Source organism: Helicobacter sp. MIT 01-3238, assembly GCF_003364135.1.
Classification (GTDB): domain Bacteria; phylum Campylobacterota; class Campylobacteria; order Campylobacterales; family Helicobacteraceae; genus Helicobacter_B.
The window spans coordinates 173015-223610 of the sequence record NZ_NXLN01000001.1; the positions used below are offsets into that span (position 1 = coordinate 173015).

General features: G+C 41.2%; 40 protein-coding genes, 1 tRNA gene, 1 other RNA gene and 2 pseudogenes (1 of these 44 only partly in view). 33 read left to right on the top strand and 11 right to left on the bottom strand.

What is annotated here, in order from left to right:
• Positions 1-1339 carry the 5' portion of a hypothetical protein gene (locus tag CQA40_RS00715; RefSeq protein ID WP_115519083.1) on the bottom strand. Its footprint begins 719 nt before the window's first position, so only the first 1339 of its 2058 coding nucleotides appear in the window; it begins with the start codon at positions 1337-1339; its stop codon lies beyond the left edge, outside the window.
• Between the two features lie 424 nt (positions 1340-1763).
• On the opposite strand from CQA40_RS00715, the pseudogene CQA40_RS00720 reads away from it, so the two are divergent.
• The 24 genes and pseudogenes from CQA40_RS00720 to hemC all read left to right on the top strand — a co-directional run.
• Positions 1764-2159, top strand: a pseudogene (locus tag CQA40_RS00720) (NAD(P)H-quinone oxidoreductase subunit 3); the annotation flags it as partial.
• 197 nt (positions 2160-2356) lie between these two features.
• On the top strand, positions 2357-2857 hold the full coding sequence (locus tag CQA40_RS00725) for an NADH-quinone oxidoreductase subunit B family protein (protein ID WP_034561064.1): 501 nt from the start codon (positions 2357-2359) through the stop codon (positions 2855-2857).
• A 50-nt stretch (positions 2858-2907) separates the two neighbouring features.
• Positions 2908-3771, top strand: a complete 864-nt coding sequence (locus CQA40_RS00730) for an NADH-quinone oxidoreductase subunit C (RefSeq protein WP_115519085.1) — start codon at positions 2908-2910, stop codon at positions 3769-3771.
• Between the two features lie 60 nt (positions 3772-3831).
• Positions 3832-5088 (top strand): NADH dehydrogenase (quinone) subunit D, encoded by a 1257-nt coding sequence (nuoD, locus tag CQA40_RS00735; RefSeq protein ID WP_115519086.1) that lies wholly within the window; start codon positions 3832-3834, stop codon positions 5086-5088.
• 17 nt (positions 5089-5105) lie between these two features.
• Positions 5106-5381 (top strand): NADH-ubiquinone oxidoreductase subunit E family protein, encoded by a 276-nt coding sequence (locus CQA40_RS00740; protein WP_115519087.1) that lies wholly within the window; start codon positions 5106-5108, stop codon positions 5379-5381.
• Positions 5382-5409: 28 nt separating this feature from the next.
• Positions 5410-6276, top strand: coding sequence for a hypothetical protein (locus CQA40_RS00745; protein WP_115519088.1), 867 nt, complete (start codon positions 5410-5412; stop codon positions 6274-6276).
• Between the two features lie 52 nt (positions 6277-6328).
• Positions 6329-9127, top strand: a complete 2799-nt coding sequence (locus tag CQA40_RS00750; RefSeq protein WP_115519089.1) for an NADH-quinone oxidoreductase subunit G — start codon at positions 6329-6331, stop codon at positions 9125-9127.
• 137 nt (positions 9128-9264) lie between these two features.
• Positions 9265-10254: an NADH-quinone oxidoreductase subunit NuoH gene (gene nuoH / locus CQA40_RS00755; RefSeq protein ID WP_115519090.1), complete on the top strand. Its 990-nt coding sequence runs from the start codon at positions 9265-9267 to the stop codon at positions 10252-10254.
• Between the two features lie 22 nt (positions 10255-10276).
• Positions 10277-11002 (top strand): NADH-quinone oxidoreductase subunit NuoI, encoded by a 726-nt coding sequence (gene nuoI, locus CQA40_RS00760; RefSeq protein ID WP_115519091.1) that lies wholly within the window; start codon positions 10277-10279, stop codon positions 11000-11002.
• Positions 11002-11553 (top strand): annotated as a pseudogene (locus tag CQA40_RS00765) (NADH-quinone oxidoreductase subunit J); the annotation flags it as partial. The gene nuoI and the pseudogene CQA40_RS00765, both read left to right, overlap by 1 nt.
• Before the next feature lie 104 nt (positions 11554-11657).
• A complete protein-coding gene (nuoK, locus tag CQA40_RS00770; RefSeq protein ID WP_023927622.1) occupies positions 11658-12002 on the top strand; it encodes an NADH-quinone oxidoreductase subunit NuoK in 345 nt (114 codons plus the stop codon).
• 1 nt (position 12003) lies between these two features.
• Positions 12004-13998 carry an NADH-quinone oxidoreductase subunit L gene (gene nuoL, locus CQA40_RS00775; protein WP_115519093.1) on the top strand — a complete coding sequence of 665 codons (1995 nt, stop codon included), beginning with the start codon at positions 12004-12006 and terminating at the stop codon, positions 13996-13998.
• Positions 13998-15830, top strand: coding sequence for an NADH-quinone oxidoreductase subunit M (locus tag CQA40_RS00780; RefSeq protein WP_115519094.1), 1833 nt, complete (start codon positions 13998-14000; stop codon positions 15828-15830). The genes nuoL and CQA40_RS00780 overlap by 1 nt, the downstream gene beginning before the upstream one ends.
• Positions 15827-17509: an NADH-quinone oxidoreductase subunit N gene (locus CQA40_RS00785; protein WP_115519095.1), complete on the top strand. Its 1683-nt coding sequence runs from the start codon at positions 15827-15829 to the stop codon at positions 17507-17509. Before CQA40_RS00780 ends, CQA40_RS00785 begins: the two co-directional genes overlap by 4 nt.
• Positions 17510-17537: 28 nt before the next feature.
• Entirely contained in the window at positions 17538-19919 is a 2382-nt protein-coding gene (locus CQA40_RS00790; protein WP_181882776.1) for a tol-pal system YbgF family protein, read from the top strand.
• Positions 19920-20075: 156 nt separating this feature from the next.
• Entirely contained in the window at positions 20076-21263 is a 1188-nt protein-coding gene (locus CQA40_RS00795) for a hypothetical protein (protein WP_115519097.1), read from the top strand.
• A gap of 303 nt (positions 21264-21566) precedes the next feature.
• The gene (locus tag CQA40_RS00800; RefSeq protein WP_115519098.1) at positions 21567-22463 is read left to right on the top strand and encodes a thiamine phosphate synthase; all 897 of its coding nucleotides are present in this window, start codon (positions 21567-21569) and stop codon (positions 22461-22463) included.
• Between the two features lie 159 nt (positions 22464-22622).
• Positions 22623-22889: a DUF2018 family protein gene (locus CQA40_RS00805; RefSeq protein ID WP_115519099.1), complete on the top strand. Its 267-nt coding sequence runs from the start codon at positions 22623-22625 to the stop codon at positions 22887-22889.
• Positions 22890-22920: 31 nt separating this feature from the next.
• The gene (locus tag CQA40_RS00810; RefSeq protein WP_023927631.1) at positions 22921-23322 is read left to right on the top strand and encodes a hypothetical protein; all 402 of its coding nucleotides are present in this window, start codon (positions 22921-22923) and stop codon (positions 23320-23322) included.
• 25 nt (positions 23323-23347) lie between these two features.
• On the top strand, positions 23348-24385 hold the full coding sequence (locus CQA40_RS00815; protein ID WP_181882777.1) for a polyprenyl synthetase family protein: 1038 nt from the start codon (positions 23348-23350) through the stop codon (positions 24383-24385).
• Complete coding sequence (hemA, locus tag CQA40_RS00820) at positions 24385-25947, top strand: glutamyl-tRNA reductase (protein WP_115519101.1); 1563 nt, start codon at positions 24385-24387, stop codon at positions 25945-25947. Before CQA40_RS00815 ends, hemA begins: the two co-directional genes overlap by 1 nt.
• Positions 25948-26025: 78 nt before the next feature.
• The gene (locus CQA40_RS00825; protein ID WP_115519102.1) at positions 26026-27930 is read left to right on the top strand and encodes a proline--tRNA ligase; all 1905 of its coding nucleotides are present in this window, start codon (positions 26026-26028) and stop codon (positions 27928-27930) included.
• A 101-nt stretch (positions 27931-28031) separates the two neighbouring features.
• On the top strand, positions 28032-28508 hold the full coding sequence (locus CQA40_RS00830; protein ID WP_115519103.1) for an FxsA family protein: 477 nt from the start codon (positions 28032-28034) through the stop codon (positions 28506-28508).
• Entirely contained in the window at positions 28501-29502 is a 1002-nt protein-coding gene (gene hemC, locus CQA40_RS00835) for a hydroxymethylbilane synthase (RefSeq protein WP_115519104.1), read from the top strand. The genes CQA40_RS00830 and hemC overlap by 8 nt, the downstream gene beginning before the upstream one ends.
• Positions 29503-29838: 336 nt before the next feature.
• Here the strand turns inward: hemC and CQA40_RS00840 are convergent, their stop codons facing one another.
• Positions 29839-30246 (bottom strand): hypothetical protein, encoded by a 408-nt coding sequence (locus CQA40_RS00840; protein WP_115519105.1) that lies wholly within the window; start codon positions 30244-30246, stop codon positions 29839-29841.
• A 149-nt stretch (positions 30247-30395) separates the two neighbouring features.
• On the opposite strand from CQA40_RS00840, the gene CQA40_RS00845 reads away from it, so the two are divergent.
• From CQA40_RS00845 to thiH, 6 genes are all read left to right on the top strand, one after another.
• Entirely contained in the window at positions 30396-31361 is a 966-nt protein-coding gene (locus CQA40_RS00845; RefSeq protein WP_115519106.1) for a polyphenol oxidase family protein, read from the top strand.
• A 167-nt stretch (positions 31362-31528) separates the two neighbouring features.
• Positions 31529-31616 (top strand) — tRNA-Ser (locus CQA40_RS00850).
• A 147-nt stretch (positions 31617-31763) separates the two neighbouring features.
• Positions 31764-31955 carry a sulfur carrier protein ThiS gene (gene thiS, locus CQA40_RS00855; RefSeq protein ID WP_115519107.1) on the top strand — a complete coding sequence of 64 codons (192 nt, stop codon included), beginning with the start codon at positions 31764-31766 and terminating at the stop codon, positions 31953-31955.
• Positions 31956-32000: 45 nt separating this feature from the next.
• Entirely contained in the window at positions 32001-32810 is an 810-nt protein-coding gene (thiF, locus tag CQA40_RS00860) for a thiamine biosynthesis protein ThiF (RefSeq protein ID WP_115519108.1), read from the top strand.
• 186 nt (positions 32811-32996) lie between these two features.
• Positions 32997-33818: a thiazole synthase gene (locus CQA40_RS00865; protein ID WP_258864408.1), complete on the top strand. Its 822-nt coding sequence runs from the start codon at positions 32997-32999 to the stop codon at positions 33816-33818.
• Positions 33819-33932: 114 nt separating this feature from the next.
• Positions 33933-35117 (top strand): 2-iminoacetate synthase ThiH, encoded by a 1185-nt coding sequence (thiH, locus tag CQA40_RS00870; RefSeq protein WP_258864404.1) that lies wholly within the window; start codon positions 33933-33935, stop codon positions 35115-35117.
• 83 nt (positions 35118-35200) lie between these two features.
• Here the strand turns inward: thiH and CQA40_RS00875 are convergent, their stop codons facing one another.
• On the bottom strand, positions 35201-36304 hold the full coding sequence (locus tag CQA40_RS00875) for a tetratricopeptide repeat protein (protein WP_115519132.1): 1104 nt from the start codon (positions 36302-36304) through the stop codon (positions 35201-35203).
• A 400-nt stretch (positions 36305-36704) separates the two neighbouring features.
• On the opposite strand from CQA40_RS00875, the gene purL reads away from it, so the two are divergent.
• The gene (gene purL, locus CQA40_RS00880; RefSeq protein WP_115519109.1) at positions 36705-39167 is read left to right on the top strand and encodes a phosphoribosylformylglycinamidine synthase subunit PurL; all 2463 of its coding nucleotides are present in this window, start codon (positions 36705-36707) and stop codon (positions 39165-39167) included.
• A 180-nt stretch (positions 39168-39347) separates the two neighbouring features.
• On the opposite strand, the gene rnpB is transcribed toward purL, so the two are convergent.
• From rnpB to CQA40_RS00915, 7 genes are all read right to left on the bottom strand, one after another.
• Positions 39348-39738: RNase P RNA component class A (rnpB, locus tag CQA40_RS00885), an RNA gene on the bottom strand.
• Between the two features lie 132 nt (positions 39739-39870).
• Complete coding sequence (locus CQA40_RS00890; RefSeq protein WP_115519110.1) at positions 39871-40908, bottom strand: aspartate-semialdehyde dehydrogenase; 1038 nt, start codon at positions 40906-40908, stop codon at positions 39871-39873.
• Between the two features lie 89 nt (positions 40909-40997).
• Positions 40998-42413: a carboxynorspermidine decarboxylase gene (nspC, locus tag CQA40_RS00895; RefSeq protein WP_115519111.1), complete on the bottom strand. Its 1416-nt coding sequence runs from the start codon at positions 42411-42413 to the stop codon at positions 40998-41000.
• Between the two features lie 76 nt (positions 42414-42489).
• Positions 42490-43446 carry a chemotaxis protein gene (locus CQA40_RS00900; RefSeq protein ID WP_023927658.1) on the bottom strand — a complete coding sequence of 319 codons (957 nt, stop codon included), beginning with the start codon at positions 43444-43446 and terminating at the stop codon, positions 42490-42492.
• Between the two features lie 105 nt (positions 43447-43551).
• Complete coding sequence (locus CQA40_RS00905) at positions 43552-44757, bottom strand: LL-diaminopimelate aminotransferase (RefSeq protein WP_115519133.1); 1206 nt, start codon at positions 44755-44757, stop codon at positions 43552-43554.
• 58 nt (positions 44758-44815) lie between these two features.
• Positions 44816-45295 (bottom strand): MerR family transcriptional regulator, encoded by a 480-nt coding sequence (locus tag CQA40_RS00910; RefSeq protein WP_115519112.1) that lies wholly within the window; start codon positions 45293-45295, stop codon positions 44816-44818.
• Between the two features lie 385 nt (positions 45296-45680).
• Positions 45681-46259 carry a superoxide dismutase family protein gene (locus tag CQA40_RS00915; RefSeq protein ID WP_115519113.1) on the bottom strand — a complete coding sequence of 193 codons (579 nt, stop codon included), beginning with the start codon at positions 46257-46259 and terminating at the stop codon, positions 45681-45683.
• Between the two features lie 366 nt (positions 46260-46625).
• Between CQA40_RS00915 and CQA40_RS00920 the strand changes: the two genes are divergently transcribed.
• Both CQA40_RS00920 and CQA40_RS00925 read left to right on the top strand, forming a co-directional pair.
• The gene (locus CQA40_RS00920) at positions 46626-48101 is read left to right on the top strand and encodes a nicotinate phosphoribosyltransferase (RefSeq protein WP_408941399.1); all 1476 of its coding nucleotides are present in this window, start codon (positions 46626-46628) and stop codon (positions 48099-48101) included.
• Between the two features lie 246 nt (positions 48102-48347).
• Complete coding sequence (locus CQA40_RS00925; protein WP_115519115.1) at positions 48348-49787, top strand: nicotinamide phosphoribosyltransferase domain-containing protein; 1440 nt, start codon at positions 48348-48350, stop codon at positions 49785-49787.
• Positions 49788-49836: 49 nt separating this feature from the next.
• Here CQA40_RS00925 and cutA read toward each other — a convergent pair whose 3' ends face one another.
• Positions 49837-50163: a divalent-cation tolerance protein CutA gene (cutA, locus tag CQA40_RS00930; RefSeq protein WP_115519116.1), complete on the bottom strand. Its 327-nt coding sequence runs from the start codon at positions 50161-50163 to the stop codon at positions 49837-49839.
• Positions 50164-50596: the final 433 nt, after the last annotated feature.

A 50596-nucleotide genomic window follows, 5' to 3' on the forward strand; every position in this document is an offset into this window, starting at 1 on the left:
GATAGCCACCTAAGATTCCTTTTTGTCCTAGATTTTTTTGCACTCCTCCTATGCCACCTCCTACAAATTCGTGCGCCCTAGATACGCTTGCATCGCTAAAGTAGCTATGCCCACCATAAGGTGCAAAAAATCCTATATGATTTTTGTTTTTTTCATAAGATAAAAATTTTTTCTCTAGTCTTGCTTTGCCTCTTGTTTGTCTTGAGGTTGTTGCAAGTTTGCGCATCTGTGGAGCATATCTTGGTGGTGCGCCCGGTGGGGTTTTAGCAGAGGGTTGCTCATAGATTTTGGGCTGATTTGCCTTGCTAGGTGTGGAGCGGAAGTTTTTTTTCATAAGAGAATCTAGCACATTTGACACCATTGTATTTTTGCGCATATAGCTTAGGGTTATGGTTTTTAGGATAGTAATCCCATAAGAGCTAGCCACATCAGCTTCTAGGCTAAACCCCGCCGTGCTTGCAGGGATTAGCCTGATTCCGGGAGTTGGGGTTAGGCTATCAAAGTTTGGCGTTACGCCCTTGCCACCTGCAATGATTTTGCTATACTCATATATATCGCCTACTTTTGCCCCACTTCCACTCTCACCTATACCCACTCCTACGATGATTCCACCTTTTGTGATACTAGAGACATTTATCCCATCGCCATTTAGATAGATATGCTCTACGGGAGTTTTTGGGATTCCTGTGTAGCCTCTGCCTTGAAAGGTATGTTGTGTTTTTGTTCCCCAAGTTGCCCCATCGCTAGAGATAGCAATCGTCCATTTGTTTATGTTTAGGTTATTGATATTGCCATTTAGATGATAGCCGAAGTTTAGCCCGATTTGTCCGTCATTTACATTCATAGTATTTATGGTTTGTTTTGTCGCTCCACCGCCAGAGGTGTTTTCAAAGTAAGGGATTATCCCGCCATTTAGATTTAGTGTGTTTATCACTCCACCTGCGTGGTTTAGCGATAGTTGTCCGCCGCTATTTATAGTGATAGTAGATACAGTGCCGCCATTTACGGTGTAGTTTGTGATATTTCCACCGCTATTTACTTCTACTAGGCGCACAGTGCCACTATTTGTGGTAAGTGTGCCGATATTGCCACCCCTATCTACATATAGAGAATCCGCATTCCATTGTTTGGATGGGACATAGCTAGTGATATGCTCATCCGCTGCGTGTGCTATGAGTCCTAGCCCAAGCATTGCTACAAAAAAGATTGCCACAGAAATGTAAGCAAATCCCCCCCCCCATTTATGTATCATCATATTTGCAATTTTTGTAGCTACTGATACGCTAGAAGACATAGATTTATAAGGTTTTTCAAAATTACAAACTAATAGATATTTCATCATATTCTCCTTAAAAATTACTTAAAAACTAGCATTATATAATAAAATTTATCAAAAACTACCAAAACACGCCAAAATCGTGGATTTTGCGCTTTGTCTTTGAAGCAAATACATTAGCCACAAAACAAAATCATCTAACAAGCAAAAATAAATGTGTAAAATTGACACTTTAATGAGAATTTCTACACGCAAATTCCATAAGGTTAAGTTTTTTTTTATCACTTTTGGTTATAATCTAGCTCGTTTAGCAGTGGCTTAGATTGGCTTAGACATTGCTAGGAGCAACGCTACAACAACAGCTAAAAAGCACCAAACAAAAGGAATATAAATGCCACTAGATGAAAATTTGCAAAATCTAGATTCTACCCTAGATAATTTTACCAATAACTTGACTTATATAGGACTTAAGCCAGAATTTAGTGATTTGCTAACAAACGATATAGCTTCATCACACGCGTATTTTGGTGTGTTTGTGCTGTTTGTGTTTAGCTTTATTGCATTTAACTACACGCTAAAAATCCAGCGATTTATTTCACGCAAGCTCGCTACAAAATCCCGCGACAAACTAAAACTAGCTCCTTATGAGTGCGGACCCACTCCGCTAAAGCAGCCCACCAAAATCCCTCATCAGTTTTTTATCATTGCATTGCTTTTTGTACTTTTTGACATCGAAGTGGTGTTTATGATTCCGTGGGCAGTGGTGTATAAAGAGGCTTTGGGAAATGGCTTTGGTGTGCTACTTTTTATAGAGATGATAAGTTTTATACTTTTGCTTGTCATCGGGCTAGTGTATGCGTGGAAAAAGGGTGCTTTGCAGTGGCACACTTCAAGTCAATCAAGCCAACCATTTAAGTGGAATCCACAAAATCAACAAGCTAGCATTAAGCCTAGTATCAAAGAAGTTACTCAAGGGGGGAATCTATGAATCCTGCTATTTCTACGCATTCTGCCTCCACACATTTCACACATTCCACACATTTTGCGCAAGCCCCCAAAGCCCCAGCGCATTTCAACCCTATGACGCCACTGCGTGATGCTAGCTTGCCAATCGCACTAACCACGATTGATAAGCTACTAAATTGGGGGAGGAGCAATTCTCTTTGGCCGCTCACTTATGGGCTTGCTTGCTGTGCGATAGAGATGATGGCGACAGGGGGAAGTCGCTTTGATTTTGATAGATTTGGCACGATATTTCGGGCTAGTCCTAGACAAAGCGATGTGATGATTATCGCAGGCACACTTACCAAAAAGCACGCCGAATATACTCGCAGACTATATGACCAAATGCCAGAGCCAAAGTGGGTTATTTCTATGGGCAGTTGCGCAAACACGGGCGGAATGTTTAACACCTATGCCACCGTGCAAGGTGTAGATAGAATCATACCTGTGGATATTTACTTGCCCGGGTGTGCCCCGCGTCCAGAGACTTTGCAATACGCCCTCTTGGTGCTTCAGCGCAAAATCCGCTCAAACAAAGCAGCCCCACAAAGCCTAAAAAACCCTAGACGCGTGATTTAGCAAAGCCTTTATAGAGATTTTATTTTAGATTTTTTATTCTAGGAAAGACAATGCCACAAAATACTTATCAGTCCACCGACACCACTTGCCAAAGCACTCACACAGCCACTTGCCACAAACCTCACAAAGATGTCCAAAGACACTCATATCACACCCCTAGATTTTATCAGCCAGCTCTCACGCCAAAAGATTCCATAGAGGGTAGTGCTTGGGAAGTGATATACAATCATATCAGCTATTTTCACAAAGTGGATTTAGCTTATGTTGAGCTAGGCTGTGCGGTGCTGTGGATAGAATCAAGCGATATTTTGCCCGTTTTGACTAGGCTAAAATCTCTAGGCTATGAGACTTTGAGCGAAATGAGTGCGATAGATAAGCTAGCTTTGGATAAAGATGAGAGTGGTGCAGATAAAAGTAGCGGGCAATTTGAGCTATTTTATCAGCTTCACGCGTTAAATTCTAGCTTCAAGGACAAGCGCAGAATCCGCATAAAATGTGCTATCAATGAGGTGGAACAAGTAGATTCTATCCACTCGCTTTTTTCTCTAGCACTTTGGAGTGAGCGCGAAGTGTATGATATGTTTGGGATAAGGTTTAGAAACCACCCCAATCTATCGCGACTACTTATGCCGCGTGATTGGGTGGGACACCCGCTTTTGCGCTCATATCCTTTGCAGGGAGATGAATACGCTAGCTGGTATGAGGTGGATAAAATCTTTGGCAAAGAGTATAGAGAAGTCATCGGTGCAGAGCAGCGCGATAGTGCTAGAATCGATGAAAATGAGGTAAGAAACTTCGCTAGAATCGATGAGCTAGGAGAGCAGAGCGACCCACTATATATAGAAGCATCCAAGTCGCTGTTTGTGCGAAATATCTCCAAAGAGAAAAAAGAGATTTTAAGCAAAAGAAAATAAAATCTAGCAAAAACAATCCTAAGAGAGAATAGTGAAAGAAAAATATTTTAAGGAAACAAAATGGCACAAATCTATACACGACTAAAACCACAATTTGAAAACATAGCGTTTGAAAAGCGCGATGATAATTCTATGGTGCTAAATTTTGGACCACAGCACCCCAGCACGCACGGACAGCTACGACTTGTCCTAGAGCTAGATGGCGAGCAAGTCAAAAAAGCCCACCCAGAAATCGGCTATCTCCACAGAGGTATAGAAAAACTCGCTGAAAATATGATATACAATGAATTTATGCCAACAACTGATAGGCTTGATTATATCGCTGCAAGTAGCAACAATTATGCGTTCGCACTCGGTGTGGAGCGACTTATCGGGCTAGAAGTCCCGCGCAAAGCCCAAGTGATACGAACCACGATTTTGGAGCTAAATCGTATCATTTCGCATATCTTTTTTATCGCCGTGCACGCTATGGATGTGGGTGCACTCTCACTATTTCTCTATGCGTTTAAAACGCGTGAATACGGACTTGACTTAATGGAGGATTATTGCGGTGCTAGGCTTACACACAATGCTATCCGTATAGGTGGAGTGCCACTAGATTTTCCACAAGGCTGGCTAGAAAATCTAGCAGCATTCCTAAAAGAAGTGCAAAAAAGCGTAGAACTTTTTGAGGGACTGCTAGATAACAATCGCATTTGGCGAGCTAGGCTTGAGGGCGTGGGCGTGATAGATGCAGATAGAGCAAAATCTTGGGGGGCAAGCGGAATAATGCTTCGCGCCACAGGAATAAAATATGACATTCGCAAGGAAGAGCCTTATGAGCTATATGATGAGCTGGATTTTTGCGTGCCTGTGGGGCATAATGGCGATAGCTATGATAGATATAGGCTATATATGCTTGAGATTAGAGAATCTTGCAAGATTTTAGAGCAGCTCATCACGCTATATCCCTCTGCTTCTAAGCAGTGTGAGGGCTTGCGTGGTGGTGGGCTTTTGGCAGATGCACCTAGCTTTATTTCTGCCCCAAAAGAAGAGATAATGACACAAAATTATTCGCTAATGCAGCATTTTGTGCTTGTTACGCAGGGTATGCGACCACCAAAAGGCGAAGTGTATGTCCCCATAGAATCTCCTCGTGGCGAGCTAGGATTTTTTATCCACTCTTTGGGCAACCCATACCCACAGCGCGTAAAGATAAAAACCCCTAGCTTTGCCCACACCGCACTGCTGCAAGAAATGCTCGTGGGAGAATATATCGCAGATATTGTTACCATAGTTGGCTCGTGCAATGCGATATTTGGCGAAGTAGACAGATAAAAACAAAAGGAAGTAAAATGAAGCGGTTTGATTTGCGACATTTAGGAGCGGATTTTTATACCAAGATGGGTGAAATCCTAGAATCTCGCTTGCAAAATGGCGAAGTTGGGATTTTGCTTTTTGAGCTAGGCGAGTTTAGCAATGTCGCAAAAAGCGCGGAGTTTGCCAAAAAAAATGGCTGTGAGATTCTAAACTCGGTGCGATTCAATCACTGCGATTGGACGCTTGTAGTGAGAAAAGACTCAAATCTTGCAAGCCAAGCAGATAGCGCGGACTTAGCAAGTCAAGCGTAAATAACGAACAATATGAGGTAGCAAGATAGTGAAAACCCACAGCGAAGTTGCCATTATTTTGGGTGCTATGCCACACGAAGCGCAGACTAGCTTCAAATGCCTTAGTGCCAAATCTAGCGCGTTATCTAGCACGCTATCTAGCTTGGCACAAAAAATCATTTTGCACCCCATAGCCGATACGCGCTATGATGATTCCACTTTGCAAATCCAATATGAAATCGGCACGGAGCTAGGAGTAGCCACACTGCTGGCAAAAGCGATTTTGTCAAAGGCTATTTTGGGTTTCTCGGGGGAAAAGCTAGATTTTGCTACAAATGTTTTAAAAAGATTTTCTAGCTTTGATTTTGGATATATCTCTAGTGAGTCCTCATTAAGCGAGGAGGAGCTAGAAAGCATTGTGCAATCTTGTGAGGAAGCGCAAAAATGCTGCATTTTTCTAGGAAATGCGTTTGCTTACCACAAAGACAAAGAGCTGATTTATGAGGTTTTGGGCTTGCTTAGTAATGTAGCAAGCATACCAATCATCACAAATGATAAAGCACTTGAAAATCTCGGCACAAAGGAGGATTTCACAGATTTAGCCTTTTTGGATAGGCTAGAATCTAGTTTAGAGGATTTGCCAGAGAGTAATGGTGCGTTTGTGTATTTCACGCCAAATGCCCTAGATATTGTGGATTATAGGATTTATGCCACAAAGCAGTTTTTAGCCCTAGCCAAAAGCAAAAATGGCGATAAAATCACGCTAAAAAATCAAGATACGCCTTATGAAAATATATCTTATGAAGTGGTAGAAGTGCCATATTTGCGCGGTGTAGTGGGTGTGGCACAAGGTGCTAGTAAAGAAGCTAGTGTGGATTTCTATCCATTTCACACATTACAAAGTGTGAGAATCTAAATAGCTACAAAAACTACAAAACAACAGCTAAAACGCAACAAAAGGAGAAAATATGAGCCAAGCAAATCTAGGGCAAAGCACAAAAGAAACTTCCCAAAATCTAATTACCATAAAAATCAACAATCAAGCCTTGCAATGTGAGGAGGGCGATAGTATCATTGAAGTAGCTCGCGCAAATGGCATATTTATCCCTACGATTTGCTATCTATCTGGCTGTTCTCCAACCCTTGCTTGCAAAATGTGTATGGGCGAAAATGCAGAGGGCAAACGCGTATATACTTGCAACACCAAAGCAAAAGACGGCTTAGAGATTTTTACCGATACGCCATCAATTCGGCGTGAGCGACAAATGATAATGCAAACCTATGATGTCAATCACCCGCTAGAATGTGGTGTGTGCGACAAAAGCGGGGAGTGCGAATTGCAAAATCTAACCCTCTACACAAAAGTATCTCATCAAGATTTTGCCCTGCCTGATGATGAAAAGCACTCCAAATTTTGGGCACAAGCCGAGTATGACCCAAATCTTTGTATCGTGTGTGAGAGATGTGTAACCACTTGCAAAGACAACATAGGCGAAGCAAAGCTAAAGGCAAACAAAGCCGAGCTACACTCCCCCGATGAGTATAAAGACAAAATGGAAAAAGACCCATATAGCGTGTGGAGCAAAAAGCAAAAATCTCTAATCGAATTTGTAGGCGAGACACCTTGCATAGATTGTGGTGAGTGCATAGCAGTGTGTCCTGTGGGTGCGCTTACTTACAAAGATTTTAGCTACACAGCAAATGCGTGGGAACTAAAGTCTATCCCAAGCACTTGCACGCATTGTTCAGCGGGCTGTCAAGTCATCTATGAAAAACGGCATTGCGACATAGAGGGCAAAAGCAAAATCTATCGTGTAAAAAATGATTTTCACTTCGCACCGATTTGTGGGGCGGCTAGGTTTGGATTTGGCTTGCACTCACATTTTGACGAGAGCAAAGAAGCGATTGGCACTCACTCAAGCGAAGTGCTAGAAAATGCCCTAGAAGCATTGCAAAAAGCCAAATCCATACATATAGGCTCACAAGCCACCAACGAAGAAGCCCTAATCACTCAAAACCTAGCCACACATTTTGGGCTAAAAATCTACAATGCTGAGGCTTACGCATACCAAAGACTTCTAGGCAAACTTCCGCTAAATCATAGCTTGCAAGAGCTAAAAAGATCTAGCGTGATTATCGCACTTGGTGCGAGCGTAAGATTGCATATCCCACAGCTCCAATACGCCATAAACAACACTATTCGTATTCAAAAGGGAGTGAAGTTTTTTTATGTAAATCCTATTTTTGATACTTTGCTTGCCAGCTTTTCTCGCTCGGTAGAGAGCATAAGCTATGGCGCGGATTGTGAGGGGGAAGCACTGCTAGGCTTACTCTTTGCCCTGCAAGAAGCCTGCAAAGTAGATAAAGATGACAAAGAGAGCGCGTATAAGGATTTTGGTGTGAGGGTTGCAAATGAGATTGCAAATGAAAATGATAGTGTCGCAGGCGAGGTGGCAAATGCACTAAAGCACATAAAAAGCACACAGCAAGAAATCCAAATAAAAGAAGAGGCAAATAAAGAGCAAAATCAGCAAGAGTCTAGCACAGATTCTATCCAAGCACAGCAAGGCATAGATTCTGGCACTCCACCTAGCGCACAAGCTACACCACCAAAAATCATCTATCAAGCATTGCAAGAAGCGGGCATAGAGCTAGATGATTTTGCCAAAATCGCCACTGCCCTGCTAGGCACACTATCAAGTGAAAAATCTAGCTTTTGTGGTGCTAGCTTGGTGGTGGGCTCTGAAGTGCTAAATGCGATATTGAGGGAATCTAGAGAGCAATCTAGCCTAATAGTAGAAATCTTAAGTTTGCTAGAAAAATTTGGCTTAAAAGTCTTTGTAATCCCAAATGGTGCAAATGTCGCAGGAATCGCAAGAATTTGCACGCTAGAAGCACCACAAACGACAAACGCGCTAAAAAACTCCATAGGAATCCGTGCTAATGGGGAGTGGGTGTGGGATAGCTATTTTTGTGATGATGAGGGACATATCGCACAATATCGTGGCAAAGACACAGATGACAAAGCCACAGATGACAAAGCCACAAAGCCACATTTGATTTTGCCCTCTTTTTCGCAGATGAATGCTAGCATTACCAACTATGAAAGCCGAGTTTTGCCGATAAATCGCGTGCTAGATTTTGCAGGATTTGATTTGAGTGATATTGCCAAATTTGTAGCAAGCAAAGATAGGGAGTTTGCCCTAAGCTACGCAGTGTGTGAGAATCTAGCAGGCTATATTTTGGAGCTACCAAAAGATAAAGGCTATCAGGCAATCTTACATAGCTCACTAAAAAATCACTACACGCAAAGTGGCGAGGACAAAAGAGGCTACACACTAGAATCTATAAGCGATTTTAGTGATTTAAAACGCGTTTTTTCTAGTGATTTATCTAGCGCACAAGAGGCAAGGGCAAAATCCAAAAAGATGAGCAAGTTTAACGCCTATCTTTCATTCCCACAAAATTTGTTTGATACCCAAACTGTGCTAGATAAAAATATGCAGCAACAAGATGGATTCTACACTTCTAGGGAGTATTTTGAGGAGCTTGGCTTAAAAGAGGGGGAAGAGATTTGCCTAAGAATAAAAAGCATAGATGAAACACAAGATTTTGGCAAAATCAAAGCGCGGGCATATATTGATTATGGGCTTTCTCAAAAGATTTGGCTTATTAGTCCTTATATTTTTTCTAGGGAAGTTTTGGCTGGAGGGATTTTTGCAGAGGAAATCTCTAGTAATTATTTGAGTGCGACACCCATAAAGTAGGCAAGATATGAGATATGCAGAGGATAAAAACTAGCTTATTGGCACAAAGTCATAAGCAAAGTCCAAAGCGTAATCCAAAGCAAAAATCCAAAAGCAAATAAAAGCAAAATATCTTAAAGGAAAATTAAGGAGCAAAAATGAGCGGTTTTGTCATTGAAACGATTGTAAAGATTCTAGTAGTGGTGCTAGTATTTTCGTTTTTGGGTGGGTTTGGCACATATATTGAGCGCAAAGTGCTAGCGAGATTTCAGCGCAGGCTTGGACCTAGCTATGTGGGACCTTTTGGTTTGCTACAATTCCTAGCCGATGGGGTAAAACTCTTTACCAAAGAGGATATTTGCCCTCAAGGTGCAAATCGCTTGATATTTATGCTAGCACCTGTCATAGCAATGATGAGTGCATTTATCGCTATGGCTCCTATTCCGTTTTTTGGAGATATAGAGATTTTTGGGCTTAGGGTTTCGCCTATCATTTCAGACATAAATGTCGGATTATTGTTTTTCCTCTCTGTGGGGGCGGTGGGGATATACGCACCACTTCTAGCAGGGCTATCAAGTGGCTCAAAGTATTCACTTCTAGGAGCGGCTAGGGCGTGCGTGCAGCTGCTTAGCTTTGAGGTTGTATCCGTGCTTAGTGTGCTACCTCCGCTTATGCTTGTAGGCTCACTATCTTTGGTAGCTATGAATGACTACCAAGCGGGCGGATTTTTTGATTGGCTGATTTTTAAGCAACCACTAGCTTTTATCATATTTTTGATAGCAAGCTATGCCGAGCTAAACCGCACGCCATTTGATTTGCTAGAGCACGAAGCCGAGATTGTCGCAGGATTTTGCACGGAGTATAGTGGGCTTAAATGGGGAATGTTTTTTGTAGCAGAATATGCTCATTTATTTGCCTTTGCTTTTGTGATTTCGCTTATATTTTGCGGTGGATATGCCCCATTATGGTTTATCCCCGGTGGGCTAGCTATCGTGCTAAAGGTTTGCTTTTTTGTATTTTTGGCTATGTGGGCTAGGGCGACATTCCCACACATTCGCCCTGACCAGCTGATGAGTATGTGCTGGAAAGTATTGCTTCCACTTGCGTTATTAAACTTAGCTTTTACAGGCGTTATAATGTTGCTATAATTACAAAGTTAGGAGAATCTAAATGAATAAAAACTACGCGCTAATACCTCACAACAAACCACCCAAAAGCGCGTTTGGTGCGTTTGCAAAAAGTGTGAAAAGAATATGCGGACTTGACTTGCTAAAGGGTCTTGGACTTACGCTAAAAGAGTTTGTATCCGCTCCTGCGACTATCCACTATCCAGCCCAAGTGATTCCATTTTCTCCACGCTACCGCGCAGTTCATAGCTTGCAGAGACTGCTAGAATCAGGCAATGAGCGGTGTATCGGCTGTGGTCTATGCGAAAAAATCTGCACAAGCAACTGCATACGAATCATCACACACAGAGGGGAGGATAATCGCAAAAAAATCGATTCTTATAGTATCAACTTAGGTCGTTGCATATTTTGCGGACTTTGCGCGGAGGTGTGCCCAGAACTAGCTATCGTTATGGGGCAGAGATTTGAAAACGCGAGCGAGGCTAGAGCGCAGTTTGCTACCAAAAACGAATTGCTTGTAAGCAAGGAGGAAGCTAGAGCGCATTCTTTGGTAGAATTTAGCGGATTTGGCAGTATCTCACAAGGTGCAGATAAACGGCTAAAAGGCACACCTGTGGCGTTTGATTTGTTAGATGGGACAAGTAATGAATCAAGTAGCAATCCAAATGGAGAACCAAACGGAGTGGATTCTACTTTGGATAATAAAAATTCGCTATTATCTAGCACAGATTTAGCTCAAAATCCACAAGCCCAAAAAGGAGATGACTAATGTTTGAAGCCGTTGCTTTTTATCTTTTTGCGTTTTTGACACTTAGCGCGTTTTTTGTAGTCATCTCTACAAACAACCTCCTTTATGCCCTTACCGCCCTTGCAAGTGGAATGATTTTTATATCAAGCTTCTTTTTTATCTTGGGTGCGGAGTTTTTGGGTGTGGTGCAAATCGCTGTATATACAGGTGCAGTCATAGTTATGTATGCTTTTGGGCTTATGTTTTTAGACATTTCACAGGGCATAAAAGAGCACTACAATGGGCAAATGAGGATTTGCATAATGGTGCTTATGATAGCGTTTTTGCTACTAGCACTTTTTGCTTTTCCTATCTACCACCAAAATGTATTACTAGAAAAATCCACTATCATCATAAATGAACCAAATACATTTGGTATCGGCAGAGTGCTTTTTAGCAAATACCTAATCGCATTTGAAATTACAGGTGTGCTGCTTCTAGTCGCCCTTATCGGTGGTGTGGCACTCGGTCTAAAAGACAATCTAAACGCGCTTATCCACTCTAATGCTCTAGCGCAAATAAAAGAAAACATAGAAGCAAATCTGAATAGCAAATCTAACTCGCAAGATTGTGCCAAAAAGGCAAAATCCACCCCAAAATCTACCAAAATCCCAAAATCTTAAAAAGGAGAAAACTAATGGAATCAATATCTACACATTTTGGCACTTATCTAAACATTCATCATTTTTTGTTTCTTGCTACGCTTATTTTTGCACTAGGGCTTTTTGGTATGCTTAGACGCAAAAATATCCTTATGCTATTTCTCTCAAGCGAGATAATGTTAAATGGACTAAATATCGCTCTAGTCGCGCTTGGCAGAATGTTTGGCGATGCAAATGGCGAGATTTTCGCACTTTTTGTCATCGCTATCGCTGCTAGCGAAGTGGCTATCGGGCTTGGGCTGGTGCTGCTGTGGTATCGCAGTGGTATAAGTGGCTCAAAATCCCTTGATATTGACACGCTAAATAAAATGAGGGGGTAAAATGCAAAATTTTGAAAATCTAGCACTGCTTTTAGTCGCGCTATTTGCACCACTATGTGGGTGTGTGTTTGCCGCGCTATTTTCTGCAAGCAAGCCAAAGCTAGCACTTGGCGTGATAAATTCACTTTTTGTGGGGCTATCTTTTGTGGCAAGTGCGATACTGCTATATCAAGTGTGTGGCTTAGTGCAATTTGCAGATTCTCATTTGGCAGAATCTAGCTTGGTAGATTCTTATACGCTAGTAAATATCTCACTGTTTGAATGGCTAGTTTTGGGAAATTTTGGAGTGGATTTTAGCTTTAGCTTAGATAGGATTAGCGCGGTTATGATTTTTGCCATTTCGCTAGTTTCTATGCTCGTGCATATCTACTCTATCGGCTATATGAAAGATGACAAAGGATTTAATCGTTATTTTAGCTTCCTAAGTGGCTTTGTGTTTTCGATGATGTTTTTGGTGCTAAGTGATAATTTTTTGGGACTTTTTGTCGGATGGGAGGGGGTGGGCGTTTGCTCGTATTTGCTCATTGGGTTTTGGTATCAAAAAGCAAGTGCAAATTTTGCAAGTATAGAAGCATTTATTAGCAATCGTATTGCGGATTTGGGAATGCTACTTGGCATATTTTTGATTTTTTATGCCTTTGGTTCGCTTGAGTATGAAGTGGTGTTTGGAAGCATTGATGAGAGTGAGATAAGTCAAAAGATTTTGCTTTTTGTGGGGATTTTGCTTTTTATTGGAGCTATGGGGAAATCTGCGCAGTTTCCATTCCATACTTGGCTTGCAAATGCTATGGAGGGTCCCACACCTGTATCCGCACTTATCCACGCTGCGACTATGGTAACTGCGGGCGTGTATCTTGTGATTCGGGCAAATCCTTTGTATAGTGAGATTCCACATTTTGGCGAGATTATTGCGTATCTTGGGACATTTGTAGCGATTTTTGCAGCTTCTATGGCAGTGGTAAACAACGATTTAAAGCGCATTATTGCTTACTCTACGCTATCCCAACTTGGCTATATGTTTGTAGCTGCTGGGCTTGGGGCTTACTCAATCGCTCTTTTTCATCTCTTTACTCACGCATTTTTCAAATCGCTACTTTTCTTGGGTGCTGGCAATGTAATGCACGCAATGCACGATGAACTAAATATCAAAAAAATGGGCAATCTAGCTCGCCCACTAAAATACACGATGATTTTTATGCTTATTGGCAATCTTGCGCTGTGTGGGATTCCACCCTTTGCAGGATATTTTTCTAAAGATTTGATTTTGGAGTTTAGCTTTAGTGCAGAGTATAAAATCCTGTGGATTTTACTCGTGTTTGGGGCATTTCTCACAGCGTTTTATAGCTTTAGATTGTTTATGCTGGTTTTCTTTTGCAAGGGTTCATCTTGCGACTTGGCACACGACTCATCTCATAACTCACATTTGGATAATCACTCTACCCCGCACGAAGCAAGTCTCCTTGTGCTTCTCTCAATGCTTCCACTTGCGATTTTGGCTATCATCGCTGGGTTTTTTAATACTAGCTTTTTTGCCTTGCTTTCTCAAGCGATTCCTTTTGAAATGCCACACGGGGATTTGAGCGAAGAGATTTTGGCACTTATCGCACTTGGTGTGAGTGCGTGTGGGATTATCTTTGCAGTTTTGCGATACGCGAAAAAATCATCAAAGACTTCACAAAACACCACGCAAAAATCCACTCACAAAACCCCCAACAACTTGCTTTATGATTTGCTATCAAACCAATACTATATCCCCAAAATCTATGAGTGGGTTTTTGTCAAAGGATTTTCTAAGCTATGTGATTTTGTGGCGTGCAAAATCGAAAAAGGTATTATGCTAAAAATCACTAGCCTACTTGAGAGATTTTTAGTATTTCTTAGCAAGATTCTCTCACTGCTGCAAAACGGCTCGCTTAGTAGCTCACTTAGACTTATGAGCTTTGGTGTGCTACTACTGCTATGCAGTGTGGTATTTTTATTTATTGGAGGTAGATAATGGAATATTTACTATCCGTGATTATTGCTTTTCCGCTGATTGCAAGTGTGATAAGTTTCAATCTTGAAGAGAGAGTGGCAAAAATCTTTGGCGTGGTGGCAAGTGCTATTGAGCTAGTGCTGGTTCTTGGGCTTTGGATAGGGTTTGACTCCTCAAGCCCGCAGTTGCAGTTTGAGCACTATTTCGTGCTAGTAGAATCGCTTGGGATTCACTATCATATAGGGGTTGATGGGATTTCGCTATTTTTGGTGGTGCTAAGTGGGATTGTGGTGTTTTTGTGTGCGATATATATGGCAGAGCGCATCTTGCCAAATCATTTCATCGCTTCGCTACTTGCGCTAGAGGGCATACTTATGGGCGTATTTAGTGCGCAAAATGTGTTGTTGTTTTATGTTTTTTGGGAGATTTCACTTTTGCCACTGCTATATATGATAGGTGTGTGGGGAAGTGCAGAGCGAAAAGAAAATATCAAAGCCGCACTTACATTTTTCCTATATACATTTTTTGCCTCTCTTATTATGCTACTAGGCATTATTTATTATGCGTATTTGTTTTTCTTGCACAATCGATTTTGGAGTTTTGAGCTTAGTGATTGGTATGCCTTTAGTTTGCCTAGTGAGTATCAGTGCTTGCTATTTTTGGCGTTTTTCTTTGCTATCGCAGTAAAAATCCCTATGATTCCATTTCACTCTTGGCTACCAAAGGCTTATGGCAATGCCCCGACTATCGGCACGATTTTGCTCTCAGCTCTATTGCTAAAAATGGGAACTTACGCGCTTGTGAGATTTAGCGTGCCGTTATTTCCTGATGCTAGCGTGGATTTGCAGCTACTTGTGCTAGCACTTGGGCTAGTGATGATAATCTATGGTGGGCTAGTAGCTTATGCCCAAAAAGACATAAAACAAGTGATAGCATATAGCTCTATCTCACATATGGGTGTGGTGGTGCTTGGCGTGTTTTCTTTTAGTGTGATTGGGGTAGGGGGAGCGGTGTTTATGATGTTTGCTCACGGCGTGGTAAGTGCTATGTTATTTATGCTTGTGGGGATTATTGAGGATAGATACGCAAAAAATTGTGCCCTGATAGATTTTGCTTCTATTGATGAAGCAGGGCTAAACAAAGCAAGACTAGAGGGGAGAAAAATCGCAAATCTTGGTGGGCTAGCTTCTATCGCCCCTGTGCTTTGTGGAATCTTTGGCGTGGCAATGATGGCAAATGTGGGATTGCCTCTTAGCATAGGATTTGTAGGGGAGTTTTTTAGCTTGCTTGGGGTGTTTGAGCATTATCCTATCATCGCGTTTCTTGGTGGGCTCACTATTATCATTTCTGGGGCTTATATGCTAGTTTTGTATAAAAAAATCTTTTTTGGCGAGATAAAAAACCAAAATCTTACCAACTTCAAAGATATAGATTCTTGTCAAAAGGGCATTATGGCGGTGTTTGCGGGGCTAGTGATATTTTTTGGTGTCTATCCTAAGCCAATCCTAAAGCCCATAGAAACAAGCTCCCAATCCACCCTCCAAATCGCCTATGAGCGCACTCATAACGACAAAAGCAAGGAGCGCATAGAATACAGCCTCTATCCATATTCGCGCAAAGCAGAGATAATCCCAACTATACCAAGTGATATTTTGCAGTTACAAGAGGAGGTGATTTTGTCTAGTGATATAGACGCGCTAAATCGCCAAGAATCATCGCAATTAAGCAATGATGAACATATAGAATCTAGCCTAGATTTTGCACCAAATCCTACAAACCCAACAAATCCCACAAACACACCTAGTGTAGCAAACCCAAGTGCTACAAAATCTGTAAATGGAGAAAACAAATGAGTTTAGATATTTTTGAACTAAAAGTGTATGCGATTTTGCCTGTGCTGATTTTACTATGCGGTGCGCTTTGTTTGCTTCTCATAAATGTATTCTCTAGCGTGTTTTCACGCGGGCTAAATGTCGCTTTGAGTGCGCTATTTTTGGGTGTTAGCTCGATTTTTAGCCTAAACCTAAAAGTAGGAAGTAGCTTTTTTGGGCTTATCAATATAAATGGGATTAGCATCTTAGGGCAATTTAGTATGGAGATTTGCGCGCTTATTTTTATTGTGCTTTTTGGTGCAAATGCGGGGGCAAGCGCATTGCAAAAACTAGACTGCAAAGAGTTTTTTGACAAGTCGTTTTTATCCAAAGAGTTTTTTCCGCTATTTTTGTTGATGATTGCTGGCTTTGATGTTATGGTTTCAAGCACGCATTTGGTGGTGATTTTGCTTGGGCTAGAGATAGGCTCACTATCATTGTGTGTGCTTATTGCACTAAATGGCAGGAGCAAGGGAATCGAAGCGGGGATTAAATATTTTGTGATGGGCGTGCTTGCTAGCGTGTTTTTTATCTTTGGGGTGGTGTGTCTGTATTTTGCGTGTGCGAGTATGGATATTGCCCATATCCACGATATGCTGCTAGATGACAAATACACCTCTGTGTTTGCGCTTTTTGGCGGACTTGTGTTTATACTCTCTGCCATAGCTTTCAAAGCATCTGCCGTGCCGTTTCATAGCTGGATGCCCGATATTTATGAGGGCTCAAATTCCATTATGGCAGGCGTAGTTTCTATTATCCCCAAAATCGCAGCCTTTAGTGTGGCTATCACACTACTTGGTGCGTTTTTAAAAGTGGGGATTATTTGGCTAGAATCTGCTATGTATGTTTTGGTGGTTTTGACTATCACGCTACCAAATATCGCCGCACTTATCCAAAACGATGTCAAGCGAATGCTTGCCTTTAGCTCGATTTCTCATAGTGGATTTGTGCTAGCTTGCGTGATGATAGGTACACAAATAAGCCTAAGTGCTTTGTATTTGTATTGGTTTATGTTTATTATCACAAATGTAGGGATATTTGGACTGCTTTGGCTAAAAGAGCTAAAATCCCCACTAAAATCTTCGCTAAATTTGCAAGATTCTAGCGAAGAATCCAAAGGCGTTTGTGATGAGTCTAGTGCGAAGTCAAACTGCAAATGCGCCAAAATCGCTGGTAAAATACAATCCCTAGTAAAAACTTCAGCAAAAACACCTTATGACATTCCTTTTAGCGCGTTTAATGGACTTGTGCGCACTTCCCCGCTAAAAGCGTTTTTGGGTGCGATTTTTATGCTCTCTTTGGCAGGGATTCCGCCTTTTGGTGTTTTTTGGGGCAAACTTTTGGCGATTATGAGTGCGTATAGTGGAGGATTTGTAGGGCTTGCGCTTATAATGATGATAAATAGTGCGATTGCTGGATTTTATTATTTGCGCTTAGTTGTGGCAATGTTTTTGCTAGATTCTAAAGACTCTAGTGCAATCACTGCAAAATCTCAAGTAGCAAATAGCCAAGTATCAAATGATGAAGCGGGTAACTTCGCGCATTGTTCTACGCTTGGCAAAATCATTGTTGGGATAATGGGCGTTTTATGTGTTGGCTCAATTTTTATGGCTCAATTTTTGCTTGATTTCATAGGAAAATATGTTATCGGGGCTTATTAAATTGCGCGTAAAATGGCTATGCTTATGTTTGTTGTTATTCCAAAGTGCGGGTTCGTTAGAGATTTCTACGACCTTTGGCAAGCAGGACAATGAGGGGTTTTCTGTCCTCACACTAAGAAATCAAACCCCCTTTGCGTGCCAAGAAATCCTTGATGCAGCAGGGACTGATATTTCCATAGAATGCAAGATTGATAGCGTGCCTGATAGAGGATTTTCAGGGCTTGAAAACGACTTTTTCAAAGTTACTTACAAAATGATAGAAAAGCAGTTTTATCTCTATATCTATCCCAAATATCGCCAAAAACTTTTTTCTATCCCCAAAAACCCCAAGCAAGGCTTTGTGATTGATAAATATCCTGCTATGGTTGCAGATGTGTGGCAAATCGTGGGCTTCAAAGAGCAAATACCGTTTTTAAGCCCACAAGCCGAGCAAAGAAATGGACTAGATTTCCCCGTGCGCATCGAGGGGGAAGCGATGCCTATGATGCCCGAGCTAAATTCTGATAATCGCCCATTAGTTGCCACAAAAAACCGCGATTTTGAGGCGTATTCTGATGTGATTAAACTTATGGAGCGCAAAGCATACATAACCGCTATCAACGACATAAACTACGCACTAAAAGAAAATCCAGATTCTGTGTTTCGTAGAGATTTGACTTATTTGCGAATCATTGCGATGATAAATTTGGATTTAGAGGAGCAAGAGCCTATCATCAATGCAGCGCAGGATTGGCTAAGGGCGTTTTCTGCTGACCCTGATGTCCCAGAGATTCTCTACATACTTGCAAACTCATACAACAAAGAAAATATCCCCTCCGAAGCGGAGCATTATTATAAACGCATTAGCGATGAGTATCCGCAGTCGCGCTTTTCTCCGCTTGCCAAAATGCAGCTAGCCATTATGCAGCGCACAAGCTCTTCGCCAATATATGTTCGTATGAATTTTCAAGGTGCCTACACAGAGGCAAGAGATTTGCCAAGTGCTAGCGAGGTGGCACTGCAGTGGGCACTTTTTGAGCTAGAGCAAAGCCCACAAAATCCCACCTCACTTGATAGAGGAAGAGACTTGATAAGTAAGGTTTTGCAAGTTTATCCAGCGTTTTTCCTTGATGAGAAATCCCCCACACTAGACATCATAGAGGATTTGCTGGATAATAAACTATATGATTTAGCTGCAAGGCTTACGCTATATTTGCACGATAATTCTGAAGACGCTCAAAAAGAGCAATACGGCTTTGATTTGGGCGAATACTACGAGCTAGCAGGGGATTTTGACAATGCCCACAAAGCAAATCAAGCGTTTTTGCAAGACTATCCAAAATCTCAATTTGCCAAAGAAGTCCAAGAAAGAGATGATGCGATATTATTTAGCGTGAAAGGCGATGATGATGACAAGCTAAAGCACTACGCTTACCTAATGGAAAAATATCCAAATGGCGAGGAAGCGAGCAAAGCACGCGATTTGAGTGCGGAGATTTTGCTAAAAAGGAGCGAGTTTCACAAAGTGCTTGAGCTGTATGGAAACGCATCTAGCCCGCACAAGCAAAAAGCCCTAATGGAAATCATAAAACTTGCCTTAGAGAAAAAAGACTGCAAAGAAGCAAACACTTACTTGATTCGTGCTAGTGTGTTTGATTTGTCCCCAGCGCAAAAAATGCAGGGCTTTGATTGTCTAGTTTCTAGTGGGCTTATGAGTGTGGCAAAGTCTATCTCTAGCGGAATGGTAGAATCTAGCTCTGTGCCAAAAGAGCGACTAGAGTGGCTACGCAGAATTACCAAAAATCTATACACGCTAGGCGAGTTTAAGCCCGCTGTAATGGCTGCAAGAGATGGCTTTAGTCTAGCACAAAGCCTAAAGACGCATTATGACATTGCATTTAGCCTTTTTGACGCGCTTGTGGCACTAGACTCGCGTGATGAAGCAAAAAAAGTCGCGCCATTTTTGCGAGAGCATTTTGGCAAGCAAGAAAAAATCCTGCCCGTGTATGCCAAACTCCTAGAATACGCGCTTGAGAGCAAAGACCAAACCCAAATCCAAGTCTATGCAAATAATATCATTGAGCTACAAAACGCGCTAAAAATCGAGGAATACACGCCTTATGCGGAGTTTGCGCTTGCTACTTCGCTAAAAGAAACGAGCAAAGCCACCCAAGCCCTAAACCTGCTTCAAAAGCTAGAATCTAAAAGGCTAGATAATCCCGACAAACAAAGACTTTTCTACCAAATCGCAAGCATTTACAACACACAAGGCAAGGATTCTAAAGCACTAGAATACTTCAACAAATGTGCAAGCGTAAATCTCGCTACCCAATGGCAAAGCCTCTGCAAAGAAGCCATTAGCTTTATAAACTCCCAAAAGAAAAGTGCGCAAGATTCTAGCTTCGGGCTAGCCCAAAGCGAAAATCCATAAGCAAAATCTAGGCAAAATCATTGAAATAATGCTTTAGATTTTGCTTATATTTGTTTAAGATTGTGTTTTAAAGTCGATTCTATGAGTTGCAAGGCAAAATCTTTGCTTAGATTTTCTAAGAAGTTTTTGTCTTAATCCAAACAAAAAGGATACAAAATGAAAACTCTAAAAACAATGACTGCAAGCGCACTTCTTGCTTCTTGTGTCGCTACCTCTATGGTGGGTGTAGCAAGTGCTAGAAGTTCTGGCGTAGAATTATTTGGGCATTTGGGTGTGGCGTATAACCACGCACTTGGCGACAATAGAAAGGGAGCTGATGGCAAAGATGTCGGCTTTATGGGTGCGACAGGACATTTTGGAGCGGATTTTGGCTCTGAAGAATTTGGCGCAGGACTTGGTGTCTGGGCTGGCTCGCAAGTGTTTAGCCTATCTAAAGATGCGGGAAAAAGCAAATACGGAAGCGAGTATTATGATGTTTCTGATTTGTATTTCCGCTATACAGGGGCGTTTGACTTATATGTCGGGCGATTTAGCTCTAGCTTCCTAAAAAGCGATTGGATTGACTTATACACTCAAGGTGTAGGGCTAAGCATAGACTTTGGCAAAGATTCCAATTTCTGGGCATCTTGGGCAAATGATTCTGCCACTTTTGGTGTATTGCCAAATAGAATCGGCTCTGAGCTTATGGCTTATTCTCGCTTTCCATCGAGCTTTGATAACTTCAACATTGGCAAAAAAGACTTTGTAGGTGCGGGTGCAAATATCGGGCTAGGGATTTTCCATATAGACCCATTTGCGCACTACTACATAAACAACTACAACAACAACCAAGACACTATCCAAGCAGGTGCGAGACTAGCCATAATCGCAGGCGATAAATCCACCATAGAGTCTACAACTTCTGTGCGTGGAATGTATCAATACAATAAACAAAACTCCTACTTGGTGTGGGCTGAAGAAGAACTATTTTTTGCTAAATACTTAAAGCTAGGTGGTGGATACTATATGGTAGGCAAAGATGCTGGCATATATTCAACTTCTGACCATACAAGATTTTATGGACGCTACACTACTCCAAGCACAGCAAGCTACTTCGCTGCTGGTGCTAGCTCTTGGTATGGTTTCGCTGGCGTAGAGCACGAAAGAGTAAAATTTGATGTGCTTTATGCAGGTGGAGACTACAAAGAATTCTCTGCTGTGGTAAGTGTGCGCGTGCTTGACTTGAAGCTAGGCATTATGCGTGAGGGATTTGGAATCGATGTGGGCGCAGGCTATGTAAGCAATGGCTTTGATTCCACATACCAAAGACACAACGCAATCGCATTTGCAAAACTTGTGTTCTAGTTTTTGTATAGCGATAAAATCCAAAAATTAGCCACACAACGCTACCCCGCATAGCAAAGTCCGTTGCTATGCGGGGTTTTTTATTTTTCTGCATTACTTTTCGCGCTCTTTTTCTACATAGATTTTTTTTCTCTACGAAATTTTCCCAACAAAGATTTTTACAAAATTTTCTATCCCGCAAACTTTTTCACTTCCACTTTCGCGTCCAAAAAACTTCTCTCATATAAAATCTGCTTAAAATTTTCTTTTTGCTTAGGTTTTTAAATTGTGGGTAAAATAAGCAAAAAAGCAAAAGGATAAAAATTGTGCTTTCAAATCATCGCTATCACTGATAGAAAACTCTGCAAAAGCCAAAGCGCAAACACAAAAAACACTGCAAAAGACATTGATAAATTTTTAGCTAGACTAGAATTGCTCACAAAAAGTGGGGTAGATAGCGTAATCCTGCGCGAAAAAGACTTACGCGAAAGTGAGTATCTAGCCTTAGCAAAAGAAGCAATAGGGATTTTTGAGAGCGCAAACAAAGCAAATAAAACAAACAGCACAAACACAAATAAGGCAAACGCAAATAACTCTAGCAATGAGTGCAAACTTATATTGCATAATTTTATAGAGGTGGCTTACAAGCTAGAATATCCGTTTTTCCACGCACCTTTTGGTGCGCTAGAGGATTTGACAAGCAACAAGATTTTACCCCAAAAAATAAGCGAAAATGGCGCGTTTGGCGTGTCTATACATAGCTTGGAGGAGCTAGCAGTGGCATTAGATTTTGGGGTGGATTATGTCATAGCGGGAAATGTATTTGAAAGTGCTTGCAAAGAGGGTGTGCAGGGCAGGGGAGTGGAGTTTTTGCGCAAAATATCAGGCGGGCTAGAGCACTATAAAAATGGTTTGACAAAAGATTTTGCCAAAAATCTACCAATCTATGCAGTGGGAGGGATTTGCAAAGAAAATCTTGCAATGCTATGCAAAGACATAAAAAACACCCTACCAAATAGCCACACACAAGCTAGCAATAACGCAAATAATGAAAATTCAAAAACAAGCACTCAAAAAGCAAAAACAATGGAGGCAAAAATAGCGAGGGCAAAAATAGCAGGCGTATGTATGCGCTCCGTCCTTATGGAGTGTGAGAATCCAAAAGCATATATTGCACAATGCAAAGAGATTATCACAAAAGAGATTTGCAAGGATTTTTGAGCGATTTTGGTGCAGGTTTTCAAAGTTTTAGTATAAAACATATCAAAGTGATTTTACAAATGATTTGATAGGATAAAATCTTTAGGGAAATTTGGATATAATGATTTCCTAAAAAACTACCAAAAATGCAAAAAGGATAAAAATGCAAAAGGGACACAAATGTGGGAAGAGCTAAATAATGGGTTAGAAGTGCTAGAGGGCGACCCTGTGAAAAAGTGGTGTGAGATAATGCTAAATGCCTCTCCCACGCTTGCGACAAAAGAGCTAGAAAAACTGCTTGAAATGCTTGCCACTTATGAGTTAGCTTATGAGGAGGGCGGTGGGGATTTGCGTAAATTTGTCCATAGCAACAAAGAATCCATAGAAGCAAAAAAGCGTGATATAGCACTGCACTCAAGTGCCAAAATTCTAAGCGAAAACGAATAATCTAAAAAGCAAAATAAAGGGGATTCAATCTATGAAAAAACTTTTTTGCACGATATGCTTTGCTTTGGTGTTTTTTGAGATGCTTCATAGCGCACAGCCTGTGTGGGACTATGAGGAAAATCTCGTGCTAAAAAAAGATGAAATCTACAAAAAAAGTTTCCAAATCGCAGGACTTCAAAAAGAGCTAAAATTTTATTGGACATTGTATAAAAACTATGGACTTGTGATAAATCTAAACTATGACAAATTCCCCTATCAGTTTATCCTCTACACAGACTATGCGCGCAAAAGTTTTAAGCTCCCTATATCTAGGGCAGGGGATATACGCGATATAGAAGTGTTTTTGAGTTTTGTAAAATACGACTATGAGAGCAAAGAAGCAAGCCTGTGGCTAGGCGTGCTATATCCCCAAAAGATAAAAAGTGGCAGTTAGGGGCGGACAAAATATGGGGCAAGATATGAAACAAGATAGCGCAGAGATTTTGGAGTGTGTGCGCAGACGGTGTGATGAGTGGATAGCTAGCCTAAAAAGTCCAAACATTGATAAAATCTACTCTAGCATAAAATCTGGCAAAATGCTACGAAGCAAACTGATTTTGGCTATTTTGGAATCTTCAAGTGTGGATTTTGCTAAAGACTTTAGAGGGGATTCCAAAGCAAATTCCAAAAAAGCAAATTCCAAAAAAGCAAATTCAAAGGTTGATTCTGCTCAAGGCTTATCTAAAGATTCTAGCATTTTAGATTGTGCTATTAGTCTTTGTGCTATCATCGAGCTGATACAATGTGCCTCTTTACTGCACGATGATGTCATAGATGAAGCACACACACGCAGGGGTGTGCCAAGTGTAAATGCTTCATTTGGCGATAAAAACGCCATTATGCTAGGCGATGTGCTGTATTCGCGGGCTTACTTTTATCTAGCTGATTTTCCACAAGCCATTGCCAAAAGTGTCTCAAACGCCGTGTGCGCTCTCTCTAGAGGGGAAATTGATGATGTGCTTTACTCGCGTGATTTTCAGCCAAGTCTAGAAGTGTATTATAAGATTTTGGAGGATAAAACCGCCTCTCTTATCGCCTCTAGCGCAGAATCTAGCGCGATTTTGGCAGGGCTTGATTCTGCTAAATACTATGAATATGGCAAAAATCTAGGGCTAGCTTTTCAAATTGTTGATGATGTGCTAGACATTACCCAAGATGAAGCGACTTTGGGCAAGCCAAATATGAATGATTTGCGTGAGGGAAAAAGCACTTTGCCATACATTTTGCTATACTGCGAGCTAGATTCTCACAAAAAAGAGGAGTTTTTGGCTCATTTTTATGCCCGAGATAGTGTGGCGATAGAGTGGTTTAGAAATGCTTTTTGTGAGCAAAACACCATACAAAAATGCCAAAATATCGCAAAAGATTTCATTACAAAAGCCCTAAATGCGATACAAGATGAGCGCAATGCCACACTAGAGCAAATCGCAACTTCAATGATAGAGAGGAGTTTTTAATGCAAGTGCAATACCTAGCCCTAAGTTTTTCGCACAAAAACACACCAATAGAGTTACGCGAAAAGCTAGCTTTCCCTGCCAATGACTTTGCAAGCGATTTTGCACAAAACAATGCAAACGAACCACTTCAAAAAAACTCATACAAAAAAGGCTCAATACAAGATTTTCTTTTGTCCCTAAAAACAAAAGTCCAAAGCCTAAAAGAAATCCTCCTCCTTAGCACTTGCAATCGCGTAGAATTCTACATAATCACACACAGCCCGCAAGAGTGTATCACTGCTGTGCTTGATAGCTTTGCCACCTCTAGAAAAATCCCACTAAAAGAGCTAGAAAAACACTGCAAAATCGCCCAAAATGCAGAAGCCCTGCACCACCTTTTTAGCGTGGTTAGCGGGCTAGATAGCGTAGTCATAGGAGAGACACAAATCGTAGGACAAATAAAAAGCGCGTATAAGCTATGCTATGATTTGGGTGTGTGCGGGCAAGAAATCACTCGCTTAGCACACTTTGCTTTTCGCTGTGGCGGGAGGGTAAGAAGCCAAACTCAAATCGGCAAAACCTCTTTATCTGTGGCTTCTGTGGCAGTAAAGAGGGCATTGGGATTTATAAGAGAAAATGACAAAGACACAACGCCCAAAAAACTAAAAAACCCACAGATAAGTGCACTTATCATCGGCGCAGGGGAAATGGGCAGGCTTGTAGTTAGGCATTTGCTTGATTGTCCTGTATCTATTGCCTTTACCAATCGCACGCAAGAGAATGCAAGTAATTTTGTGTGCGAGCTGCAAGAGGAGGGCAAAGACATTAGCAATATCACGGTTTTGGACTATACAAGCATAGAATCCACGCTAGATGATTTTACGCTTGTGTTTTGCGCTACGGGAGCTAGCAAAGCCATCATAAAAGAGGCAAAATCTAGGGATTTCAAACGAGCGTGGTTTGATTTGTCTGTGCCTAGAAATATCGAAGTGGCAAGCATTCCAAAAGGCTTGCATATCTTTTGTGTAGATGATTTGAAGCGCACCATAGATGAAAATCTAGTCGGCAAAAAAATCCAAGCTCATCAAGCCTATGCTATCATTGGTAACGCGGTGGGTGAGTATTTTTCGTGGGTGCAGAGCTTTGATGTGTTGCCACTTATAAAGACTATGCGAGAAAACGCCAAAGAAGCAAGTTTGCAAGAATTGCAAAGAGCTATCAAAAAAGGCTACCTCCCAAAAGAGCTACAAGAAGAAGTAAAAATCATACTACACAACGCGTTTAATGTGTTTTTGCACAATCCCACGCTAATGCTAAAAGAGCTAGCAAATAGCGAAGAGGGCGATAGTATCATCGAAGCGACAAAGAGGGTGTTTGAGGAATTGCCACAGGACAAAAAGCAAGCAAGGGAAAGCGCAAAAGCAAAAAATCAAACTAGAAAAGAGATAGAATCAAGGGCAAAAAGGTTTTTTAAAGTAGATTCTACACAAGAATCAAAAGAATCACAAAATACAAACCAAAGCAAAAGAGCGGATTTTGTCAATCGCTACAAGTGCGAATATGACACAACTTCTATGCCCTAATTCGTTGTGTCATATATTTCATAAAAGCGCAAAAAACTTAACCAAGATTTTTAAGAGGACAAAACAAAAAGGACAAAAATGCTTTTTTCAAAAACGCTACTACCCACTTCCAAAGAATCCCCAAAAGATGCAATCCTAAAAAGTCATCAATATCTCGTGAGAGCAGGCTATATCCACCAGCTAGGGAGCGGAATCTATAATTTCCTCCCGCTAGGCAATATCGTGCTAAAAAAGATAGAATCTATCGTGCGAAAAAGACTACAACAAGCAGGAGCGCAAGAAGTGTTGCTAAGTTTTGTAACACCAAAAGAGCTATGGGATAGAAGCGGACGAAGCGAGCAATACGGCAAAGAGCTATTGCGATTTAGCGACAGGAAAAACGCTCCATTTTTGCTCGCCCCCACGCACGAGGAAAGTATCACAGAGCTAGCTAGGACATACATAAAGTCTTACAAATCCTTACCGCTAAATCTCTATCAAATCCAGCTAAAATTTCGCGATGAGCTACGACCGCGCTTTGGGCTACTTCGCACACGAGAATTTATAATGAAAGACGGGTATAGCTTTCATTCAAACGAGGCGGATTTGGATAGAGAATTTACCCTTATGCACAAGACATATAGTGAGATTTTTAGCGATTTGGGGCTAGATTTTCGCTGTGTGGAAGCAGATAGTGGCGTGATAGGTGGGAGTGGAAGCAAGGAGTTTATGGTATTGGCAGATAGTGGAGAGGACACACTTGTGGTGTGCAAATCCTGCCAATACGCAGCAAACCTAGAAGTAGCAAAGAGGGCAAAAAGACTACCACCGCGTAATGAAAAAGGCGAGGAAATCCTGCCACCAAAAGCAGATTTTGCTAAATTCTCTACTCCAAATGTGAAAAGCATTAGCGATTTGTGTGCGTTTTTTCATATTGAGCCTTTTTGGAGTATCAAAGCGGTTGTAAAAAAATACACCAAAAAATCAAGCCAAGAAAGCCAAGCAAATAAAGCAAATAAAGCAAATAAAGAAAGCAAAGAAAATATAGCAAAAAAAGAGAATGCAAAAGAGACAAAATCAAAAGATTCCAAACTAGAATCTGCAAATAATGATAGTGCAAAATCTAGCAAAAATCCTAGAGAGGATTTTGCTGTGTTTTTCTTGCGTGGCGATGATGAGCTAGAAGAGACAAAGGCACTAAACGCGCTAAATGCAAATGGCTTTGAAGCACTAGAGTTGCTTGAAGCAAGTCAAAGTGAGCTAGAAAATTTGGGGCTTATCGCAGGTAGCATTGGTGCGTATAGCTTGAGGGCGATTATCGGGGAAAAAGCGATTATTTTTGATGAGGATTTGCGCGGGGCAAGCGAGATGATATGTGGCGCAAATGAGCGTGAAAAACACTTCGTGGGTGTGGATTTGGATTTGTTTGAAAATCTTTGCTTTGCGGATTTGGCAGTGGTGAAGCAGGGGGATATTTGCGCTTGCTGTGGTGCAGAGCTAGCACACAAAAAGGGCATTGAAATCGGGCATATTTTCAAACTTGGGACAAAGTATTCTGCCCCATTGCAAGCGAAATTTTTAGATGAAAATGGCAAAGAAAAGCCTTTCATAATGGGCTGCTATGGCATAGGAATCAGCAGAATCCTAAGCGCGATATTGGAGCAAAAAGCCGACGATAAGGGCTGTGTGTGGAGTGCTAGCACCGCGCCTTTTAAGGTTGTCATCATCATTGCAAATGCCAAAGACAAAGCCCAATATGACTTTGGATACGCGCTATATGAGAGCCTAAAACAAGTGGGTGTAGAAGTCGCGCTAGATGATAGGGATTTGCGATTTGGTGCGAAAATGGCAGATTTTGAGCTTATGGGTGTGGCAAATTTTGCCGCACTTATTGGCAAAGGATTAGAATCAAACCGCGTAGAAATCATCAAGCGAGATGGTTTGCAAAAAAGTGAGATAGATTCTGCCAAAGCATTAGAGCAGATTCTAAAAATGATAAAATAAATATTTTTGCTAGAAAATCTAATAAAACAGAATCCAAAAACTATAAAATCTCTGCTAGCTTTGCTAAAAAATGCCTTAAAAATAACTAAAAGGAAGTGTAAATGCCGACACTAGCACTATTTTTTCTCATAGGTTACATTGCTTTTGAGCTACTTAGCTTTAGTATTTGGGTTAGTTATTTTGGATTTTTTAGTCTTTTTTGTGAAATTGTGTTTAGCGGGATTGCTGGGCTTTGGCTTTGGAATTCTCGCACTCGCTCCCTTAGCTCCTCACTAAATGAGATTATACATTTTGTGTATGAGGGGCGGATTTTGGATTTGCTAAAAAGCAATATGCTGTTTTTTTTGGGAGCGATTTTGCTTATAACACCGGGGTTGCTAAGCGATAGCGTGGGGATTATATGCATTGTATCTAGCTTTGTATCCCAGCCAAAGCCTAGCGATTTTGTGCGCAACTATCGCGCACGAGAGGATTTTACTTTTGATGAGAAGCCAAACGATGAGGACATTATCGAGGTGGAAATCATTGAGGAATCTAGCAAGCAAAATAAGGCGATACAAAAGGATAAAAATGACTAGCAAAAAATTCATAATCGGCACTCGTGGTAGTGCACTCGCGCTATGGCAAGCCGAACATATCAAATCGCGACTAAAAGCCGAGCTAGGAGTAGAATCCGACTTAAAAATCGTAAAAACCAAAGGTGATAAAATCCTAGATGTTCCCCTTGCCAAAATCGGTGGCAAAGGGCTTTTTACCAAAGAGCTAGAAGAGCTGTTGCTAAGTGGGGAGATTGACTTAGCAGTGCATTCGCTAAAAGATGTGCCTGTGGAGCTACCAAGTGGGCTAACTCTAGCTAGCATAACCAAGCGCGAAGATGTGCGAGACTGCTTGCTAAGCTATAAGTATGAAAGCCTAGATTCTCTGCCACAAGGCGCAAAAGTAGGCACAACCTCGCTAAGACGCACGATGCAAATACTTGCCAAACGACCTGATTTGGAAGCACTATCCCTTAGGGGCAATGTCCAAACAAGGCTAAAAAAGCTAGAATCTGGCGAATTTCACGCCATAATGCTAGCAGCCGCTGGGCTAAAAAGACTAGGCATAACAAATGAGCAAATCCCGCATATTAAGGCTTTTGAAGTAGATGAGATGATACCTGCTATGGGGCAAGCAGCACTTGGCATAGAGTGCAGAAATGATGAGGAGATAACCTCGCTGCTAGAAAAACTAAGCGACAAAGAAGCGATGATATGTGCTAGCGCGGAGAGGGAGTTTATCCGCGCTCTAGATGGTGGGTGTCAAGTCCCTATTGGCGTTCACTGCAAGATAGTGAGCGATTCTCACAAAGCAGATTTACTCAAGATAAATGCAATAGTGGGGATACCAAGCGGAGAAAAAATACTAAGAGAATCTCTAGAAATCTCTATCAAAGAGATTCCACAAAAATGCTCGCAAAAATCTTTGCTAGACTTACAAAAAACAGCAAATGATATGGCAAAAAATCTAGCAGACAAAATGATAGCACAAGGTGCGAAAGAGATTTTACAAGAAGCCCTTAGCCTTTGGGAGTGATATTGTTTTGTTAAGCAATGAAGCACAAGTAGCCCAAGTAGGCTTATAGGCAAAAATTCACAAAATGAAGTTTTTTGGGGAGCAAACTCGTGGTGCAATTTATTAAAAAAATCTTGGATTTTATTTTGAAAAACAAGTTTAGTAAGTTTTAGTAAAGTTTTATAAAAAGCCTTTTTTTGTAAGCAAAGCAAAGAGCGTAGATTTTTAGCAAATTATTTTCATTTTGAATACTTGGCAGAATCTTTTTTGATAATGCTTGGTTAGCAAAAAGCGATATTGCAAAATTTTGCAACTAGATTAAAAAAAAACTAAATTCTACTAAAAATCATAAATACCTTAAAAACCTGTATCAATTCCGCTAGAATCTAGGCTTTTACTCATTATTTCTTGGGATTTTTTTATCGCCTCTAGTCGCTGGGCTTGAGTGATTTCATTATTTTGATTTTGCGCTTGATTTGGTGGGGTGCTTGGGGATTTGGGCTGTGGGCTTGGTTGCTTTGTAGATTTGCTTTGTGGGCGGACTCCCGCTGGCATTTTGACAAAGACATCTTCGTAGTTTTTGCCACCTTTTCTAAATCTCACATACACATCGCCATTTTGGGTGTTAAACAAATATGTATCCACGCCATCGCTAAACATTTGCCAATCAGCAAGTGCTGGCGATACGGCTAGCAGCACAACTACAAAAACCCCATAAAAAATCTTGCAAAAAAACTTGTGATAAAGTCCATAAAAGTGCTTCATAAAATCCCCTTTGTTTGTGCTGTCCTAAACATTTTGGCTTCTTTAGCTTTGCCTAAAATCTTTGCGCTTAGCCAAAATAAGGCAAAATAAGCAAAATTCTAGCATAAAAAATATTGTAAAATTTGCCAAAATCTTAAAAAAGGTAAAAAATGCCACCACAAAATGTAGTAACCACAAAAACAACCCAAAAAACACCAAAACAAAAAATATCACATAGTGATAAGGCTAGCAATAGCGATGAATCCGTATTTTTCTCAAGCAAGCAAAGCGCGGTTTTTAGGGATTGCGGGATTGATTTTGTGTTGACTTCTAGGCTTTGTGGGGTAAGCACTCCTCCATATCATAGTCTAAATCTCGCCTATCACACACGAGATAACCCCGCAAATGTAACCCATAATCGCGCTAAGATTCTCTCTACTTATTTCCCCCAAAAAACGCTTATCTTTTGCAATCAAATCCACTCAAGTGTGATTTTGGCGTGTGATGAGAGTAACTACGGCAAAGCCACCAAATCAGCACAAAACTTGCAAAATCAACATAGTTTGCAAGAATGCAATTTAGGGCAGGGCGATGGGATTTTTTGCACACATAAAAATTTAGTCGCGCTTATTTTGGTAGCTGATTGCAATCCTGTATTGATTTTTGATTGCGTAAATGGTGCGTTTGTCGCACTTCACGCGGGCAGGGCCGGAGTATGCACTCATATCCTCACAAACGGCATAAACGCACTGCTTGCAAATGGTGCAAAGACGCAAAATTTGCGTGTATTTATCGGGGCGTCTATACGAAAATGTTGCTATGAGGTGGGGGAGGATTTGGCAATCCAAATACAAAAAGATTTTGGCAAAAAATACATAGAAAAAAGAAGCGGGAAATATTTTTTGGATTTGATTTTGATGCTGCTAGATGAGTGTGATAGGGTGGGGATTTTGCGTGAGAATGTCGAGGTTTTGGAAGTGTGTAGTTGCTGTGAGGATAGGCTTTTTTCATATCGCAGAGCATATAAAGAAAGCAGGTGGCAAAAAGCGCAAATCCGTAGCCAAAAGACAAGCGAAAGCTGTGAAAAAAATCTCATACAAACGGGCAGATTTGGGCTTTTTGTAAGCCTAAGATAATTGCTTCTTTGCACAGAGTTTTACAAAAGCAAAACGCGCTATTTTGCCCAAAATCTGCATAAAAATTGCTTATTTTGTATATAATAGCGAGGTTTTATTAGTGCTAGATTTTTAGCTAGCGTAAGTGAAGTGTTGCGCGTTTTTACGCAGTTTAATTAGCGCATTTTAGAGAGGTGTCCGAGTGGTTGAAGGAGCACGCCTGGAACGCGTGTAAAGTGCAAGCTTTCGAGGGTTCGAATCCCTTCCTCTCTGCCATATTTAAGCAACTTGCAAAATACATTAGACATACTTTGAGACATAAAAGTCTAAAAACTTTTCTTAAAAATCTTACAAGATTCCCAAAAAGTGTGCCCAAAAAGTTTGATAGTAGGGAATTTGCTTCTAGCATTAAGGAGTTTATCTATGTGTATAAATGGAGAAAATTTCACGCAAAAAAGCCTTAGCCTTATGGAATATTTAGAGCTAAAGGGGCTAAACTCCGCACTTATCGCCCTAGAGCTAAATGGCAAAATTATCCCAAAAGATGAGTTTGAAAAAGTGGTTTTTAAGCAGGGCGATAAGGTAGAAATCCTTAGCTTTGTAGGTGGTGGATAATCCCCGAATACAGAAGCAAATCTAACACAACACTAAAGCAGCACAATGAAAAATATACTATTTAATGGCAAAAAGCACCAAACCAAAATCACAGATTCCCTAAGTTTTTTTACTAGCCAAAACTGCGATGAAAACGATGTGTGGATAGTAAATGGCTTTGCAAGCAAAGAAGCAAAAACGCTAGAAAATGGCGATGAGCTGTGGTGTATCCCAAAAGGAAAAATGCCTCCTCAAGATGCACTAGAATCAATGATGAGTGCACGACACACACCAAAAGTGCACAACGCCCTAAAGCAAGCAAAAGTAGCAATATGCGGGCTTGGAGGGCTTGGCTCACACATTGCAATAATGCTAGCTAGAAGCGGGCTTGGGCATTTGGTGCTGATTGATTTTGATATTATCGAGCCTAGCAACCTAAACCGACAAGCCTACAACATAAGCGACTTAGGTAAGCTAAAAACTCAAGCCCTACGCTCCCACATAAAAGAGATAAACCCTTTTATCACTACGCAGATTTTCACTACCAAAATAGAGCCTAGCAATATCCCCACACTTTTTGAGGGCTGTGAAATCGTGTGTGAAGCGTTTGATAATCCTTTCGCCAAAGCTATGCTTGCCCAGAATTTTCACACACACTTTCCAGACTCCACGCTGATATGTGCTAGCGGGCTAGCAGGCTATGGGGACTCAAATGCGATACAAACGCGCAAAATCAATGATAGATTTTATATTTGTGGGGATTTGCTTAGTGCAGCAGGCTATGGCAGGGGACTTATGAGCCCTCGTGTAAATATTTGTGCTGCTCATCAGGCAAACCTTGTGCTAGAGATTTTGTGTGCCCAAAATGGATTATGAAGTATGGATTATGAAGCAGGGATTGTGAGGAAAATCTACAAAAGCAAACTTATAAAGCGACAAAACTACTACGATAAAAGGCAAAAAATGAGTAAAACAAGTGATAAAAAAAACAATACAACTTCCATAGATTCTACAAAACAAATAGATTCTACAACCCCGCTAGATTCCACAAAACTAGATTCTATCAGGCAAGCAGATTCTACAAAATCTAGCGATATTTTGCGTCTTGGCAAATATTCATTTAGCTCACGCTTCATACTTGGCTCGGGCAAATACTCACTTCATCTTATAGATTCTGCTATCAAGCAAGCAAAAGCCCAAATCATCACCCTTGCTTTGCGCCGAACAAATCGTGGTGGGCTAGAAAATATCCTAGATTTTATCCCACCAAATATCACACTACTGCCCAACACAAGCGGTGCTAGAAATGCCAAAGAGGCTTTGCGTATCGCCCTTTTGGCGCGCGAAATTTGCCAAAGCGATTTAGTCAAAGTCGAAGTCATAAGCGATAGCAAATATCTTTTGCCAGATAATTATGAAAGTGCCAAAGCCACTGAAATGCTAGCAAAAGAGGGCTTTACGCCACTTGTGTATATGTATCCAGAGCTGTATGCTGCGCGAGATATGGCAAACGCAGGAGCGTGTGCGATAATGCCACTTGGCGCACCTATCGGCACAAACAAAGGCTTACAAACAAAGGCGTTTATAGAGATTTTGTTGCGTGAGATAGATTTGCCAATCATTGTAGATGCAGGTATAGGCTCTCCAGCCCAAGCTTGTGAGGCTATGCAGATGGGCGTAAGCGCGATAATGGCAAACACAGCCATTGCCAATGCCAAAGACATAACACAAATGGCGCACGCTTTTAGGCTAGGTATAGAAGCAGGTAGGCTAGCTTATCTTGCAGGCTTAGCACAAGAATCCACTCCTACGCCCTCTTCGCCGATAGAAGACATTTCGCCTGCAAGCAAGCCTAGCTCACTTACAAGTTTTTTGCAAGATTGATTTTGTAAAATCATTTTTTAGGATTGTTTTTGTAGGGATAAATTTTAGTGATTTTGTATTTTTACACGCTTTTTTACGCACGATTTTAGACAAGATTTTAGGTAAAGGATAAAAATGGTAAATCCTAGCAGTGTATGGGAATTTCAAAGCACAATGCAAGACATTGATTCTAATATTTTAGAGTGCGTGCTTAAGATAAGAGAATCTTACAACCCTGATGCTTATAGCCCAAAAGAAGTAAAATCCGCACTTAGTAAGCACTACTTAGACATTGGCGATTTATGCGCCCTGCTAAGCCCAGCTGCCGAGCCTTTCTTAGAAGAAATCGCCACACAAGCCCAAAAAAGAGTGAAATCTTACTTTGGCAACTCCATAAATGTCTTTACCCCGCTTTATCTTAGCAATCATTGTGCAAGTAAATGTGTGTATTGCGGATTTCAAAAGGGGAATAAAATCAAACGCGCAAAACTAGAATATGACGAAATCAAAGCCGAGCTAGAAATCATCGCCAAAAGTGGCTTGCAAGAAGTTTTGTTTCTATGTGGCGAGGGTAGAGAATACGCAAGCGTAGAATACATAGCAAAAGCCTGCGAGCTAGCAAAGCAGTATTTTAAAGTCATAGGAGTGGAGATTTACGCGTTAAATGTTGATGAATATGAGCTGCTACACAAAAGTGGCTGTGATTTTGTAACGCTTTTTCAAGAGACTTACTGCCCCAAAAAATACGCTAGAATCCACATAGAGGGCGAAAAGAGAGCGTTTGCATATCGATTTTATGCACAAGAGAGGGCATTGCAAGCAGGAATGAGAGGTGTTGGATTTGGTGCATTGCTTGGCATAGATGATTTTCGCAAAGACGCGCTAAGCTGTGCTTTGCACGCGTATTTTTTGCAGCGCAAATACCCACACGCCGAAATCGCGCTATCAATTCCTCGCTTGCGCCCTATCATAAATAACCCCAAAATCCACCCAAAAGCCGTTACAGAATCTAGGCTTTTGCAAGTGCTATGCACATATCGCCTCTTTTTGCCTTATGCGAGTATTACGATTTCTAGCAGGGAGGGGGCAAGATTTCGCAACAATGCCATAAAACTAGGTGCAAACAAAATATCTGCAGGAGTATCTGTGGCGATAGGAGAGCGAAGCGCGGAGGAGAAAAAATCTCGTGGCGATGACGCCGAAAAAAAGGGAGATGAGCAATTTAGTATAAGTGATAATCGTAGCGTGGAAGAGATTTTGTCTATGCTAAAAATCGCTCATCTCCAACCTGTGATGAGCGATAGTGTCTTTGTAGGGTAGATTTGCGCAAGTCTTTTGTAGGGAATATTTATATGGCGTATTTGTGAGGTAGATTTTATAAAAAATCTAAAAAGCCAAAATCCCTATCTCTTATAGACAGAAGACTGCCTTTGCTTGCTTGGACGAGGTTTTATGTTGTAAGTTGGCTTTGGATTGATATGCAAGTCTTCTTTTAGTATGCGATAGTTATCACAAGCTTGTTGTAGTCCTGCATTGCACGAGTAGGTGTATAAGTCAAGTGCATATTTTGTATCTTGGGTAACACCTAGCCCTTTTTGGTATAGCACACCTAGATTGCTACAAGACTTGACATCTCGCGCTTCACACGCTCTTTTGAAATACTTGGCTGCATAGGCATAGCTTAGAGGGACATCATCTACGCCATTTGCATACATCCACCCTAGATTGCTACACCCTACTATATCCCCTGCATTGCACGCGGCGTAGTTTAGGTCTGCTTGGCTTAGCTCAGATTTTTTCTTGCCATATATGTTTTTGGTATTGCTTAGTAAGCCTAGATTGTAGCAACCTAGATTGCTTCCTCCCTCGCAAGCTAGTTTATAGTATTTTATCGCGGTGAAAAAGTCCTTTGCCATTCCATCGCCATTTGCATACATAAACCCTAGATTATTGCACGCTATGGCATCCCCTCCCTCACACGCACTCATATAGTATTGTGCAGCTAGTTCTTTGTCATCTTTTGTCGCAGTTTTGTCATCATTATATAGCATTGCTAGATTGGTGCAAGAGGTGGGGTCGCCTGCAGAGCAACCGATTTCATAGTATTTTTTGGCGCGGCGGATATTGGTATCTACGCCCTTTCCTGTGGCATACATAGTGCCTATGGCAAAGCACCCGCTAGGATTTCCACCTTTACAAGACTTTTTGAAAGAATCATAGGCGTTTTGGTAGTCGCCATTTTTGGCAAACTCTATCCCCGCTTTTAGCTGTGCTGTGGGAATATCTGGCGAGGTAAGCCTATCAGCAGAGGGATATTCGTGCGGAAGTAGGTTTGATTGCTGTGGTTGCGCTCCATTTGTGCCATTGCCATTTGCTTGGGTGGCATCTCCATTGTTTCCATTGCCACCATTGCTACCACCATTTCCCTGCGCGGTGGGTGTGTTGCCATTTAGTGCTGGGTTTTGCGAGGGTGGGGGGAGATTTCTATCATCATATTGTGAGCCCATTTGTGCTAGCTCATCTTCGCTCAAATCCCTATCAAGCCCATAAGTAAATCTGCCATTTTGGTTTGGCTCTTGTGCTTCATCTGCGTGGCTTATGCCCATAGATAGCACGCCTATAATCCCTAGCAAAGCTACCGCTAATAAAATCCTTTTTGTCTCTTTGACTTCTCTCATACTGCGCTCCATTTGTGCATTTTGTGGCGTTTGCCTGCTTATTTGATTTCTAAGGATTCCAGCAAAAGCCGTTCCTTTGCTAAGTCCTAGTAATGTTTGCACCACAAACAAAAACCTTATATACTTGATTTTGCTATACTTCACATTTGAAATTTTTGCCACATACTAGGTATTTTTCACTTGAGTTTATTTTGATTTGCATTAGATTTAGCACGCAGAAGGATTTACAATGCCACACGACACACTCACCAAAATAAGCGATTTACACAAAAAATTTTGCATAGCTGATATGGATTGCGCCCTTAGTAGTCATAAACTTAGCAAAGATGATTATAGTGAGATTTTAAGGATTTTGGGGCGTGAGCCAAACCTTGTAGAGCTAGGGATTTTTAGTGCTATGTGGAGCGAGCATTGTAGCTACAAATCTAGCAAAATCTATCTAAACGGATTCCCTACAAGCGCGGAGTATGTGATACAAGGACCGGGCGAAAACGCAGGCGTAATCGACATAGGTGGAGGTATGGCAGCGGTGTTTAAGGTAGAATCACACAATCACCCAAGTTTCATCGAGCCAACTGCAGGAGCTGCCACAGGAGTAGGTGGGATAATGCGTGATATATTTACGATGGGGGCGCGACCTGTGGCAAGCCTAGATTCTATCCGCTTTGGCGAAGTGTATAGAGAGGACGCCATAGGTAAAAAGCACAAATACTTGCTCTCTGGCGTGGTGGAGGGAATCGGCGGATATGGGAATTGTATGGGAGTGCCAACTATCGGGGGAGAGAGCACATTTGAGCCTTGCTACAATGGCAATATTTTGGTAAATGCTTTTTGTCTAGGGCTAGCAAAAAAAGAAGAGATTTTTTATGCAAAAGCAGAGGGAGTGGGCAATCCCGTAATCTATGTAGGAAGCAAGACAGGGCGCGATGGGCTAGGTGGAGCAGTGATGAGTAGTGATAGCTTTAGTGAGGATTCTACCTCTTTGCGTCCTACTGTGCAGGTGGGCGACCCATTTACAGAAAAACTATTGCTTGAGGCGTGTTTGGAATTATTCAAACGCGATTTAATCGTAGGAATCCAAGATATGGGCGCAGCAGGACTTACAAGCTCTAGCTTTGAAATGGCTGGGCGAAGTGGTAGCGGTATGCGACTAGAACTAGAGAAAGTGCCTATGCGAGAATCCCAAATGAATGCTTATGAGCTAATGCTAAGTGAAAGCCAAGAAAGAATGCTAATCTGCGCCAAAAAAGGCAAAGAGGGCGAGATAAAAGAAATATTTGAGAAGTGGGAACTTGATTGCGCTATTATCGGTGAGGTAACAGATAGTGGGATTATGGAGCTACTTTGGGAGGGAGAGTGCGTAGGGAAAATCCCTATCGCACCTCTAAGTGAAGCCTCCCCTGTGCTAAAGAGGAAAGTGGATAAGCCAAGCTATCTAGACGAAATTAACAAGCTAGATTCTAGCTTCATAAAAAATCTAAATGACAAATCAAACAATGATCTTTTTAGGGAGCTTTTGGGGCATATAGATATTTGCGATAAAAAATGGATATATAGTCAATATGATAGCACCGTGCAGACAAATACGATAGTGCCAAGTGGCAAGCTAGATGGCAGTGTGGTGCGCGTAAAAGAAAATGGCAATGCACTAGCAATGAGTATTTATTGTGCGCCACAAATATGTTATCTAAATCCACGAGAGGGAGGCAAAATCGCCGTAGCCACAGCAGGACGAAAGCTAGCTACAAGGGGTGCAAAACCACTTGCGATAAGTGATTGCCTAAATTTTGGCAATCCTCAAAACCCTGAAGTAATGTGGCAGTTTAGCGAAGTGTGTGAGGGAATAAAGCAGGCGTGCAAAGAGCTAAAAACACCTGTGGTAAGCGGCAATGTATCGCTTTATAACCAAACCGATGAAATAGACATATATCCTACGCCCACTATCGTTAGTGTGGGTATAAGTAGTGCTTGTGCAAGTAACCGTAGCGGTGCGGACTATATAATTGATTCTGCGTTAAAAGAAAATGGAAATGTGATTTTACTGCTTGGCAATATCTGTGATATAAGCGGATTTAGCGGGAGTGTGGCGCAAAAAATAATAGGTGGTGGCTTGTGCGGGGAAGTGCGTATAGATTTGGATAGAGAGAGGGCATTGTGGGAGTTTCTCCACAAAGGCATAGCAAGCGGGCAAATCCTAAGCGCAAAGGCAGTCGGCAAAGGCGGGATAGCTATCGCACTTGCAAAAATGGCAATACTCGGAGGCAAGGGCGTAGATGCAAGGGGGTTTGGCAAAGTGCTAGAATCTATGGAATCTAAAAATTCTAGCAAGAATTTTGGTGGGGATTCTAGCGAGGATTTCAGCAATGATTTTGGGGTAGAATCTGGCAAATGGCTTTTTGCCCAAACTCAAAGTTGCGCTCTAGTGGAGTGCGCTCCTAGTCAAGTCGTGGCATTGCAAAAAAGCGCGGATTTGCTAAACATACCGCTTTGTGAGGTGGGGAAAGTTTGCGGGGAAGTAGTCTATGAGGAGATGACTTTTGGGGAAAGGGATTGTGTAGGTGTGGCTTGTGAGGAAGTGCCTTATGTGGAAGCGAGCAAATCAAACTTGCGCATTTGCATAGCTGACATAGATATAGATTTGAGCAAAGCAAGCAAAATCTACTTTGAAAGTTTTGAAAAATACATACACTAAAGCAGTTAAAGAAGCTACCCAAAAATCTTACGCGAAATGATTTAAGATAATGTCGCATAGAATCATAGAATCTGTGCAAAAATGGCTTTTGTCAATATGAGAGAAATAATGTAGTTTTTGAAGCTAAAAAATCTATAAAAAAATATCAAAGTTTTTAGGAAATATTTTTACAATCCAAAAATCCATTGGCTTGGTATAAGCCGAGTTCTGTCGAGGGTGGCTATTTATCTAGGGTGCATTTCACAACACACCTCAAGCAAAGGGCAAAATCTAAGACATTTACCACACCCTTTTTGCTACGGATTGGGTTTGCACGGCACTGCTAGTTGCCTAGCAGTCGGTAGGCTCTTACCCCACCTTTTCACCCTTACTCATTTGTGCTTATCTTTCTTTTAGCAGTGCTTTTTAATGCTTGCAAAAATATTTTTGCAAAAAATAAGCACAAATGAGCGGTTATTTTCTGTTGCACTTTCCCTTAGGTCGCCCTAGCCATTCGTTAAATGGAATCCTTGTCTTATGTAGCTCGGACTTTCCTCTCTCAAATCTTAAGAGCAGCCACCACCAAACCAATGGAAAATGAAATTATACCAAAATCGTTGTAAAAACGAAGCAAGCACACTAGCACAACTTTTTGCTTTTGTAAAAAAAATCCACCTTTAGCTTTTGCTATTTTTGTGTGCTTGATTTTGCGCTAGCTATTTGCTTAGCTTTTTTGCATCTCACACCATTTTTGTGCGATTCGCACGGCGTTTGTAGCAGCTCCTACGCGGATTTGGTCAGCCACACACCAAAAATGCAAAATCCTTTTATCAAAATTATCCACACGCACTCGCCCCACATAAGTTTCATTGGTATCTGTGGCGATTGTAGGCATAGGGTATAGTCCATTTTGTGGTTCGTCAATCAGCACAATATTTTGCGCGGATTTTAGCGCGTCTTTTGCGTCTTTTGCGCTTACTTCGCAAGAGAATCTAACAGTTATGCTCTCACTATGACTTCGTAGCACAGGCACGCGCACGCAAGTCGCACTGATAGGGAAATCCGCGTGCATAATCTTGTGCGTTTCTTTTATCATTTTCATTTCTTCTTTTGTGTAGTCATTTTCCATAAACACATCAATATGTGGGATAACATTTAGCGCGATTCTGTGAGGAAACACGCTAGGCGAGGCGGAATCTAGCTCAAAAGCAAAGAATTTTTGCATTTGCAAGACTAACTCTTCCATTCCTTTTTTGCCAGCTCCACTTACTGCTTGGTAGGTGCTGACATCTACGCGCTCTATGCCAAATGCCTTATGCAATGGAGCTAGGGCTTGCACCATTTGGATTGTAGAGCAGTTTGGATTGGCGATGATATTTTTTTTGGCAAAATCGGCTATGTCTTGTGGATTTACTTCAGGGACGACTAGAGGGACATCTCTATCTAGACGGAAAAAGCTCGTGTTGTCAATGACTAGCGCACCAGATTTTGCAGCACTTGGTGCGTATCTCTCACTTACGCTTCCGCCTGCGGAAAAAAACGCGATTTCTATCCCTTGCTCGCTAAATACTTCATCGGTAGTTTCTAGCACAGCGACTTCTTTGCCTTGCACTTCTACGCTTTTGCCGATACTATTTTTGCTAGCAAGTGGGACAATTCTCTCTAGTGGGAAACTCACCTCTTCTAGCACGCGGATAATCTCTTCTCCCACCGCGCCCGTCGCACCAACTATGCCTACGACATATTTTTTTGCATTACTCATTTTATCCTCCATTTTGCAGATATTTTTGGGCAAAATCTTGTTCGCTTTTGATTTTAGTTACGCTAAATTTTGGCTTATTGGCATAAGTTTTAGTTTCGCTCTTTGTAGTCATTGTAGCCAAAGGATTTTAGCAAGCGAAATCTGCGCTCCTTGCCCGACTCACTTGCTTTGCTAGACTTGCTTGTTTCTATTATGCCAAGACTTGGCAGAGGCACGCCATTAAAGGTTGTGTTTTTTACAATCGTGTAGTGTAGCATATCCAAAAACGCCACTCTATCGCCTACTTCTAGCGGAGTATCAAAGCTAAAATCCCCGATAATATCGCCCGCTAGGCAGGTGGGACCACCAAATCGATAGGCATATTTACCGCCACTTTTGCTAGTGCTAGAATCGCACTCGCCCTTGTCTGCTTCGCATAGCACTTTTTTGTCATTACTATCGCTAGTGCGATTTTGGTTGCGTGAGATTTTTATCACGCTTGGACGATATGGCATTTCTAGGCAGTCAGGCATATGCGCGCTAGCACTTACATCTAAGATAGCGATTTTTTTTTCATTTTCTACTATATCTACCACCTCCCCTAGCAAAAACCCACTCTCCCAGCCCACAGCTTCACCGGGCTCCAAAAACACCTCAATATTATTATACTTTGATTTTATGTCTTTGATAAGCGAGATAAGCAAATCGGTGTCATAGCCTTTTTTGGTGATATGATGTCCGCCACCTAGATTTATCCATCTCATCTGTTTAAGTGCGCTAGAGAAGTGCCTATGTATGTGCTCTAGTGTGCGAGCTAGCGCGTCTGCGCCCTGCTCACAATGTGTATGGAAGTGTAGCCCCTCAATTCCCTCCAATGCAGAATCTACACTATGCTTTTTGTTTTCTTCACACTTTTTGCTAGATTTTGCTAAGTCTTTCAAGCCTTTTTCAAATTCGCTAGGAGTAATCCCAAGCCTAGAATACTTAGCGCAAGGATTGTAGATTTCAGGCTCTACCTCGCTAAAAAGTGGATTTAGTCGTAGTCCCACACTGATAGGGCTTAAGCCGAGTTTTGCTAGTTGTGCGTTTTTGGATTCTATTGAGGGTTTGTATTTTTGCCATTGGGTAAAGGAGTTAAAAATAATATGCGTAGCTATGGATAGAAGTGCGTTTATCTCATTTGGCTTGTATGCAGGGGAAAATACACATACTTCTTTGCTGCTCTCTCTGCCACCGATTTCCTCAAACCCTAGAGTGGCTTCATAGATTCCACTTGCACTACTTCCAGCTAGCACTTCGCGCACTTTGTCAAATTTGCGCCAAAACGCATAGCCCTTTAGCGCAAGCAAGATTTTCGCACCACTTTGTTTTTGGATATTATCCAAAATCTCAAGGTTTGATTCTAGCTTATGATTTTCTAGCACATAGCAAGGAGAGGGCAAAGCAAAGTAGTCAAAATCCTCGCTTAAAACTTTCTCTTGGGCTGACAAATCATCTGCTAGCTTTGTGTTTTTTTGTTGCGACATTTTTAGATTCTCTAATTTTGTGGGGTTGCAAAATTTTCTCTACCCCCATCACCATTTTTACCACATTTTTCTTGCGCTACTTTATCATCAAATCTTGTATCGCTCGCTCTATTTCTAGCGGATTTGACTTAGAGATAAAAGCATTTGCCTTTAGCGACATTGCCATATCCTCATTGCTTGAGCCACTCATAGATGAATTTACAACGATAGGAATTTTTGAAGTAGCAGAATTTTCTTTGACTTGCTTTATCACTTCAAACCCACTTGCTTCAGGCATTTCCAAATCCGTGATAATCATACCTATATTTTCGATATTGGTGCTTGGGTCAAAAAGATAATCCAAAAGCCGTCTGCCATTTGGGAAATCGTGGTGGATTACACCGACTTTGTCTAGGATTATCTGCATTGTTTTTAGCACGCTTGGGCTATCATCAGCTAGCAAAATCTCTTTTCGCGTGCGGACTTTGTTTACTTTTTCTAAATCTTGCTCTTTTTCTTTGTCTATCCAAGGGAACACATCAACAAGCATTTTTTCAATATCCACCACTTGGACTAATCGCCCATCAAAATAGCGAGTGCGAGATACAAGTTTGTTGCTAGGATTGCCTGCAGAACCGCCTGTGCTTTGCTCGATTTCTGTCCATTTTTTGCTTAGGATTCTATCTGCTTCATAGACGCGCACGCCTATCGTCCAGCGCGAAAATTCACAAATCATCACAATGTCATCTTGCCCATCTTGCTTGATTCGATACGGACGCAAGTCTTTTGTTTTGTTGCTCGCATCATAGAAAAACCACTTGCGCATATCAATAAGTGGGATAGTAAGCTCCCTAATAGTGATAAGCCCCTCTACAAGTGAGCTAGGCTCGTGGCTTACGATAGTAATCACGCCACGATATTTCACAACCTCACGGATTTTGAAAACATTTACCGCGTATAAATCTCTGCCCTTTTCTATGCGGAAGCAGAGTAGCTGAAGTTCGTTGTTTTTGTGGAGATTAGTAATTTTATCGACATTTGCAAGATTGGACATTTTAGATTCCTTTCGTGTAGAGATTTGCCTTTTTGTCTCTCTTAAAGCCTCTTTTTAGATTTTGCTATCATAGCATAAAAGTGCTTTATATAAGCCAAATGTGCGCTAAAATTGCTTCAAAAACGCTTTTAGATTTTTAGCGGCTTGGCGGATTCTGTTGCGATTTTCGATGAGGGCTATGCGGACATATTCATCACCGTGGTTGCCAAACCCTATCCCCGGGCTTACAGCGATTTTTGCTTCTTGCAGGAGTTTTTTAGAAAACTCTAGACTTCCCAAATGTCTTGCGACTTGTGGAATCCTAGCCCATATAAACATACTTGCCTTTGGCTTACTCATCTCCCAGCCAGCTGCACCAAAACTCTCAATCAACACCTCCATTCGCTCCTCATACTTCCTAGCGATTTCTTGGACGCATTCTTGTTTGCCATTTAGCGCGATTGTCGCAGCGATTTGCATAGGTGTGTAGATTCCATAATCAAGCCAGCTTTTTATCTTTTGCAACGCCCCTATAAGTCTAGAATTGCCAACTACACAGCCGATACGCCAGCCCGCCATATTGTAGCTTTTTGAGAGAGTGTAGCTCTCTACTGCGACATCTAGTGCCCCATCTACCTCAAAGATACTAGGCGCGACATACCCCCCAAAGCTCAAATCCGCATACGCAATGTCATTTATGATATAAAATCTTTCTTTTTTTGCTAACTTTACAAGTTTTTCATAAAACCGCTTATAGACAACGATAGTTGTTGGATTGTGCGGGAAATTGGTTACGACAAATTTGGGCTTTGGCATTGTGTTTTTTAGCGTTTCTTTTAGTGAAGCAAAAAACGCTTCCTCATCTAGCTCGTATTCATCATTCCATTTTAGTCCAAATGTCGCTACATTTGCCCCTGATAGCATAAAAGCGTAGTAGTGTATAGGATAAGCAGGCTCTGCTACTATGGCGGTGTCGCCCACATTTGTGATAGCTTGGGTAAGATGGACAAAGCCCTCTTTGCTCCCCATAGCTATGCAGACTTGGGTTTCTGGGTCTAGGCTTACTCCGTATTTGCGCTTATAAGTATCGCTCACTGCTAAGCGAAGTTTATAGATTCCTTTGCTTGCAGAGTAGCCGTGATTTTTTGGTTTTTGGGCTGCCTCACAGAGTTTATCAATGATATGTTGTGGTGTCGCGCCATCGGGATTGCCCATACTAAAGTCAATGACATCTTCGCCATTTTGGCGCATTTTTAGTTTGATTTCGTTGATAGCTGCAAAGACATATTTTGGTAGTCGCTTGATTCTCTCAAACTCAATTTCCTCAAACATATTCTCTCCTTTTTGGTTTTGTAATGGCACTTTTAGATTTTGGCTTTTTTTATGGATTTTATTTTGCCAAAGTCTTTGCGGCATTTTCACCTACACCTTTGTAGTGCTTGTTTTGAGGATTTTCAAAGTAGCTTTTTAGTTCATTTGGATTTAGTCTTTCTATCTTTTCTTTTTCGCGCTTATAGATAGCATCTTCATAAAACTGCACTTTAGATTCTAGTTTGTCAAGGGCGCGTTGGTATTCGTTGATGATTTTTGCCGTTTCATCCCGTTGTTTTTGGATTATGGCTAGTCTTGCTTCAAATGTGGATTCTCCCTTTAGGCACAAGTCTACATATTCTTTGATTTGCCCCACACTTAGCCCGCTTTGCCTAAGACAATGCACCACAGCTACCCAGCCCAAATCATTTTCGCTGAAGTAGCGTATATTGTTATCATCTCTTTGTATAAACGGAAACAAGTTATTTTTCGCCCAAAATCGCAAGGTATGACTTGAAATACCTGTCTTTTCCTCTACTTCTTTTATCGTGTATGCCATTTTGCACCCCTTAGATTTATCTTGCTTCTTTGCGCTTTGGCGTGAAGCACTTATCAAGCCTTGCGCGTGATTATAGCAAAAATTTGCATTTAAATTTTCTATATTGTGAGGTTATAAATATGCGCAATCAAAAAGCCTAAATTTAAGATTTTGGCATAAAAAGCGTTATCAAAAATGGATTAGCAAAAAATCGCAAAAAGCATAACAAAGTATTTATAAAGTATTTGTGGAAGTATCGTGGCACTTTGAGTTGCCACAAAAAGCGTCTTTGCCCTAAAAGTAGTGCCTTTTAAGCAAATAAACGCTTTTTGCATTTGTGGCAAACCTATGTAGTGATTTGTGTAAGCAGGATTTAAGTAGTCTTGTGCGTTAGGTAAAATCTTTATTATATAACTCCGCAGGCTACTCTTGCTCCACCACCACCAAGAGGTGCGGGGTGGTCGCTGTGATTATCCCCACCGAAGTGAATCATCAAAGCGTGATTTTTGATTTCGTTTATATTTTTGATTTTGGGAGCAAGCACAGGTGTGTTTGCACTGCCATCTTTTTCTACAAACAATGCAGGTAAATCCCCTTTATGCCCCTCATTATCCCAAGGGAATGAATGTCTATTTGTTTTCTTTGGGTCCCAGTGTCCGCCAGCTTGCATACCTAGCCCTTTTTCATTGCTACCACAATTTGGATTTTCGTGGATATGAAATCCGTGAAATCCAGATTTTAGTCCCTTTAGGTTTGGGAAAAATGCTTCCCCATAAGGTGTTTGCACCGCTACGACTTCGCCTGCTTCTTTGTTGTTTTTGCTATCTAAAATCTCCATCTTGATAACTAAGTGATTTTTTGCGCTTTTGGGGTCGAAGTTTTGTGGATTTTCTGCTAAAGCCACCGTGCTTGTAGCTAGTGCAAAAATACAAGTAGCCAAAAATCCGATTTTGCCTTTTGCTTTGCGTGAGAGATTCTCTTTCATTTGTTTTTCCTTTATAGTTTGATATGTGCTTCATAGACAAAGCAAGGAATTGTATATGATTTGTATAAGATTTTGGTTACATTTTGCAAAATCTAAAAATCTTTTTTCCTAAAAATTTTTTGCTACACAGCTACATTTTGGAAGCACCAAATTTGAGGTGCTTTTAAATAGATTCTAGGCTATAATACACACCAATCTTAAAACAGCACCACAACTTCTAAATATCGCACAAAGGCACTTTTAATGCACGCCAAAAGCAATGCAAATAACACCAAATATGGCACACAAAACCATTCCTCACAAAGCCATTTTTCGCAAAGCCACCCTACACAAGCTCGCTTGCCACAAAGCCATTATGGCAAGACAATTTTTAGAGAAAAAAACTTAGCTTTACTTTGTGATTTTTATGAATTTTTGATGAGCAATGGCTACTTAAAATCAAGCATAAAAGACACGATTTGCTACTTTGATGTGTTTTTTAGGCAAGTGCCTGATAATGGTGGCTTTGTCATTGCTAGCGGACAAGATAGCATTGTAGATTTTATTACCAATCTCCAATTTAGCTCGCAAGACTTAGAATTTTTGCGTGTGCAAAATCTTTTTAGCCCTGATTTTTTGGCATATTTAGCAGAATTCAAATTTAGTGGGGATATTTATGGTGTGCGTGAGGGGGAAGTAGTTTTTGCAAATGAGCCGATTTTGACCGTGCGGGCAAAGGCTAGCGAAGCACAGATTTTAGAGACTTTTATCCTCCTAGCCCTAAACCACCAAAGCCTAATCGCTACCAAGACAAATCGCATAGTCCGCGCTGCCCAAACTTCTAGCACCAAAGACGCCAAAGGCAAAAAAAGCAAGACACAAAATAGAGCGATACTAGAGTTTGGCTCACGCAGAGCACAAGGCATAGATGCCGCACTAAGTGGAGCTAGAGCGGCTTATATAGGTGGTGTGCAAGCCACTGCTTGCACGCTTGCAGGCAAAATCTATGGCATAAAAGTCGCAGGCACGATGGCGCACAGCTGGGTGCAGGCTTATGATAGTGAGCTAGAAGCATTTAGAGAGTATTGCAAGCTATATCCAAACAACGCAATTTTACTCATTGATACTTATGATAGCCTAAATAGTGGCATACAAAACGCAATAATCGCGCTAAAAGAGTTGCTACAAGCCACGAGTGGAAAGGCAAAAAATTATGGCATTAGGATTGATTCTGGCGATTTGTGTGCGCTGTCAAAATCTTTGAGAAAACTACTTGATGAAGCAGGGCTAAATGAGGCAAAAATCGTAGCAAGCGGTGCGCTAGATGAGATAAGAATCAAGCAGATTTTGCAAAATGGCGCGTGCATTGACGCATTTGGCGTAGGCGAGCGGCTAATCACTGCAAAAAGTGCGCCCGTGCTTGGCTGCGTGTATAAACTTGTAGCAAAAGAGCAAAATGGCAAAATCACACCTACGATAAAAATAAGCGAGGAAGCAAGCAAAATAAGCCTGCCACACTATAAAAAACTCTATCGGTTTTTTGATAAAAATAGTGGGGAAGCAGTATTTGACAAACTATACTTGCACGATGAAAATATAAACGAGATTTTGCACGACAAAGACTATGTAGCCAAAGAGCTACATATCCCTTATTTTAAAAACGGCGTGCGAGTGTATGAAAAACCAAGCCTAGAGCAAATACGCGTGTATGCGCAAGAAGAAGTATCAAAGCTAAATGAAAATCTAAAGCAAATAGATAATCCACAAGAAAATCAAACAACAATCCCAACTTATGAGGTAAGACTAAGCAAAAATCTAAGCGCATTGCGGGAGCAGCTGCTAGCAAAAGCACCACAAAAATAACCACCACAAAAAAAACTACAAAGCAAAATCTGCTACAAAGTATCAACAAAAATCCTCACAAAATACACTTAATAAAATCTTGCAAAACCTCAAAACCACTTGCAAAACCACTAAAATCTGCTACAATCCAAAACTTTTGTTTTATCATACTTTTGCGTTGCTATTTTGCTGATTTTAGCGCAAAAAAGCGCGAAAAGCACAAATGCAAAAACGCCAATATTTTTACACTTTTTTAAGGACTTTGCAATGACAAACAATCTAAAAAATCCACAATACCCCACACTACTTTTTATCGCTGATTGCTACAAATACACGCACGCGAGTATGTATCCACAGGGCTTAGAGTCCGTGTATAGCGTGCTTTATTGTCGCAATCCTAGACTTGATTTGAGTGCGCTAAATGGACATATCGTAGCCTTTGGTATGCGACAAGCAATCGCCAAGCTAAAAACGCTTTATGCAGAATTTAAAGCCGCTAGTGAGGAAAGCATAAAATCTGGGCTAGAGTTTTTATACAGCGATTTTATGAATTTGGATAAATCCCAAGAATCCTATCATTTCCTAATCGATAAATGGCTTAGCCTGCCAAATGAGATTCCTATCCACTTCAAAGTCGTGCCTGAAGGGAGCTTTATCCCATCGCACTCGCCTATCATCACACTCCAATCAACCAAGCAGGAGCACTGCTGGTTTGTGAATTTCATAGAGACTTATTTAAATTCTCAAATTTGGAAATCCTGCCTTGTGGCGACAAACGCAGCGCGGTTTAAGCGCATAGAATACGATTGCTTGGGCTACTACCTTGATGAAAGTTGGAATTTCCACGACTTCGCACAGCGCGGAATGAACGGCATAGAGGACTGCTACAACTCCTCTATGGGGCATATTTTGTTTTTTAATGGCACGGATTCTATGATGGCACTAAAGCACCTCTATGATGAATACGGCGCACAAGCAAGCTTAGTTGGCTCAATCCCTGCAAGCGAGCATAGTGTAATGTGTCTAGGCGGGCAAAGTGGCGAGGTGGAGAGCTTTAAGCGCATTATGAGGGCGTTTCCAAAATCGATGGTGTCAATCGTGTCGGACACTTGGAATCTTTGGGAGATTATCGAAGGGCTAAAGCGCGATAAAGAGGCAAATGAAATGATACAAAACCGCGCATTTCCTATCGTGCTGCGTCCTGATTCTGGAGACCCGTTTTTAATCCTCACAGGCGATGCGGGCTCAAGCGATGAGCGGGCGAGAAAGGGCGTGATAAGGCTTGTTGATGAGTATTTCTCCCTAAGCAAAGTGCGCATAATCTATGGCGATGCTATCACGGTGGAGCGTGCAAGGGCGGTGTATGATTGGTGCAAGGACAATGGCTATAATCCAACGGAGTTCTTGTGCTTTGGGATTGGTAGCTATGCGTATAACTCGGGCATAAGAGATGATGTGGGCTTGGTAAGCAAGATGACTTGGGCGCGGATAAATGGGGAAAACAAGCACCTTATCAAATCCCCTATAACAGGGGGCGAGAAGCTCTCACTCTCTGGCAAAGTGGGCATAGATAAGCACACGCGCAAGACCAAGCAGTTTTTGGATAGCGATTTGGAAAATGACTTTTTAAGCGAGGATTTAAGCATTCCTAGTTTGGGGGATTTACGCGGATTTGTCAAAGCGGAATTTTTGCGCGTGCTTGGATAGATTTTGCTTTTTTTGTGCTTGAGCGGCTTTGGATTTTTAGTTTTTTACATTAGTTTATAGATTTATCTAACCATTTTTGATATTTCTCACTTATAGATTCTATGGGCAAAGAAATAATTTGTGGTGTGTCATAAGAGTGGATTTTGCCGATAAAAAGGGCGATTGCTTCAAAGTGCTTTTTGTGCGTTTTTATCTGCAAGAGATATTCTTTTTCATTGCAGATTGCCCCTTGCCATTCATAAAGACTTGTGATTTTGCGGATTTGGATACAAGCACATAGTCGCTTTTTTAGTAGGGATTTTGCGATTTTGCGTGCTTCTTTTTTGGTGGGTGCTGTTGTTTGGATAGCGATATATTGGGAGGTTTTAGGTGGCATTGGTGTCCTTTATTTTGGTCTTGTATTTTTATATCGTCATCGCACGCGTAAAAATATAAAAACTTTTTGCAAAAATTTTTCACTTGATTTTTTAGCAATGCCTATAAAATATCGCAAAATAGCTTGCTTTCTCATTATGCTTCATATATTGATATAAGCGATTTTTAAGCGACTTAGGACTACAATATTTCAATTTTGTTAGTCGTTATCATTTTGTGTATAAAAATGATAATAGCACAAAAAATGATAAGGATAAAAAATGGAGTTTGAAAAGCATTTCTGCAAACAAAAAATTAGTAGATTTCGCGCTTCTTTCTTGCTAGCAAATTTTCTACTAGCATTATTTGCCAATCTCTCCCACGCACAGCAAAATCAACCCTCAAACAGCGCAGAAAAAATAAATAGCATTACGCCAGACAATATCGGGGGGGGG

Coding starts and splice junctions, on each gene's coding strand:
- CQA40_RS00845 (WP_115519106.1), top strand. CDS start 30,396: ATGCCACCACAAAATGTAGTAACCACAAAAACAACCCAAAAAACACCA.
- CQA40_RS00750 (WP_115519089.1), top strand. CDS start 6,329: ATGAGCCAAGCAAATCTAGGGCAAAGCACAAAAGAAACTTCCCAAAAT.
- CQA40_RS00795 (WP_115519097.1), top strand. CDS start 20,076: ATGAAAACTCTAAAAACAATGACTGCAAGCGCACTTCTTGCTTCTTGT.
- hemC (WP_115519104.1), top strand. CDS start 28,501: ATGACTAGCAAAAAATTCATAATCGGCACTCGTGGTAGTGCACTCGCG.
- thiH (WP_258864404.1), top strand. CDS start 33,933: ATGGTAAATCCTAGCAGTGTATGGGAATTTCAAAGCACAATGCAAGAC.
- CQA40_RS00900 (WP_023927658.1), bottom strand. CDS start 43,446: ATGTCCAATCTTGCAAATGTCGATAAAATTACTAATCTCCACAAAAAC.
- CQA40_RS00840 (WP_115519105.1), bottom strand. CDS start 30,246: ATGAAGCACTTTTATGGACTTTATCACAAGTTTTTTTGCAAGATTTTT.
- CQA40_RS00915 (WP_115519113.1), bottom strand. CDS start 46,259: ATGAAAGAGAATCTCTCACGCAAAGCAAAAGGCAAAATCGGATTTTTG.
- CQA40_RS00905 (WP_115519133.1), bottom strand. CDS start 44,757: ATGTTTGAGGAAATTGAGTTTGAGAGAATCAAGCGACTACCAAAATAT.
- thiF (WP_115519108.1), top strand. CDS start 32,001: ATGAAAAATATACTATTTAATGGCAAAAAGCACCAAACCAAAATCACA.
- nuoL (WP_115519093.1), top strand. CDS start 12,004: ATGCAAAATTTTGAAAATCTAGCACTGCTTTTAGTCGCGCTATTTGCA.
- CQA40_RS00740 (WP_115519087.1), top strand. CDS start 5,106: ATGAAGCGGTTTGATTTGCGACATTTAGGAGCGGATTTTTATACCAAG.
- CQA40_RS00875 (WP_115519132.1), bottom strand. CDS start 36,304: ATGGGCTCACAATATGATGATAGAAATCTCCCCCCACCCTCGCAAAAC.
- hemA (WP_115519101.1), top strand. CDS start 24,385: ATGCAAGTGCAATACCTAGCCCTAAGTTTTTCGCACAAAAACACACCA.
- CQA40_RS00815 (WP_181882777.1), top strand. CDS start 23,348: ATGAAACAAGATAGCGCAGAGATTTTGGAGTGTGTGCGCAGACGGTGT.
- thiS (WP_115519107.1), top strand. CDS start 31,764: ATGTGTATAAATGGAGAAAATTTCACGCAAAAAAGCCTTAGCCTTATG.
- CQA40_RS00890 (WP_115519110.1), bottom strand. CDS start 40,908: ATGAGTAATGCAAAAAAATATGTCGTAGGCATAGTTGGTGCGACGGGC.
- CQA40_RS00805 (WP_115519099.1), top strand. CDS start 22,623: ATGTGGGAAGAGCTAAATAATGGGTTAGAAGTGCTAGAGGGCGACCCT.
- CQA40_RS00780 (WP_115519094.1), top strand. CDS start 13,998: ATGGAATATTTACTATCCGTGATTATTGCTTTTCCGCTGATTGCAAGT.
- nuoK (WP_023927622.1), top strand. CDS start 11,658: ATGGAATCAATATCTACACATTTTGGCACTTATCTAAACATTCATCAT.
- purL (WP_115519109.1), top strand. CDS start 36,705: ATGCCACACGACACACTCACCAAAATAAGCGATTTACACAAAAAATTT.
- nspC (WP_115519111.1), bottom strand. CDS start 42,413: ATGTCGCAACAAAAAAACACAAAGCTAGCAGATGATTTGTCAGCCCAA.
- cutA (WP_115519116.1), bottom strand. CDS start 50,163: ATGCCACCTAAAACCTCCCAATATATCGCTATCCAAACAACAGCACCC.
- CQA40_RS00785 (WP_115519095.1), top strand. CDS start 15,827: ATGAGTTTAGATATTTTTGAACTAAAAGTGTATGCGATTTTGCCTGTG.
- CQA40_RS00825 (WP_115519102.1), top strand. CDS start 26,026: ATGCTTTTTTCAAAAACGCTACTACCCACTTCCAAAGAATCCCCAAAA.
- CQA40_RS00925 (WP_115519115.1), top strand. CDS start 48,348: ATGACAAACAATCTAAAAAATCCACAATACCCCACACTACTTTTTATC.
- CQA40_RS00725 (WP_034561064.1), top strand. CDS start 2,357: ATGACGCCACTGCGTGATGCTAGCTTGCCAATCGCACTAACCACGATT.
- nuoH (WP_115519090.1), top strand. CDS start 9,265: ATGAGCGGTTTTGTCATTGAAACGATTGTAAAGATTCTAGTAGTGGTG.
- CQA40_RS00830 (WP_115519103.1), top strand. CDS start 28,032: ATGCCGACACTAGCACTATTTTTTCTCATAGGTTACATTGCTTTTGAG.
- CQA40_RS00910 (WP_115519112.1), bottom strand. CDS start 45,295: ATGGCATACACGATAAAAGAAGTAGAGGAAAAGACAGGTATTTCAAGT.
- nuoD (WP_115519086.1), top strand. CDS start 3,832: ATGGCACAAATCTATACACGACTAAAACCACAATTTGAAAACATAGCG.
- nuoI (WP_115519091.1), top strand. CDS start 10,277: ATGAATAAAAACTACGCGCTAATACCTCACAACAAACCACCCAAAAGC.
- CQA40_RS00810 (WP_023927631.1), top strand. CDS start 22,921: ATGAAAAAACTTTTTTGCACGATATGCTTTGCTTTGGTGTTTTTTGAG.
- CQA40_RS00730 (WP_115519085.1), top strand. CDS start 2,908: ATGCCACAAAATACTTATCAGTCCACCGACACCACTTGCCAAAGCACT.